The organism is Janthinobacterium sp. GMG2, from assembly GCF_033949445.1.
Taxonomy (GTDB): domain Bacteria; phylum Pseudomonadota; class Gammaproteobacteria; order Burkholderiales; family Burkholderiaceae_D; genus Janthinobacterium; species Janthinobacterium aestuarii.
Genome location: NZ_JAXAWA010000001.1, coordinates 1 through 57,671, shown reverse-complemented (window position 1 = coordinate 57,671; position 57,671 = coordinate 1). Strand labels below are relative to the sequence as shown.

The following is a 57,671-nucleotide window of genomic DNA, read 5'->3' as shown; positions in this document are numbered from 1 at the left end:
GCCGCCGCACGCGTCTTGCAGGGTGGCGATCAGTTCGATGGCGATGCCGCGCGCGGCGATCTTGCCTTCTTCCGTCGTGACGTCCTTGCCCAGTTGACCAACCCAGACCTTGCCATCCTTCTTGGCCAGGTGGCCGGACAGGAAGACGGTGTTGCCCGTGCGCGCATGCATCACGTAGGCGGCAGCTGGCGCGGCAACGACTGGCAGTTCAATGTTGAGGGCCTTGAGTTTTTCGTAAAACGACATGCTATTTCTCCAAGAAAACAATATAAGCGAAACCAGAATTCATGCACGGCAGGGCACGGAGGATGACGCCCTGGCAGCGCGGTAGTGACCGACAACAGTGCCAGATTAAACGTCATCATATTGGTGAACCAGCAGTTTTAGTTCACAAATAGGCCCGGTTATTCAGTGGATTATACCGACAATCAAACAAAATTCAGCATCAGTTCATGAAGCATGCTCTACAGGCATCGAGCGTGACTTTTTTCATTAAATTGTCACTTGTGCAATGTCAAGCCCTCGGGGTCAAGGTTTATCGCATCCAGAAATGCCTGGTCGTGCGAAACCACAAGTAACGCGCCCCGATATTGCAGCAGCATCTGCTCCAGCGCCTGCAGGCTGGCCAGGTCCAGATGATTGTCGGGTTCGTCTAACAGCAACAGTTGCGGCGGCGCCTGCGCATACAACTCGGCCGCCAGCGCCACCTTCATGCGCTCGCCACCGCTGAGTAAGTGGGTGGGCATGGTGGCGCGCGCGCCGGCAATGCCCAGCAGCGCCAGCCGCGTGCGCAAGTCCCCTTCCGCCATCGTGCTATTGCGTTCCTGCAAGCGCTGCACGGCGCTCCATTCGCCGTCTTGCAGTCCGGCATGCTGGTCCAGCCAGGCCACCCGCGCATGGCACAGCACCTCGCCGCTGGCGGGCGCCAGCTGTCCGGCGATCACGCGCAGCAGGGTCGACTTGCCGCTGCCATTATTGCCCGTCACGGCCAGGCGGCGCGGGCCGCTGATGACCAGGCTCACAGGCTGCGCCTGGCCATAGGGCAAGACCACGTCGCGCAGTTCCAGGATCAGCTTGCCGTTCGGCACGGCACTGTCGGGCGCCAGCAACAGCCGTTCAGCCTCGGGCGCGCAGCGGGCGCTGGCGTCTATCACCCGTTGCTGGCGCGCCTGCTGCGCCTCTTGCGCGCGCAGGCGCAGCTTGCCCTGGCTATCCTGGCTTTTCTCCTTGCGTGCGTCGAGCAGCAGCTTGCTTTGGTTGCCTTCGCGGCCCTCGCGCTCACCACGCACCACCCGTTTCTGCTGGCGTTCGGCTTGCTGCTGCGCGTCGCGCTGTTCGCGTCTGGCGCCCGCCTTTTCCGCCTGCAGGGCGGCAGCAAAACCGGCCTGTTCCAGCGCGCGCTGCTGTGCATACATCGCGTAATTGCCGCCATAGCTGCGCAAGCCCTGGCTAGATAGCTCGACGATTGCATCGACGTGCTCGAGCAAGCCACGGTCATGGCTGACCAGCAGCAAGCCACCCGGCCAGCGCGCCATCTGCGCCACCAGGCGGGCGCGCTGCTGTACATCGAGATGGTTGCTCGGCTCATCGAGCACCAGCCAGTCCGCCTGCGACAGCCAGGCGCCCTGCAGAGCGATGCGCTGGCGCTCGCCGCCGCTCAGGCTGGCCGTTGGCATGTCGGCATCGACATGGCGCAAATCGAGCGCATCGAGCGCCTGGCGCAAACGGGTGTGGGCATCCCAGCGCTCTCCCACGAGCGCGTAATCGGCTTCGTCGACGCTGCCTTCGGCGATGCGCGCCAGCGCGGCCAGCAGGTGGTCCATGCCGGCGAGCGCCGCCACGGTGCGATAGCGTTCAGGATCGAGTTCCTGCGCCACGTAATGCACGCGGCCGTCGCAGCGCACGGCGCCGGAAGACGGCTGCGCCTGGCCCGCCAGCAGGCGCGCCAGCACACTCTTGCCCACGCCGTTATCGCCGACGAGGCCGATACGTTGCGGAGCAAAGCTAAATTGCAAATCGGAAAACAGGGTGCGGCCATCGGGCAGCACAAAGGACAGACGGTCGAGTTGTAGTAATGCGGGCATGGATACTCCTTGTACGTGCAGACAGGGCTGGCGAACCCGCGCGGCGCAAAGGCGCTATGGCGGGATGGGCGAGGCCGTGCACAGCACGGCAGTATCAATGGCGCATGTCGAAGCGTCCTGGAGAAATGGGAAAGAAGCGTCAGTGTAGCAGAGCAGGCTTGTCAGCGCTGCCCAAGCGTCGTGTCGCCGAACAGGTTCTTGAATTCACGCGGCTGCGAGCGCCAGTACTGCGGCGGCGCCTGCACTTGCGCACCCAGCTGGGCCGCCGCATGCCAGGGCCAGCGCGGGTCGAACAGGATGGCGCGCGCCAGCGCCACCATGTCGGACTGGCCGTTGACGATGATGTCCTCCGCCTGCTGCGCTTCCGTGATCAGGCCCACGCTGATGGTGGGCAAACCGCTGTCGCGCTTGATGCGTTCGGCAAACGCCACCTGATAGCCGGGTCCCACGGGAATTTGCTGCTGCGGCGAAATGCCCCCGCTGGAGACGTGGATGAAGTCGGCGCCCAGTTGCTTGATTTCTTGCGCGAAACGCACGCTTTGCTCGATTTCCCAGCCGCCCTCGACCCAGTCCGTGGCGGAAATGCGCACGCCCACGGCCACGGTGGCCGGCACGGCGGCGCGCACGGCTTCAACAACTTCCAGCGGAAAACGCATGCGGTTTTCCAGGCTGCCGCCATACGCATCCGTACGCTGGTTGGACAGGGGAGACAAAAACTGGTGCAGCAGATAACCGTGCGCCGCGTGCAGTTCGATGCCTTCGATGCCGAGCGCATGCACGCGCTGAGCGGCCGCGACAAAGGCGCCCTTCACTTGCAGCAAGCCCATCTCGTCCAGGGCGATCGGCACGGTTTCGCCTGGTGCCTGGGCGATGGCGGACGGCGCCACCGTTTGCCAGCCGCCCTCGGCCAGGTGCACGCAGGAACCGCCCTGCCAGGGCGCGCGGCTCGACGCCTTGCGTCCCGCATGGCCCAGCTGCACCACCAGGGGAATCGGTGCGTGGCGGCGGATCGCCTGCACCACGTTGGACAGCGCAGTCTGGTTCGCATCCGACCACAGGCCCAGGTCTTCGGCCGAGATGCGTCCCTCGGGCGAGACGGCCGTCGCTTCCGTCATCAGCAAGCCCGCGCCGGACAGGGCCAGATGGCCCAGGTGGATCATGTGCCAGTCGGTGGCGTTGCCGTTGTCGGCCGAGTACTGGCACATGGGCGCGATGGCGATGCGGTTGGCCACCTGCAGCGGCCCCAGGGCATACGGCGTGAATAGCTGGCTCATGGCGGACTCCGGAAAAGGGGAAGCACCGATTCTACTGTGCTTTGAAAAGCGCGGCTTACACCTGCTTACGTTTGATACAGCGCAAGGGCTAGCCTTGGACAGGCGCGGCCGCTAATCTGGACACATCAATAACACCCGCAGTACCACCCCAGGAGAACACATGAACACGACGACTACCGCCAGCCGCATCCACCCTTTGATGGCCGGCGCCGCCATTTCCGTGACGGTCCTGTGCCTGGTCGGCGCGGCGTGCATCGCCGGCATCCTGCCCAATTCGCGGGCGAATGTGCCTGCCGTGCCGGTCGACGTGGCCGCCATGACGCCAGCCAGCGCCGCCGCCCTGGCTGCGCCCGCAGCTGCACCGGTGGCCGCGCCTGTCGTCGCGCAAGCCGCTCCTGCACCAGCCCCGGCGCCCGTCGTGCACAAGCGCGTCGTGCACCACACGCAAGTGGCGCAAGCGCGCCCTGCCTACAATGACAACAACGATGGCTACCGCGACACAGCCTACCGCGAACCCGTGCGCCAGCCGCAGCCAGTGCCTGCGCCGGCACCAGCACAACCGAACTACGTGGGCATCGGCACGGGCGCCGTCATCGGCGGCTTGATCGGCAATCAGGTCGGTGGCGGCCGCGGCAAGGCGCTGGCAACGGTGGCCGGCGTGATCGGCGGCGGCATGCTGGGCAATGCGGTGCAAAACCAGGTGGAACAACAGCCGCAACGCTAAGCAGTTTCAGTCGTATGGTCCCAGATAGTCGAGCTTGCCCACGGCCACGCCATTGTTTCTCAGGATGGCGTGGACCATGGAAACGTGGAAATAGAAGTTCGGCAAGGCAAAGCTGAGCAGGTAATCATCGCCCGAGAATTTCGTCCCCTCGTCGGTCCAGTTCAGCACGACTTCCTTCTGCGCACTGCCCGCCATCTGGCCCGCATTCACGCTGTCGATGTAGGCGATGGTGCTGGCGATACGTTCCTGTAGCTGCTCGAAGGACGCTTCGTTATCTTCAAATTTCGGCGCCGGCACGCCGCTCAGGCGCTCGACCGACATCTTCGACGTATCGCTGGCGCGCTGCACCTGCGCCGTCAAATCCAGCATGTCGGGCGCCAGCTGCGCACCCAGCAGAATCTCGGGCACGATGCCATCTTCCTCCACGTGGGCTTGCGCTTTTTCCAGCAGGGACGAGACGACCCGCAAGCCGCGGATGAAGACGGGAATGGTTGCCTGATACATGGACACGGACATGGCGGACTCCTGATAGTGAACGATGAGCCAGTGTACCCGAGGCGCTGTTTTCGGACAGCGCGCCCGTGTGCGTCAGCGCACCGAGCAGCCCAGTTGCTTTTACTTGTCCAGGTTGACCTTGCCGTCCGGTAAATGCGCTGGCTGTTCAACGGACTCCTGCAGCTGTATCGGCGCCGGCTTGTCCTTGCGCTTACCAGTGAAAAACTTGACGATGGCCGCGCCGCCGCCCACGACGGCCAGGAGCAGCACTTTCTTGAAGGCCAGCAGCAGCGCCAGCAGTTTGCCAAACAGGCCCAGCTTGCTGGCCACGCCGCCGGCCACCAGCGCCGCCAGGCCGTACTCGGCCACCTTGTCCGTCTTGCTGTCGAAATCCGTGTAGCGGTTACCGTCGGTAAATTCCGTGAACGCCGTCACTTGCTGCATCTCTTTCTTGATCGTCGCGATCTGCTGCATGCTGGCGATCGCGTTCAGGTTCAGCACGCCTTCACGGCCCAGCACGCGCACATTGTAGTTCAGCGAGTGCTCGCCGCCATCGACCATCAGGTCCTTGGCCCAGTACAGCTTGTGCGTATCCTTGGCATAGCTGGGTTTTTCCGCCCAGCCCATCAGATGGATGCCTGGGTAACCCTGCTTCTTGCGCTCCGCATTGTTTTCCAGCACGGATGCCTGCATATCCTTGAGCAATTCATCGTATTTGATGCTGTCCGCATCGTCATCCTTGATATGCCCTTCCTTTTCATACGTCACCACCACGCCCCAGCTGTCGCGCTCGAGCACGCTGGTCTTGGCGGGCACGATCATGCCCAGCGATTCCATGCCCGGTGGATTGCCCCAGGCCTCGACCAGCACGCGCTCGGCGTCCGCCGGCGACAAATAACGGAAGTTGGCGGGCAAATCCAGGGTAGCGATGCCGCCCGGCAAAGTGATCTTGCCGCGCTGCAGGTGCAACTGGGCAAGGAATTGCTCGGCCGTCATTTCCGGTGCGGCAGCCTTGTCTTCGGCAGGGGCGGCAGCCGTCAGGCCGGAGAGGGTCAGGCACAGCAAGGCTGTCAGCAGGCGTTTCAACATGATCGGTCCAAAAAATTGCAAAGGGTAAATATTTTAAATCAATTGATTGCTTAATGGATAATTATTTCTGTGCGGCATTTTTGACATGAAAAAGCGCCAGGCGGGTTTCCCCGGCTGGCGCCTGTGGCCGTGCATGGCGTGAATCTCAGGACACGCGCACCACCATCAGACCGGCGCGCAAGCCCACGCGCACATCCGGATTCGGGAACACCACCAGCTCTTCCGCGTGCTGCACCGTGTACACATGGTCGCCATCGCTGGCGATCACGGCGTGCTGCGGCAGGGACGTGAAATTCTGCGTGCTGCGGTCAAACGCCATGCGGAATTCATCGCTGTGCTTGATGATTTCCTGTGCCACCTTGAACACGTGCGGCACTGCCTTGACGGGCTGCGCAGGCAAGCCGCGCAGCAGGCCGTCGAGCGCCCGCGACACGTCGTCGAACAGGGACAAATCGTTCTGCCCCAGGGTGCCCACGCGGCCCAGTTCCACCGTGCTGGCGGCCGCGCCGAAATGCTCGGCCGAATAATAGCTGTACGTGCCGGCCGACTGCGGGTTCATGATGATGGCGCCGATGGCCGCCTGGCCCAGCCAATCGATCAGCTGCGCCTTGGCGTCGTCGGCCACCAGGTCCGGCACGATGGCAAACGTGGGGTACACGGACGGCCGGATGGCCGTGTGTAAATCCAGATGCCAGCGCACGGGACCGGCCGCTGCAAAGAACGCTGTTGTCGCGGCGATCATTTCATCGGCACGCGCGCTTTCCGCCGCTTGCGCCAGGCTGCCCCGCACGGGGCGGAACATGCGATTGAGGTCGGCGTCGATGAAACGCTTGCCGGCCCGGATCGCATCGACATTGCCCACGCAAACGAGCAAATCGACGGCCAGCTTCGATGCATCGCGCGACAAGGCGTCGAGCAGATGCGCCAGCACTTCGATCGGTCCCGTCTCGTCGCCATGCACGCCCACCGAGACGGCCACGCTGGCGCGGCCGGCTCCCGGCTTGACGACCTGCAGCATGCCGGGCGCCGGCAAGGCCACCGTGAAACCGGCGTCCGAAAACAACCGGGCCACGCCGCTGAAATCGGCCTGCGCCAGCGCCTGCACGGCTGGCGGCAAGCCGCCAGCACCCTGCACTACCTGTGTTACTTTTTGCGTCATTACACCGCCGCTTCCGCTGGGGTTTTCGCCGTGATTTTATTCACGGCTTCCGACAAGGTCCACACGTCCAGCATGGCTTGCTCCAGTTCCGTCGCCGCCACATAGGCCGACAAGCCCAGCGCGCCCGTCACGGCATCGACAGCCTGGCCGGCATTGCCTTGCTCGGCACGGGCCAGCACCTGCGTCAGCAAACGCTGTTGCGTACGGCGCAGCGCTTGTTGCGCGTAGTTGCGCAACTGCTCCTGCGACTTGCCTTGCGCGGCCAGCTTCAAGCCACGTTCCAAGGTGTCGATACCCGCCTGGCTGCGCAGGGCCAGGCCCACTTGCAGGAAGGAAGCCAGGTCCATCGAAGCAGGACGCGGCACGGACAGGGCCGGGAACAGGAAGCCGGCGACGACTTCCAGCGCGTCGACCGCATCCCACGCCTGCACGAAGGCCGGACTCAGGCCTGGAACCAGCGCCGCTTCCGACTTGATGCCGACGGCTTTCAGCAGCTCGCGCTTCGATTCCGCGCCAAACAAACCGGTCAGTTCGGCCAGGCCGGCGCCGCGCAACTGCTCGGCCGGCACCGACAAGACACCGGCGATCATCGTTTGCTGCAGCACGCGCGTTTGCGCATCGACCTTGATCGACACGTCGCGTGGAATCGTCAAGGCATCCGCATCGAGCGCGTCGAACACGGGCGCCAGGTTCAGCGCCACCCATGCCTGGCCCCAGGCCAGGATCACGGCCGATTCGTCCACGCCGTGTTCCGCCGCCAGGTTGCGGATCATCAGCGGGCCGCAGCGGTTGATCACTTCATTGGCCAGCACGGTTGCCAGGATGGCGTTGGCCAGCGGGTGGTCGAGCGCCGAACGGGTTTCCACCAGCAACGATGGGAAGTACGGTTTGAGCACCGGCTCGGCCCACGTTTCGCCGGTCAACGGCAAGGCGGACAGGATGCGCTTGAAGCGGTTCTTCACGTTGGCGATCACCACCGCCAGTTCCGGCGTGGTCAGGCCACGACCGTCGGCTTTGCGGCGTGCCAGTTCGGCCACCGACGGCAGCTGCTCGAGATCGCGCGACAGCGCGCCCTCTTCTTCCAGGCTGGCGATCAGGGCGGCATAGCCATCCTGCACGGCGCTCTCGCTTTGCGCCTGCAACTCGCGCACCAGCAAATGCGTCTGCTGCGTGTTGTCGCGCAAGACCAGGCGCTCGACGTCGTCCGTCATCGCATACAGCTCGCGGTTGCGTTCTTCTTCCGTCAGCTTGCCCGCGTTCACTTCCACGTCCAGCCAGATTTTCACGTTCACTTCATGGTCCGAGCAATCCACGCCGGCCGAATTGTCGATCGCATCGGTGAAGATGCGGCCACCGGCCAGCGCGAACTCGATACGGCCCGCCTGCGTCGCACCGAGGTTGCCGCCTTCGGCCACGACTTTCACGCGCAGCTCATTGCCGCTGACGCGGATGTGGTCATTCGCGCGGTCTTTCACTTGCGCGTGGCTCTCCGTCGACGCCTTGATGTAGGTGCCGATGCCGCCGTTGTAGAACAGGTCCACGGGCGACTTCAGGATGCGGTGCATCAGTTCTTCCGGCGGCAGCGAGGTCTCGGCGATATCGAGCGCGGCGCGGATCTGCGGCGACAGTTCGATCGTGCGGGCGGTGCGCGGATACACGCCGCCGCCTGCGGAGATCAGCTCCTTGTTGTAGTCGTCCCACGAGGAGCGCGGCAAGGCGAACAGGCGCGCGCGTTCCTCGAACGAGACGGCGACGTCCGGTGTCGGGTCGAGGAAGATGTGGCGGTGGTCGAACGCGGCCACCAGTTTCAGCTGGCGCGACAGCAATACGCCGTTGCCGAACACGTCGCCCGACATGTCGCCCACGCCGACCATAGTGATTGGGGTGGTGTTCAGGTCGTGATCCATTTCATAGAAGTGGCGCTTCACGGCTTCGAACGCGCCCTTGGCGGTGATGCCCAGTTTCTTGTGGTCGTAGCCGTTCGAGCCGCCCGAGGCAAACGCGTCGCCGAGCCAGAAACCGCGCTGCACGGCGATGCCGTTGGCGATGTCCGAGAACGTGGCCGTGCCCTTGTCGGCAGCGACCACCAGATACGGATCGGCTTCATCGAAGCACACGGTATCGACTGGCGGGACGATATTGCCCAGCGAACGGTTGTCCGTTACTTCCAGCAGGCTGGAAATGAACAGGCGGTAGACGGCTTCGCCTTCGGCCGCGATGGTTTCACGCACGGCGTCCTTCGGCATCATCTTGCAGACAAAACCGCCCTTCGCGCCGGCCGGCACGATGACGGCGTTCTTGACCATCTGCGCTTTCACCAGGCCCAGGACTTCCGTGCGGTAGTCTTCCATGCGGTCGGACCAGCGCAAGCCGCCGCGGGCGACAGGGCCGCCGCGCAGGTGCACGCCTTCGAAGCGGCGCGAGAAGACGAAAATCTCGCGGTAAGGACGCGGTTCCGGCACCAGCGCCAGGCTGCTGGTGTCGAACTTGAAGATGATCTTGTCGCCTTGTTGATTGTTCTGGAAGTAGCTGGTGCGCAGGGTGGCGGCCATCAGGTCGGCCAGCGCGCCGAGGATTTCCTCGGTATCGGCATGGTTCACGGAGGGCAGGCCGGCCTTGATGGCGGCGATGCTTTCCAGGGCTTGCGCATGCTGCGCGTCGGACAGCGAAGGATCGAAGCGCTGCAGGAACGCTTCCACCAGGGCTTTGACCTGGGCCGGCTGCTTGCGCAGGCTTTCGGCGATGTAGCGCACCGAGAAGCGGCTGCCCGTCTGGCGCCAGTAGCTGGTATAGGCGCGCACCAGTTGCACTTCGCGCGTCGACAAGCCGCCTTCGATGACGAGGCCATTCAAACGGCCATCTTCGGCCGTGTCGTTGAACAGGGCGGCAAACAATTCCTGCGCCACGGCGACGACGGATGGCTGCGCCAGTTTCGCCGCGCTGGCGGCATCGACTGTCAGGCTGGTGACGAAATAGCGCGTGCCGTCGGCCAGCGAAACGGAATACGCCTGTTCACGGTCGATGGCCACGCCCGCGTTGTGCAGGGCCGGCAGGATGGTCGACAGCGGCGGCACCTTGTTGGCCGAATACAGGCGAATCGTGGTGACGGCGCCCGTCTCGATGCGCACGGCCACGTGCGATGGATCCGTATTGCGCAGGATGGTGTCGAGGTCGCGGAAGGCGACGGCCGGTGCCGTGGCGGCCACGTAATCGAGCGGTAACGTGGCACACAGTTTGCGCAGGCTGGTGCGCAGGGCCACGTCGGGCACGGCGTCGGCCACGGCGGCAAAGCCGTTATGCCAGCCATCGAGCACGCTCAGCAACGGCTGTTCGATATCCGTTTCCAGGTCCAGCGGGTAGCGGGCGGCGTGGGCGATCAGGTAGACGCGCGCCAGGGGGCCGTCGGCCACCAGGGTTTGCATGCTCACATGCGTGGCGCCGGAACTGGCTTGCAGGGCTTTTGCCAGGCTCGATGCGACGCTGGCGCTGTAACGCTCGCGCGGCAGGTAGACCAGCACGTTCAGGTGGCGCGCGTACACGTCGCGGCGCGCGAAGACCTTGGTGCGCGGCTGCTTGTACAGCGAGACGACGGAACCGCACACTTGCGCCAGCCAGTCGAGGTCCGCTTCCAGCGCTTCCGTGCGCGGCAAGGACTCAAGGATTTCGCGGAATTTCTCGGCACGGAAGCCTTGCTGGCGCACGCCGGCCAGGCTCAAAACCTTGGCCACGCGGCCGCGCGCAAACGGCAGCGCCGCCAGCGGGGTGGAATTGCCGGCACGGGTAAACAGGCCGACGAAGCAATGCTCGCCCAAGATCGCGCCTTGCGCATCCATGTCGCGCACGCCGATGAAGTCGAGCTGCTGGTCGCGGTGCAAGGTACCCGCCACGTCGGCCTTGACGATGGACAGCGCCGAGTCGCGCTTGGCCAGGGTGTCGAAGTCGCCGGGGATGTTCGCCAGGCAGGTGCCGTAGACCGGGTGCGCCGTATCCTGCAGCACGCCGACGCGGCTAGGAATGTCGCGTTCCAGTTCGCGCACGCCCGGCTTGACGCGATAGTAGGCGTAGCCGAATACTTCAAAGCCGCCGCTGCGGGCCCACTCCAGGAAGGCCGCCACTTCCGCGCCTTCTTCGCCATGCTGCGCTGCAGCCGTGGCGACGGCGGCCAGGCGCTCGCTCATGGCGGCGGCATCGCGGCGCACGATGGCGGCGTCGCGCGCGACCGTCTCCAGGGCGGCGACCAGCGCGGCCTGGGCTTCCGGCGCCAGCTCTTCGTCGAGCAGCACCAGCACATACGATTCGAGCGGGTCGCCAGACTGGCGCACCGCTTCGACGCTGCCGTCAGCGGCGCGGCGCACGGGCAGCACGGTATTCATCACGCCGCGCACGGCCAGGTGCTGGCGGCGCATGGCCATGACGATGGAGTCGACCAGGTAAGGCATGTCTTCGTTCAGGATCAGCAAGGCGCTCGCCATGCCGCCACGGCCATCCGCATAACGCAGGGTGGCGATCTGGCAGCCGTTGCCGGTGCGCTTGGCCGCTTGCGTGAAGCCGTCGACCAGCACGGGCGCCAGGCTGTCGGGCGCGATATCGGCCAGGTCTTCGGCGTCGAGCGAGTCGAGCCAGGCCTGCACCAGCTGCACGACAGGCGCTGCCGCCTTGCCTGCCTTGCCAGCCGCGTTAATCAACTCCAGCGTTTGTGTACGCAAATCTTGTGGCGTGTGATTCATCTTGCATCTCCATTACGGTAATGTGAATGTCCAACGCTGTCGTTCGGGCTTGTGGCTGGGCGGCAGCGGTGTCAAGAGACGGGGGTCGCCCGTCCAATTCTGTCTGTGCTACGGATAGTTGTCTCGGATGTTCTGTGTGTTTTTCTATCGCCTACAAGTCGTACAATCCAGGTAAGTTGAGGATGATCGTCAATTCTTCAAGCGCCGCATGCACTTCCAGCGCCAGCTGCGGATCGGCCAGGTCGCCCGGCTCCAGATGGTCGCGGTAGTGTTTTTCCACCCACTGCACCAGCCGATGGTACAGCGTTTCCGTCATGATCACGCCCTGGTGCATGGCGCGCGCCTCGGTTTCCGTCAGGGCCACACGCAAACGCAGGCAGGCGGGCCCGCCGCCGTTGCGCATGCTCTGGCGCAGGTCGAAATGAATCAGTTCATCGATGGGTCCACCGCTGGCCACCAGGCCTTCCAGGTAGCGCGACACGGCGCGGTTTTCCTGGCATTCCTGCGGTATCACCAGCGCCATCTTGCCGCCCTCTTTCGTCAGCAGCTGGCTGTTGAACAGATAGCTGGTCACCGCATCCTGGATCGGCACCTGGCCCGTATCCACGCGCAGCGCGTCCAGTTGCGCGCCCGTGGCGGCGACGGCGCGGCGCAACTGTGACAGGCTTGCTTCTTCATCGGCAAACGCCTGCTCGTGATAGAACAGCACATTGCCATTGCCGACGGCGATGACGTCGTTATGGAACACGCCCTGGTCGATCACGTCCGGGTTCTGCTGCACGTACACGGTGCGCTTCGCGTCCAGGCCATGCAATCGCGCCACGGCTTGCGACGCTTCCAGGGTCTGGCGCGCCGGGTAGCGCTTCGGCGATGGCGCGGACGGGTCGAACTCCACGCGACCATACACGAACAATTCCACCGATGGCGCGCCGTGGCTGGCGCCCAGGCGCGTGTGGTTGGCCGCGCCCTCGTCGCCGAAGGCCGGTGTCGACGGCAGCGCATCGTGCACGGCGAAGTGCCTATCGTCGCTGAAAATGGCGCGCAGGCTGCGCGCCGACTGCGCGTGCTCGAAGGCGCGGTGCAGCTTGTTATTCAGGTTGGCGGCCGTGAAATGCACGCGGCCATCTTGCGTGTCCGCCGACGGGCTGACCGTGGCGGCATTCGCCGTCCACATGGGCGAGGCGGAATACGCGCAGGCCAGAATCACCGGGGATTCCTTGTAGGCGCGCGCCAGCACCTCGGCGTCCGTGCCCGTGAAACCGATGGAGCGCAGCAGGCGGAAATTCGGCCGGTCCTGCGGCGGCAGCAATGCTTGCGCAAAGCCGCGCGCGGCCAGGGCGCGCATCTTCGCCAGGCCCTGCAAGGCGGCCTGCTTCGGATTCGAAGCGCTTTTCACATTGCTGAACGAGGCCACGTTGCCAAACGAGAGTCCCGCATAGTTATGCGATGGCCCGACCAGGCCGTCAAAATTGTATTCGCGCGTGCTGTGCATGGGAGGCATGTCCTTAAAATTTAAAAATTCAGGCCAGGCGACAGCTTGGCCGGCATTTCCAATACGCCGTTCTCGATCGAGGCGACCGGGTAGGCGCAGTAATCGGCCGCGTAATAGGCGCTCGGACGGTGGTTGCCCGACTTGCCGATGCCGCCGAACGGCGCCGTGCTGGCCGCGCCCGTGGTCGGACGGTTCCAGTTGACGATGCCGGCGCGCGCGCGCGTCTGGAACGTTTGCCACAGGGCCGGATCGTCGGACAACAGCGCTGCTGCCAGGCCGAATTCCGTGGCGTTGGCCACCTTCAGGGCCGCATTGAAATCGGCCACGCGAACCACTTGCAGCAGCGGGCCGAACCACTCTTCGTCGGGAATGCCGGCAGCATTGGTGACGTCGACGATGCCGGCCGTGACAAAGCCCGCATCGGGATTCAACTGGCGCATCTGCAGCAAGGTGGTGCCGCCCTTGGCAACCATGTCCGCCTGCGCCTGCACCAGGCGTTTTGCCACGGCACTCGATACCACTGGGCCCATGAACGGCTGCGGCTGGGCGTCGGACGCGCCGATACCCAGTTTCGCGGCCACTTCCACCAGGCGCGCCACAAAAGCGCCACCAGCGGCGTTATCCTGCACCACCAGGCGGCGCGCGCAGGTGCAGCGCTGGCCGGCCGACACAAAGGCGGAGAAGATCGCGTGGTGCACGGCCGCGTCGACATCCTTGACGTCCCACACGACGAGGGCGTTGTTGCCGCCCATTTCCAGCGCCAGCATCTTGCCCGGCTGGCCGCCGAACTGGCGGTGCAGGCTGATGCCTGTCTGGCACGAACCCGTAAACAATACGCCGTCGAGGTGTGGATTGGCGCCCAGGGCCACGCCCGTATCGCGCCCGCCGTTGACGAGGTTGACGACGCCATTCGGCAAGCCGGCCTGCTGCCACAGCTGCACGGTTTTGATGGCCGTGCGTGGCGCATATTCGCTCGGTTTGAAGACGATGGTGTTACCGGCGATCAGGGCCGGCACGATGTGGCCGTTCGGCAGATGGCCGGGGAAATTGTACGGACCGAAGACGCCAAACACGCCATGCGGACGGTGGCGCAGCACGGCGTCGCCATCGGCGATCTTGCTTTGCGTGATGCCCGTGCGCGCGTTGTACGACTGTACCGAGATATCGATCTTGTTGGCCATGGTGGCCACTTCCGTGCGCGACTCCCACAGCGGCTTGCCCACTTCTTCCGAGATCAGCAGCGCCAGCGCTTCCGCATGTTCCTTCAGCAGTTCGCGAAAGCGCACGCAGATGGCGATGCGTTCTTCGACGGGCGTATCGGCCCATGCTTCAAAGGCGGCGCGGGCGGCCTGGCAAGCCTGTTCGACTTCGTTCTCCGTCGCTTCCAGGCTGGCCCAGGTCTGCTTGCCGTTCGACGGATCGATGGTGACCAGTTCACGGCCCGTGCCTGGCAGCCAGGCGCCGTTGATGAAGTTCGATGCTGCGGTAGATGGATTCAATACGTTAGACATGGGGATGCTTCCTCGGGTTGAGTGACAAGGTGCGCACGGTGTCGCCGTGATGGCAGCGCAGCAGATGCAGTTCATCGTCATCGAGCGCGATCTTGCCGCTGTGCGGATTGGCGCTGGTGACGATCATGCGAAAATCTTTCAGGTCGGTGTTCGACACCAGGTAAGGCTCGGCCTGGGACGCGTCGCCGCACACTTCCGGCGCAGCGTCGGCGTCGAGCACGGCCGGCATGCTGTCGCGCATGGCGCGCAATTCGGAGACGCGCGCCTGCAGCACGGGACCGGCGTCGAAAATATCGACATAGCCTTCGAAGTGCAAGCCTTCCTGTTCCAGCAGGCGGCGCGCGGGCGCCGTGCTCAGATGCACCTTGCCGATGACTTCCTGCGCTTCGTCGGGCAGGTAGGCCACGTACATGGGCTGGCGCGGCATCAGTTCGGCGATGAACGATTTTTTACCCAGGCTCGTCAAATCGTCGACGTGGTGGAAATCCATCTTGAAGAAATGGCGGCCCAGGCCTTCATAGAACGGCGAGCTGCCGTCCGGCGCCTGGTAGCCGCGCATTTCCGCGATCAGCTTTTCCGTGAACAGCTGCGGGAACTGGGCGATGAACAGGAAACGGCTTTTCGACAGCAGCTTGCCGTTGTTGCCGCTGCGGTAATCGGGGTGCAGAAACAGCGAGCACAGTTCCGTGCTGCCCGTCAGGTCGTTCGACAGGTACAGGGTTTCCATGCGCGTAAACACATCGAGCTCGCGGCTGGAATGGACCAGGGTGCCGATGCGGTAGTTATAGAACGGTTCGTCCAGACCCACGGCGCCCTTGATGGCGCACACGCCAGCCAGGCGGCCCGTATCGGTATCCTCCATGACGAACATGTAATCGCGCTTTTCTGGCGGGATGGTTTCGGCGAACGAAGCGCAGGCGATGGCCAGGCGGTCGCCCAGCATTTTCATGTCCGGCTTGAGGGTGGTCATGCCGGTGCCGACCTGGCTGGCCAGGCCATACAGGGCATCGAGGTCATTGGCGTTGATGGCGCGTACTACTAGCATAAAATTGACTCCCTTAGATACGCACGCAAATGACGCTGTCGCCTTCGGCCACGGCCAGCGCCTCGAGCAGGTCTGCCGGCAAGCCGACGCTGTCCTGCGCTTCGAGCGCATCGCAGGCGAAGGTCACGGCGCGGAAATTGCGCTCGGCGCCGGAAGCGACCGCATAATTGACTTTCAGGCCCGTGCGGCTGGGCGTGACGCCGGCGACGACGCGGCGCGTGAGCGAGCCCGTAAACGAGCGCAGCGCATGCTTGTGCGCCTGCAGGATCGGGCCGCCATCGAAGATGTCGATGTAATCGTCGGCTTCAAAGCCTTCTTCCGTCAGCAGATTGAACGCCAGTTCGCCGCTCGGGTGGATCTGGCCCATGGCCGCCTGCGCGTCGCCGGGCAGCAGCGGCACGTACACGGGGTAATGCGGCATCAGTTCGACGATCAGGGTGCGGTTGCGCGCCCCGCCGATGACTTTTTCGGCATCGAGGAAATCCATCTGGAAGAACTTTCGGCCCAGCGCATCCCAGAATGGCGACTGGCCGTTGGCGTCCGTGATGCCGGCCAGCGGCACGAAGAAGCGGTCGCCGAAACGGTGCGGCGCCAGCACGGCGAACAGCAGCCGCGCGCGCGACAGCAGGGCCGCTTCCAGGCCCGCCTGCTCCATGTTGCGCACGTAGAAGCCGGACAGCTGCGAGTACGCCGTCAGCTCCGAGCACAGGGTCAGCGCATGCACGCTGTGGCTGATGTTCAGGTCGCGCGAGACTTGCTGGATGACGTCGTTGCGGAAGGAAAAATAGGTGCCGTTCGAGCCGGCCGAGGCGAAGATGGCGGCCGTACCAAAGATGCTCTTGTCGAGCAGGGATTCAAGCACGAAGAGATACGACTCTTCGCTGGGGATGTCGACATGGGCGGCAAACGAGGCGATGGAGCGCTCGACGGAGGCGGCGATTTTTTCGCGCGTCTTCGGCAGGGTATGGACACCCGGCATGGTGACTGCGGCCAGCGCTTCAAGGGCTGCAATATCCGCAATTTCTACCGGACGGACAACATACATGGGTACTCCTTCAATGCTGACGATGCTGGGGTAGAACCAAGCCGGCCCGCAGCAAAGCGGCGGGCCGGTGATCAAACAGGGAGCGGGGCTAGCTTCAGGCTTTCAGCATGCCGTCGATGGCGGCGCGCAGCAGACGGCCCGCTTCGGCGATCTGCTCGTCCGAGACGATCAGGGCCGGCGCCAGGCGCACCACGTCCATGCCGGCGATCAGCACCATCAAGCCTTGCGCTTCGGCCGCTTTCTGGATGTCTTTCGCGCGGCCTTTGTAGGCATCGGTGACGACCAGGCCCAGCAGCAAACCGCTGCCGCGCACAATGGAGAACACTTGCGGGTAATCCGTGATCAAGCCTTGCAGCATGGCGATGGTGTTGACGCTCGCTTCTTTCACACGCGCCAGGAATGCCGGCGTGTTGATCGTGTCCAGCACGGTCAAGGCCACGGTGGCGGCCAGCGGGTTGCCGCCGTAGGTGGTGCCGTGGGTGCCGACGGCCAGGGTCTGCGCCAGTTCATTCGTGGTCAGCATGGCGCCGATCGGGTAGCCGTTGCCCAGGGCCTTGGCGGCCGTCAGGATGTCCGGCGTGACGCCGTAGCCCATGTAGGCGAACAAGGCGCCAGTGCGGCCCATGCCGCTCTGGACTTCGTCGAAAATCAGCAGGGCGCCCGTCTTGTCGCACAGGGCGCGCAACTCCTTGAGGAATTCCGGATTGCCCGGCACCACGCCGCCTTCGCCTTGTACCGGCTCGACGATCACTGCGCACACGTCATCGCCGATGGCGGCGCGTGCCGCTTCGATATCGTTGTAGGCGATGTGGTCGATCGATGGCGGCAGCGGCTCGAAGCCTTCCGTGTACTTGGCCTGGCCGCCGACGGAGACCGTAAACAGGGTGCGGCCGTGGAAGGAGCTGAAGCACGAGATGATGCGCGACTTGTGCGCGCCGAACTTGGTGTGCGCGTACTTGCGCGCCAGCTTCAGGGCCGCTTCGTTGGCTTCCGCGCCCGAGTTGCAGAAGAAGGCGCGGTCGGCGAAGGTCGCTTCCGTCAGGGCCAGCGCCAGGCGCAGGACAGGCTCATTGGTGTAGCCGTTGCCCAAATGCCACAGATTATTGATTTGCTTGGTCAGCACGTCGACCAGGGCCGGATGGCAGTGGCCCAGGCTGTTGACGGCGATGCCGGAGGTGAAATCGAGGTAATGCTTGCCTGACTGGTCCCACAGGTCCAGACCGGAACCGCGCACGGGCACCATGGCTGCAGGGGCGTAGGTAGGAACGAGGACCTGGTCAAAGGTTTCCCGGGTGACTGGACGAGCCGTTACGGTCGAATCAAGCTTGGCATTCATAGCATTTCCCCATCAATATGTTAGGTACTCCGCAGCTACGACAGCTACGTGTGTACTGCATTATAAAAAGCGGGATGCTAAAACTCTTTTGAATCTGCGACAAGGATTTTCACAATTCATCACAGCCGGGCTTGCTTTAATCACGCAGGCGGCATCAGCTTTCTTTGCCGCTCTTCCCGGGGCGTATTGCCAAACAGGGTGCCAAAGGCCGTGGAAAAGTGCGAGCCCGAGGAAAAGCCGCACATCAGGCCAACTTGCACAATGGAATAATGTGTATCAAGCAATAGTTGCCGTGAGCGCCGCAGGCGCAGCTCCAGGTAGTAGCGCGATGGCAGGCTGCCCAGGTATTGCTTGAACAGCCGTTCCAGCTGGCGCCGCGACAGGCCCACCAGGCTGGCGATGTCGTCGGTCGACAGCGGTTCCTCGATATTGGCTTCCATCAAGGTCACCGCTTCGGACAATTTCGGCTGCAGCACGCCGAAACGCGCCTGCAGGGCCACCCTCTGGCGCTCTTCCTTGCCGCGCACCTTGTCCACGCACAGCGCTTCCTTGACGAGCGCCTGCACGTCGGCGCCAAAGATGGTCTCGATCAGGGTCAGCGAAAAATCGATGCTGGCCGCGCCGCCGCAGCAGGTGATGTGCGGGCCGTCGATGTCGAACAGGTGCGGCGTCAGGATGGCCCGTTCGGCCTTCGCTTCCGCATCGGCGTACAGGGCCCACGGCAAGGCGATGCGCACGCCATCCATGACGCCCGCGCCGGCCAGCCACAGCACGGCCGCGCCCACGCCGCCCCAGAACGGCGCCGAGCGGCAGCGTTCGATCACGGCCCGGCACAGCTCGGCGCGCAGCGGCGCCTCCGTCTCGTCGGCCACCAGCAGCGCAATATGCCAGTTGCCGCCCTGCGCGGCCACCTGTTCCGGCGTGCGCACGTCCAGTTGCAAGGCACCGGGTCCCAGCGCCCGCGCGCACAAGCGCAGCGGCTGCACCAGGCCGGCCCAAGTGATCGACTCGGCATCGCCGGCATGGACCAGCAGCAAACGCAGCGGTTTGTCGAGGCCGATACGGGAAAGATTAGCGAAGGACATCGGCGAGGCGGACCAAGGGCAAGGGCTGAGTTGCCCACATGATACCGGACTTCCGCCCTGTCGCGCCCCTCATGCAAGGGCGCATCCGGGCGCGGCGGAAAAAAGCGGAGCGGAAGGATATAATCACCCCCATGGGTGAACGATATTTAAAAAGTATCCGGCTGCTGGCCGAATGCATGCAAGGCTTCGAGCGGTTTTCTGGCGACTTCGTGCGCCAGTACGGCTTGACGCATGCGCAATTCGACATCATTGCCACGCTCGGCAACACCCGCGGCATGTCCTACAAGGAACTGGGCCAGAAAACCCTGATTACCAAGGGTACTTTGACGGGCGTGGTGGACCGGCTGGAACAGAAGGGGCTGGTGATACGCGAACGTTGTCCACGCGACAAGCGTTCCTATTACGTGCGCCTGAGCTGCGAGGGCGAACAGGTGTTCCATGACGTGTTCCCCAAGCTGACAACGCAGGGCCAGCGCCTGTTCGACGGCTATACCGAAGACGATTTCATACGTCTGGAAAGCACCCTGGCGGGACTGAAACAGGCCATCGCCAACGGCTGACCATACACCAGGCACCGACATTCAAACAAGACAAAGGAAACCAAGTTGAAAACCTCACTGCTCGAAGGCAAAAAGCCTGCTCATTTCGATAAACACATCATCGGCAATCTGCTGCTCAACGCCAGCACGCCGGAACTGGTACGCCAGGAAAAACTGATCATTGGCGTGCGCAACGAAGACGGCGAAATCTACCGCCTGATCGGCGCCACCAAGCACAACAGCTTCATGAACGCCGTCGAGGAACTGTTCGACCTGGGCTTGACCGATGAGCTGGAAGACAGCGATGAACTCGTTGAAGGCTGCGACGCGATATTTAGCGAAGCAGACTGATAACGCTCACTTTATCAAAAGAGGCATGCCGCCGATACCGGGGCATGCCTCTTTCCGTTTACAGGGCTTTGCTTGCCTTTTGCTAAGCTGTTTGCGAAAAGATCATGGTTAAAAAGTTCCGCACGGAAATATTGCGAGTATAATTTTTTCAATGAACAGACTCGACGCCTTTAAAAGCATCGCCGCACAAGCCGCTCGTGGCGAGCTGACCTTTCCTGCCAATGTGGACGCTTCGCTCAAGCTGCAAGAGGCGCTGGCCGATCCCGACTGCCATATCGAGGCCGCCGCCAAGCTGGTGCAGGCTGACCCGCTGCTGGCGGCACGCACGGTGGCCATCGCCAATTCCGTGGCGTTCAACCGTTCCGGCAATGAAATCACCAGCGTGCGCAATGCCGTGCAGCGGCTAGGCGTGCGTACCCTGCAGTCGGTGGTGGCATCGCTGATCGTGCGCCAGCTGGGCAGCACCATCACCGATCCCGTGCTGCAAGCGAAGGCCAACCAGCTGTGGGAGCATACGGCCCACGTGGCGGCCCTGTCGCAGGTACTGGCCCGCCGCGTCACCAACGTGGACCCCGATACGGCCCTGTTTGCCGGCATCATGCATGAAGTGGGCGGCTTTTATCTGCTGTCGCGCGCGGCCGAATTCCCCGGCATCCTCGACGGCGAACCGGAAGACTGGGTCGAACATGGCGAACAAGCCATCGGCCACGGCGTCCTGGCCAAACTGAAGGTGCCGGAAGCGGTCAGGGGCGCCATCGATGCGCTGTGGGAAGGCTTGCGCGCCATCCCGCCCGAATCGCTGGGCGACACCCTGCTGCTGGCAAATGACCTGGCGCCCGTCTCGTCACCGCTCAACGAAAGCCCGGCCGCCATCGCCGTGCGGGCCGCCCGCGCCGCGCGCAGCATCGATTGCCTGATCGGCGACGATGCGACCTTGTCGAGCATCATGGAAGAATCGGACGATGAAGTGCAGTCGCTGCTGAAGGTACTCGTGCACTAGACTGCCTGCCGCACCGGATGCGAGCACTCACTATCAGCGCCAGGCTTCCATAGCGGCAAACAAAAAAAACCCGCTCGAAAGCGGGTAAAGTCCAAAGCTAGGGATGTCCTGAAAGAGACAGCCCTATCTTATGCGCTGTGCCGCGCCAGCTCCGTGCGCTGGCTCACTTAGCGCACACATTATCCCGGCAACAGTTCCACGTCCGTTTCCTGCCAGGCGCGCAGCTGGCGCACGCGGGCAAACCACGCCTGGATGTGCTGGTACTGCGCCAGCGGCAAGCGCACGGCCTCGCTGTACATCAGCGGCGCGGCGACGGCGAACTCGGCCAGGGTCAAGGCATCGCCGCAGAGCCACTCACGCTGCGCCAGATGCGCATCCAGCACCACGGCACAGGCATGCAGTTCGTGCTCGCCGCGCGCCTCTTCCAGCGGGTCCGCGGGACCATTGCCCGTCATGCCTTTCCAGGCGCGTTCCCAGGCCAGCACGCTGATGGCGGGCGCAAAGTGCTGCGCGGCCCAGAACAGCCAGCGGTTGACGTCGGCGCGCGCTTGCGGCGCCTGCGGGTAAATCGTCTGGCCCGGCACCTGCTCGGCCAGGTATTGCATGATGGCGCATGATTCCCACAGCAGGAAATCGCCATCGGCCAGCACGGGCACTTTGCCGTTCGGGTTCAGTTCGGCCAGGCGGCGGCGGTCGTCCGCATTCATCAGGTCGACTTCGGCCAGCTCCAGAGGCAGGCCGAGGTGGATCGCCGTCATCAGGGCACGGCGGGCATTCGAAGACATGGGGTGGTGGTACAGGCGCATGATGGATAGCTCCGGTGAGTGAGGAAGCCACCATCGTAGTCGCCGTCACTGACAGTTTTTGTCAGGAGCGGATATCAGGATTCCGGGTCAATCTCGTGCGCTTTGCGCCAGGCATCGAGCAGTACATGGCGCCGCGTGGGATAGCGCTCCGCATGCTGCCGCACGTCGGCGATGCGGTCGATGCGGAAATGCCGGTAATCGCCGCGCAACTCGCACCAGGCGGCCAGCAGGCGCTTGCCTTCGAAAAAAGCCAGGGCGAAAGGCCACACCGTGCGCGAAGTGGCGCTGCCATGCTCATCCTGATAGGCGAGCGTGAGCTTCTGTTCATAGCGGATCGCCTCGCGCACGGGCTGCACGTAACGGTCGGCCGGCTGCGTGCCATCGGCGGGACGCCCCAGCGGCACCCACAAACTGGTCTCGGCCATGCTGTCGCGCAGGTCGCGCGGCGACGCGGCCGCGATCTTGGCCAGGGCATTGCTGGCCGCCTGCGCCAGGCCCGCATCGCCCTGCCGGCGTACCCAGCGCGCGCCCAGCACCAGCGCTTCCAGTTCATCGGGACCGAACATCAGCGGCGGCAGGAATGCGCCGCGGCGCAGCACATAGCCAATGCCGGCCTCGCCCTGCAGGGGCGCGCCCAGTTCGGCCAGGGTCTGGATATCGCGGTAGATCGTGCGTTCGGAAACACCGAGCTGCTGCGCCAGCTGCGCCGCCGTGACGGGCACGCGCCTGGCGCGCATGGCGTCCATCAGCAGGAACAAACGGCCGCTGCGGCTCATGGGCAGGCCTGCAAGGCCTGGTCGCCCATGACAAGAGCGGACAGGGCCGGCACGTACAGATAGCCGTCGGGCGCCAGGCGCGCCGCGCGCGTCTCCTCTTGCACGCCGCCGATGCCGTAGCAGCGCTGCAGCCGGGCGGCGGCCGGCCACCAGTAGACGGCCGCCTCCTGGTCGGGAAAGCGCTGGCGCACGCTATCGGCCTGCGCCGCCACTTGCCGGAAGTCGCGGTAAAAGGCGGGGGCGATACCCAGCTCCGAGGCAAACGCCGCTTCCTGCGCCGCCGTCTCTGCCAACCGGGCCGCCAGCGCCACCGTTTCACTGTCCAGATCCTCGGCCGCCACACCCGCTTCAAGCAGGATGCGCCGCATCTGCGCCCGGTCGACCTGCGCGCGCAAGAACGCCGATTCCTGCAGCGCCAGCACGGCGCCGTCGGGTATGCTTTTATGCCGCGCAGCCGGGAACACATACAGGGCGCAGCTACCGGCGCACACGGTGTCGATGGCGAGACGCCATTGCTGCTGGCGCAGATAGCGGCCCAGCTGCATCGCCGCCTGCGGATCGCCTGCATCGCTATTGACGCGCAACAGCGTGGTGCCCGGCGTAGCCAGCAGCCGCAGCTTGTCCACGTCGCCCTCGGCAATCGGGCCGCGCATGGCGATGCTGCCGGCATCGGCACGGCTGAAATCGGCGGCGTCGGCCAGCGCCGTCACGCCTGCCATCATGCCCATCAATAAAATACGCTTCATCATCATCCGTTACAAAAAAAAACGACCACCGCAAACGGTGATCGTTTTTCCATTCGACCTGCAAAAAACCCGCGCTTACACCACGGCGCCGTCGGTTTCGTCTTTTTCCTTGACCGGCTTGATCAAGTCCTCGCGCTTGACGCCCAGCCACATGGCGATCGAGGCCGCGACGAACACGGACGAGTAAATACCGAAGCAGATACCGATGGTCAGCGCCAGTGCGAAGTGGTGCAGGGTCTGGCCGCCGAAGATCAGCATCGACAGCACCATCATCTGGGTCGAGCCGTGAGTGATGATGGTACGCGAAATGGTGCTGGTGATCGCGCTGTCGATCACTTCATGCACGGTCGCCTTGCGCTGCTTGCGGAAGTTTTCGCGGATACGGTCAAAGATCACCACCGATTCGTTGACGGAATAGCCGAGCACCGCCAGGATCGCCGCCAGCACCGTCAGCGAGAATTCCCATTCGAAGAAAGCGAAGAAGCCCAGGATGATCACCACGTCATGCAAGTTGGCGATAATGGCCGAGACAGCGTATTTCCATTCGAATCGGATGGCCAGGTAGATCATCACGCCGATAATCACCACCACCAGCGCGTTCAAGCCATTCTGCGCCAGTTCCTCACCCACTTGCGGGCCGACGAATTCAACTTTCTGCAAGACGACCGCTTCGCTGCCGGCAGCATCCATACACGCGCTCTTGAGCACATGCTCGCCCTTGTCGGTGACGGTGTCGATGGCCTTGGTCGAGCCTTGCTCGGCCTTGCACAAGGCTTCAAACACGCGCTGCGAGGTGTTGGCGGCGCTGACGCCATTTTCCACCGGCAGGCGTATCATCACGTCGCGCGCCGTATCGAAGCTGGTCACGCCCGGCTCTTCATAGCCCATGGCGATCAGGGTGCCGCGTATGCCTTCCAGATTGGCCGCCTTCGGGTATTTCACCTCCATCAGGGTGCCGCCCTTGAATTCGACGGACAGGTGCAAGCCCTTGTGCACCAGGAAGAAGACGGCGGCAAGGAAGGTCACGGCCGAAATCACGTTGAAAATCAACGCATGGCGCATGAAGGGAATATCTTTTTTGATCCGGAAAAATTCCATGAAATCCTCTGAGTTCTATTCTGTGCGTCCGGCGGCTGTGCCACCGGACGCGATCGCTGTTGACGCTATTGGGTGAGTCGGGGCCGCCGCTTATTTGCTGGTGCCCGGCACCCACACCGTGCCGATCGACAAGGTCGTCAGCTTTTTCTTGCGGCCATACCAGAGGTTGACCACGCCGCGCGAGACGAACACGGAGGAGAACATCGAGGTCAGAATACCCAGGCAATGCACAACAGCGAAGCCGCGCACAGGACCGCTGCCGAAGGCCAGCAGCGCCAGACCGACAATCAGGGTGGTCACGTTCGAGTCCAGAATCGTGGCCCAGGCGCGGTCGAAGCCGGCGGCGATCGCCGCTTGCGGCGTATTGCCGGCGCGCAGCTCTTCACGGATACGTTCATTGATCAGCACGTTGGCGTCAATCGCCATACCCAGCGCCAGCGCGATAGCGGCGATACCGGGCAAGGTCAACGTCACCTGGATCATCGACAGCAAGCCGACCAGCAACAGCAGGTTGGTGGCCAGTGCCAGCACGCTGAAGGCGCCGAACAGCATGTAGTAGGCGATCATGAAGACGGCGATGGCGATGAAGCCGTACAAGGTCGAGTGGAAGCCCTTGGCGATGTTTTCCGCGCCCAGCTGCGGTCCGATCGTGCGTTCTTCGATGACGGTCATCGGTGCGGACAGGGCGCCCGAGCGCAGCAGCAGCGCCAGTTCATTCGCGTTTTCCGCGCCGCCCATGCCGGTGATCTGGAAACGCGAACCGAGTTCCTGCTGGATGGTGGCAACCGACAGCACTTCCGGCTTGCCTTTTTCAAACAGCACGATAGCCATGCGCTTGCCCACGCGTTCGCGCGTCGCTTCACGCATCTTGCGGCCGCCGTCGCCGTTCAGGTCGATCGATACGGCCGCCTGCTGGTTCTGGTCGAAGCTGGCCGTGGCGCTGGAAATATAGTCGCCCGTCAGGATCACGTCTTTCGCCAGCACGACAGGGACGCCCTTGCCGACGGTGAACAGTTCCGAGTTGAACGGGATGGCGCTCGACAGTTCGGTGCCAGGCACGATGCTTTCATCGACCAGGCGCACTTCCAGGGTCGCCGTGCGGCCGATAATGGCTTTCGCGCGGGCCACGTCCTGCACGCCAGGCAATTGCACCACGATGCGGTCAGGGCCTTGCTGCTGGATCAGCGGCTCGGCCACGCCCAGCTCGTTGACGCGCTTGGACAGGGTGGAGATATTCTGTTTCACGCCTTCATCGATGGTGGCTTTCAGGGCGGCCGGCTTCAGGGTGATGTTCAGTTTCAAATCGCTGCCTTCGCCCGCATCGGCGAACGCCAGTTCCGTCATCTGGTCGGACAGGACATTTTTTGCCTTCACGCGCGTTTCCGCGTCGCGGAAGTTGATCTGGACGCTGTCGCCCACGCGTTCGATGCCGGCGTGGCGGATATTCTTGTCGCGCAACACGCTACGCGCGGCGGACTGGACGCCCTGCACTTTCTTGTTCAGTACGGCTTTCGCATCGACCTGCATCAGGAAGTGCACGCCACCGCGCAAGTCCAGGCCCAGGAACATGGGCAAGGCATGCAATTTTTGCATCCACAATGGGGTATTGGCTTGCAGATTGACCGTCACGATGTAGGCGGGATCGCTGGCATCGGTGTTCAGGTCTTTTTCCAGCACCAGTTTCGCCTTGAACTGGGTATCGGGATCGGCGAAACGCACGCGCACGGAGGCGAGGTTGCCGGCGCCATCCATGGTGACACCTTCCGACTTGACGTTCTCTTTCGTCAATATTTGCTCGACTTGCGTCATCAGCTCGCCCGTCACTTTGACGGTCGACTTGCCGCTGGTTACTTGCAGCGCCGGTGACTCACCGAAATAGTTGGGCGCCGTATAGAGTGCGCCCAGCAATAAGGCGACGACGATGATGATGTATTTCCAGGCAGGATAGCGATTCATATTGATTCAGCGTTCAGTGTTGAGCGTCGGAGGCGTCGCGAGGGGCGGCGGGTAGCCGCCCCGTTCAATCATTGCTTTGGCAATGACAGCGAGGAATTACAGCGCCTTCAGGGTGCCTTTAGGCAGCAAGGTGGTGATGGAGCTCTTTTGCACCGTGATTTCGGTGCCGGTCGCCACTTCGATGGTGACGTAAGCGTCCACTACCTTGACAACACGGCCCAGCATGCCGCCGGCGGTGACGACTTCGTCACCCTTGGCCAGCGCGTCCATCATCGCCCGTTGTTCTTTGGCGCGTTTTTGCTGTGGGCGGATCATCAGGAAATACATGACCACGAACATCAATACCAGCGGCAGGAAGCTGGTCAGGTTGCCGCCGAGGCCCAGGGCGTCGGTTGGGGCTTGCGCATAAGCGTTGGAAATGAAAAACACGGTGACTCCAGTTCTAATCAGTTTGAAAAAATAGCGCTGTATTCTAGCATTGGCAATCCGCCAAGCCTCCAATTGCAGGCATGGCAGCTTCAAATGGGGCTAAAAAGGCATTATGCAATGCTTTATCGCCCCAGTCCAAGCACCAATACACAAAACTTCCGGCCATGCTGCGGCCAGGGCGCCAGATAAGGTTTTCTTAAGTTCCGCGTGCGCGTTCCGCGTGGAATTGCAGGGTAAACGCGTGGAAACGGTCTTCATCGAGCGCTTCGCGCATCTGGCGCATCAGGTCCAGGTAGTAATGCAGGTTGTGGATGGTATTCAAACGCGCACCGAGGATTTCCTTGGAGCGGTGCAAATGGTGCAGGTAGGCGCGCGAGAAATTGCGGCAGGCGTAGCAGCTGCAGGTCTCGTCCAGCGGCGCCTGGTCTTCCTTGTACTTGGCGTTCTTGATCTTGATGTCGCCAAAACGGGTGAACAGCCAGCCATTGCGGGCGTTACGTGTCGGCATGACGCAGTCGAACATGTCGATACCGTTCGACACACCCGCCACCAGGTCTTCCGGCGTGCCCACGCCCATCAGGTAATGGGGCTTGTTGGCCGGCAGGCGCGGGCCCACGTGGGCCAGCATGCGCATCATGTCTTCCTTCGGCTCGCCGACGGACAGGCCGCCGATGGCGATGCCGGGGAAATCGATTTCTTCCAGCTTGGCCAGCGACTCGTCGCGCAGCATTTCGAACATGCCGCCCTGCACGATGCCGAACAGCGCATTCGGGTTTTCACCGCGGTGGAACTCGTCCTTCGAGCGCTGCGCCCAGCGCAAGGACATGCGCATGGACTTGGCCGCTTCCTCGATGGTGGCCGGACGGCCCTGGATTTCGTACGGCGTACATTCGTCGAACTGCATGACGATGTCGGAATTCAAGACGCGCTGCACCTGCATCGACACTTCCGGCGACAGGAACAATTTATCGCCGTTGATCGGCGAATTGAAATGCACGCCCTCTTCCGTGATCTTGCGCATGGCGCCCAGCGAAAACACCTGGAAACCGCCCGAGTCCGTCAAGATCGGCTTGTTCCAGCCCATGAAACCATGCAAGCCGCCGAATTTTTCCATGACGGTGTTGCCAGGACGCAGCCACAGGTGAAACGTGTTGCCCAGAATGATCTGCGCGTCGATCTCGTTGAGTTCCAGCGGCGACATGGCTTTCACGGAGCCGTAAGTGCCCACTGGCATGAAGATCGGCGTCTGCACGACGCCATGGTTGAGTTTCAAGGTGCCGCGGCGTGCCTTGGTCAGGCCGCTCGTGTCGGTCTTGAGTAATGTAAATTCCAGCATGTCAGTCTTTCACGGGAGTATCAAGGTTCAGCGCAGCGCGCGATTGCGTGGTGAGCAGCATCGCGTCGCCATAGCTGAAGAAACGGTAATTCTGCGCAATCGCATGCGCGTAGGCGCTGCGGATCGGCGCATAGCCGGCAAAGGCCGACACCAGCATCAGCAGGGTCGACTTCGGCAAATGGAAGTTGGTGATCAAACGCGTCACCGTTTTAAACGCATAGCCGGGCGTGATGAACAGGGCCGTATCGGCGCTGCCCGCCACCAGCTGGCCGCTTTGCGAGGCCGATTCCAGCGCGCGCAGGCTGGTCGTACCGACGGCGACCACGTCGCGCCCGGCCAGCTGCGCGGCGCGCACGGCATCGACGGTTTCCTGCGGCATGGTGTACCACTCGGTATGCATCTTGTGTTCGGCCAGCACCTCGGTGCGCACGGGCTGGAAGGTGCCAGCGCCCACGTGCAGGGTCACATAGGCGAAGTTGACGCCCTTGGCCTTCAATTGATCGAGCAGGGCCTGGTCGAAATGCAGGCCGGCCGTCGGCGCGGCGACAGCGCCGGGCACCTTGTTGAACACGGTCTGGTAGCGCGTCTCGTCGAATGCATCCGCATCGTGCTCGATGTATGGCGGCAGCGGCAGCCGGCCATGCGCCTCGATCAGCTCGAACACGTCGGCCTCGAAGTGCAGGGTAAAGAATTCGCCGGCGCGCTGGCCGACCGTCACATCGAAGGCGTCGGCCAGGCGGATGCGGCAGCCGGGCGGCGGCGACTTCGACGCGCGCACCTGGGCCAGCACGGTACGGTCATCGAGCACGCGCTCGACCAGCGCCTCGATCTTGCCGCCGCTTTCCTTGACGCCAAAGAAGCGCGCTTTCAGCACGCGCGTATCGTTCATCACCAGCAGGTCGCCCGCCTGCAACAGCCCGACGATGTCGGCGAACTGGCGGTCGACCAGAGCGTCGCCGTCCAGATGCAACAGGCGCGAGGCGCTGCGCTCGGCCAACGGAGTTTGCGCAATGTTTTCTTGCGGCAAATTAAAATCGAAATCGGAAAGCGAATACATGCGTTTTGCTTCAAAAGTACGTCAAAAATGATTAGGAGTGCGCAATGGAACATCTGGCACTATACTGTGCGCCTATACAGGCATTACAATAATCCGCCGCAACAATTTACAACTGCGGTACGCACAGGGTGTGCCGGACAACCCTCTATTTTACGCTAGCGGCACCAAAACCTTGCATATGTCCGATCCAAAGCCCGATCTTCCTCCCACGGCCAAGCCGGCCACCAAGCCGAAAGCCGTCAAAAAAGTGGTCAGCACGGAAAGCCGGCTGGCCAAACTGGGCTTGCGCACGGACATGGACCTGGTGCTGCACCTGCCGATGCGCTACGAGGACGAAACCAAGGTCTACACGATACGCGACGCCTGCCTGCGCGGCGGCGAGTCATGGCAAGTCGAGGGTGTCGTCACCAAATGCGAAGTCAATTTCAAGCCGCGCAAGCAGCTGCTGGTGACGATCGCCGACGAAACGGGCAATCTGCTGCTGCGCTTCATGAATTTCTATGGCAGCCAGGTCAAGCAGCTGGCCGAAGGCACGCGAGTACGCGCGCGCGCCGAACTCAAACACGGCTTTTTCGGCGCCGAGATGGTGCACCCGACGTATAAAGTGGTCAACGAGGGAGCGCCCCTGCCCACGGCGCTCACGCCCGTGTACCCGTCCGGCGAAGGCCTGTCGCAGCACGTCTTGCGGCGCGAGATCGCCGACGCCATGCGCCGCATCGACTGGCACGACACCTTGCCCGACCAGCTGCTGCGTAAAATGCAGCTGTCGCCGTTCCGCGCCGCCGTGCACCTGCTGCACTATCCGCCGCAGGACATCGATGAAAGCGCGCTGATGGACCGCTCGCACCCGGCCTGGGTGCGCATGAAGTTCGATGAACTGCTGGCGCAGCAGCTGTCGCTGAAACGCGCCCAGCGCGCGCGCCGCTCGAAGGGCGCCGCATCGCTACCCATCGTCGGCACCCTGTCGAATGCATTCGGCGCCGCCCTGCCCTTCAAGCTGACGGGCGCGCAGGCGCGCGTGCTTGAGGAAATCCGCGCCGACCTGCGCCAGCCGTATCCAATGCAGCGCCTGTTGCAGGGCGACGTCGGCAGCGGCAAGACGGTGGTGGCGGCATTGTCCGCCACGCAGGCGATCGACAGCGGCTACCAGGCCGCGCTGATGGCGCCCACGGAGATCCTCGCCGAACAGCACTTCCGCAAGATCGCCGCCTGGATGGAACCGCTGGGCGTCAAGGTGGCGTGGCTGACGGGCAGCCTGAAGAAAAAGGAAAAGACGGCCGCGCTGGCCCTGATCGAATCGGGCGAAGCGCAGCTGGTGATCGGCACGCATGCGCTGATCCAGGATAACGTGCTGTTTGCCAAACTGGGCCTGGTGATCGTCGACGAGCAGCACCGCTTCGGCGTGGGCCAGCGCCTGACCCTGCGCAACAAGGGCGACAGCGCGGCCGTGCCGCACCAGCTGATGATGTCGGCCACGCCGATCCCGCGCACCCTGGCCATGACCTATTACGCCGACCTGGAAGTGTCGGTGATCGACGAGCTGCCGCCAGGGCGCAGCCCCATAGTCACGCGCGCCATCGACCAGAACCGGCGCGATGAAGTCATCGCCCGCGTGTATGCGGCCGCGCTGGAAGGCCGGCAGGTGTACTGGGTCTGTCCGCTGATCGAGGAATCGGAAGCGCTGCAGCTGCAGACGGCCACCGACACCTACATGATGCTGGCCGAAGCCCTGCCCGCGCTGCAAGTGGGCCTCGTGCACGGCCGTTTGAAATCGGCGGAAAAGCAGGAAGTGATGGACGCCTTCATCGCAGGGCATATCCACGTGCTGGTGGCCACCACCGTCATCGAGGTGGGCGTCGACGTGCCGAACGCCTCGCTGATGGTGATCGAGCACGCCGAGCGCTTTGGCTTGTCGCAGCTGCACCAGCTGCGCGGGCGCGTGGGCCGCGGCTCGGCGGCCAGCGTCTGCCTGCTGCTGTACCAGGGCCCCCTGGGCGGCGTGGCGCGCCAGCGCTTGATGACCATGCGCGAAACGACGGACGGCTTTGAAATCGCCCGCCGCGACCTGGAAATCCGTGGCCCAGGGGAGTTTCTTGGCGCACGCCAGTCCGGCCAGGCCATGCTGCGCTTCGCCGACCTGGAAACGGATCAATGGCTGGTCGACCAGGCCCGCGACGTGGCGCACGATTTGCTGCACGCCACTACGGCCGCCGCTGCAGCCACCGTGGAAGCGCACCTGGCGCGCTGGCTGGGTGGGAAAGAGGAATTTTTGAAGGTGTAGGTCGAGTATTACCGGCTTGCGGGTGTTGTCGGATTACGGCCTTACGGCCTAATCCGACCTACGCAAAAAATACACCGTGGTAGGTCGGATTAGCGCGCAGCGCGTAATCCGACAACATTGTTAGCGCCCCTCACTCCCGCCCAACACCCGCCACATCCACACCATCCCCGCCCCAATCGGCGGCGCACCATCCCTGCTTTACATACCGGTGAAAACTGGAATACGGCCAATCGATGACTTTACTCACAAGGCCATGCTTGACGGGGTTGTAATGGATGTAATCGACGTGGTTTGCGAAGTCGCTCTCGTCACGCAACACATGCTCCCAATACCGCTGCTGCCAGACATTTTCAAGATCGCAGCGCTTGCTGAACCATGTCTTGATCAACCTCCAGCGCACCATGAAATCGGCATCGCCTTCGGGCAGGGTCCAGATGCAGTGCAAGTGATCAGGAAGGATAACGATAGCGTCGATAGCGAATGGCCGTTGATGCCGCACGGCGCGGAAAGCGTCACGCAGCAAATCCACGGCATTGGCAGCAGAAAAAACGGGCCGGCGATGGGCAGTCACCACCGTGAAGAAAAAGCTGCCACCTGGCTGGAATGCGCGTCGGTATCGCATGATTTTGCATAGTTTCCGAGGATTGTCGGATTACGGCCTTCGGCCTAATCCGACCTACGCGATATACGCGGCGGCAGGTCGGGTAGGTCGGATTAGCGTAGCGTAATCCGACTTCACGCAAACCACCTTGCGCCCACGCAGCCTACATGCACATCCAGAAGCGGTTCGCCAGGTCGAGCATGAAGTCGGGCCGCAGATAGGCGAGGAAGACAATGGCCAGCAGCGCGGCGCCAGCCAGGCGCCACAGCCATGTGCGCCAGCTGGCCATTACGCGGCCACCGCCACGCGCTTGACGGCGCGCTCGTCGATGGGCAGGTTGATCAGCGCGGCCAGCAAGCCCAGGCCGATGGTGATCATCCACACGATGTGGTAACTGCCCTGGTGCTCGTACAGATAGCCGCCCAGCCAGGCGCCGAGGAAACTGCCCACCTGGTGCGAGAAGAACACCATCCCGGCCAGCATCGACAGATGCTTCACGCCGAAGATGCCGGCGATGATGCCGTTCGTCAGCGGCACGGTCGACAGCCACAACACGCCCATGCCGGCGGCGAACAGATACACGGACCACGCCGACAATGGCGCCAGCAGGAACGCGGTGATGACCACGGCACGCGTCACGTAGATGGCCGACAGCAGGTAGCGCTTGGCGATCTTGCCGCCGAGTTTGCCCGCATAGTAGGAGCCGACGATGTTGAACAGGCCGATCAGGGCCAGCGCCGTGACGGCGACGTTCGGGTTCATCAGGCCCTGGTCCTTCAGGTAGGCCGGCAAGTGTACGCCGATGAAGACCAGCTGGAAACCGCAGACAAAATAACCGGCCAACAGCAGCCAGAACGAGCGGCTGGCGATCGCTTCGCTGAAGGCGGCGCCCACGCTTTGCTGCGGGCCGCTGGCGTGCGAGACGGGCGGCTCGCGCAGGTAGAAGGCCATCGGGATCATCGCCAGCAGCACCAGCGCGGCCAGCACATAAAAGGCGTTTTGCCAGCCCACGGCGGAGATCAGCTGCTGCTCGACGGGCATCATCAGGAACTGGCCGAACGAGCCGGCCGCCGACGAAATGCCGAAGGCCCACGAGCGCTGCTCGGGCGGCGCGCTGCGCCCGATGATGCCGCTGATGGCGCCAAAAGCCGTACAGGCCAGCGCCAGGCCGATGAAGATGCCGGAGCCGACGATGAACAGGGTGGGCTGCGTCACGAGCGCCATCCACACGAGGCCCGCCATGTAGCTGATGGCACCGACGATGACGACGCGCATGGTGCCGAAGCGGTCGGCCGCCATGCCGGCGAACGGGCCGAAGACGCCCCACATCAGGTTTTGCATGGCCAGTGCCAGCGAATACGTTTCGCGCGTCCAGCCATTGGCTTGCGAGATCGGCTGCATCCAGAAACCCAGGCCGTGGCGCACGCCCATCGCCAGGGTCAGGACGACGCCGCTGGCGATGAGGACAGTTTTCAGGCTGGGACGGGATGAGTGCAATGTCATGGGATTCCTGTTCACGCCTGGTCGGCTTGGTAGACGAGGCCGATCTGGCCGCGCATGGTGTCGAGATTGCGCATCAGCGCCACGCTGTCGGCGTGCGGCATGAGGGGGCTTTCCAGCAGGCCGGCGCGGATGCAGCGCATCGCCTCGATGGCCTCGTGCGCATAGCCATTGCCCAAGTGGGGGGCGGCGACGACGCGGCGTTCGCCGTCCATCATTTCGACAATCAGGTGATCGGGCTTGTAAAAACGGTTGGGCAGCCGGATGCGTCCCAGGCTGCCGGAAATGGTCATTTCCGTCGGCGTCTGCGCGCGCAGGCTGCAGGCGCAGGACGAGGTGCCGCCGCCCGCATGCAGCAGCGAGAACACGACCTGCTCATCGACGCCGGTGGCGCCCATTTCGGCCAGCGCCTGCACCTGCGATACGGGGCCGAGGAAGAAGGCCGCCATCGACAGCGGATAGATGCCCACATCGAGCAATGCGCCGCCGCCCAGCTCCGGATTGAACATGCGGTGCTCGGGCGGGAAATTGGCGACAAAGCCGATATCGGCCTGCACCTGCCGCAGCACGCCGATCTCGCCGCTGGCGATGATGCGTTGCGCTTCCTGCACGGCGGGCAGGAAACGGCTCCACATGGCCTCCATCAAAAACAGTTTTTTCTCGCGCGCCATATCGACCACGGCCTGCGCTTCGCGCGCATTCATGGTGAACGGTTTTTCGCAGACGACGTGCTTGCCGGCGGCCAGGCACAGCAAGGCATTTTCCGCATGCAGGGTGTGCGGTGTGGCGATGTAGATCACGTCCACGCCAGGATCGTCAGCCAACGCCTGGTAGGAGCCATGGCAATGTTCGATGCCGAATTCGGCGCCGAAGGCCTGCGCACCGGCGCTGCTGCGCGAGGCGACCGCTACCAGTTGCGCACCGGGCGCATCGCGCAAGCCATTGGCCATCGCGCGGGCGATCTTGCCGGTGCCGAGGATGCCCCAGCGGACGGTGTTTTCCATGCTATTGATCTCTTTCTGCGCCAGCCATCTTGCGCTTCGGGCGGAACACCGCCGCGTCATTGTAAAAATCGTCGTCCTGGTCTTCACACCAGCCAGGCAAGCCAAGCACGGGCAGCGGCGTGAAGTCCGCCGTGGTCAGACCTTGCTGCGCCAGGTCTTGCGCCACCCGCTCGTCGAGCCAGGCGCGCCGTGCCACATCGTCCAGGGTGAAATAGGCGTCGCCGGCGAAGATCACGCGCGTGTGCGCCGTGATGGCCTTGCGCGGCGCCACCAGTTTTTCCATCAGCGCGTGGCCGAACAGCCAGACATCGGCGTCGCCGCCCGCGACAAATTTCTCGCGCTGCGCAATGAACGCGCTGCGCCAGTCGTGCCCGCGCAAGGCCGCGTCCAGCGCACGCCCCGCGTTGCTGTCGCGCAGCACCAGCAAGGCGGAATTCTCGTCAAAAATCGTCGCGCCATCGCGTGCGGGACCGCGCGATTTGCCCACGCCGGACAGGGCGATCTGCGCCGCCTGCAGCGCATTCAATTGACGCTTGATGCGGGGGAAGGTCAGCCACACGAGCGCGTTGAAAAAATCGTGCAGATTGTCGCGCGTGGGCACGCCTCCCGTCGCGCCGATGAACTCCTCGTAGGCCACGCCTTCGGGCAGGTCCGCTTGCGGCACGAAGGCCAGCGGCAGGCCCGATGGATTGCGCAAATCCAGCGCCCGCGCCCGTCCATTGAGCGCGGCAATCACCGTGTCGCGCTGCAGGTCCAGCTGCCGTCGCGCCGGCAGCACCGTGGCAAACCAGGGGCGGGTCCAGTCTATCGATGGCAGCATGAACGCTTAGACCATTTTCCAGTTGATCTGCTCGCCCGCGTTGAGCGGAATCACGTGGCTGTCGCCCAGCGGCAGCGAGGCCGGCAAGGTCCAGCTTTCGCGTTTCAGGGTGATGGTGTCCGTATTGCGCGGCACGCCGTAGAAAGCCGGGCCGTGGAAGCTGGCGAACGCTTCGAGTTTATCGAGCGCGCCGGCACGTTCGAACGCTTCCGCATACATTTCCATCGCGTGCAGGGCCGTATAGCAACCGGCGCAGCCGCAAGCCATTTCCTTGGCGCCTTGCGCGTGCGGCGCCGAATCCGTGCCGAGGAAGAAGCGCTCGTCGCCGCTGGCGGCGGCCGTCATCAGTGCCAGGCGGTGCTCTTCGCGCTTCAAGATAGGCAGGCAGTAGTAATGGGGACGGATGCCGCCCTTGAAAATCTCGTTGCGGTTGTACAGCAGATGATGCGCCGTGATGGTGGCGGCAATCGGGCCTTCCGCTTCGGCCACGTACTGTGCCGCATCCTTGGTGGTGATGTGTTCGAACACGACGGACAGGGCCGGGAAGGCGCTGCGCAGCGGGCGCATCACGCGCTCGATGAAGACGGCTTCGCGGTCGAAAATATCGATTTCAGGATCCGTCACTTCGCCGTGCACGAGGAAGGGCATGCCCACTTCCTGCATCACTTCGAGCACCTTGTAGCAGTTTTTCAGATCCGTCACGCCCAGGTCGGAATTGGTGGTCGCGCCAGCCGGGTACAGTTTCACGGCTTGCACGATGCCGCTGTCCTGCGCGCGGCGGATTTCGTCGGGCGAGGTGTTGTTCGTCAGGTACAGCACCATCAGCGGATCGAAGTTCACGCCTTGCGGCACGGCGGCCAGGATGCGCTCGCGGTAGGCACTGGCATCGGCAGTGGTGGTGACGGGCGGTTTCAGGTTCGGCATGACGATGGCGCGGCCGAACTGGCGCGCGCTGTGCGGCAGCACGCTGGCCATGACGGCGCCGTCGCGCAGGTGCAAATGCCAGTCATCCGGACGGGTGATGGTGATGGAGGCTGGGGTGTGATCGAGTGTGGACATGGCGGCTGCTCTCAGGCGGTCATTGCGAATAGCGCCATTTTACCAGCCGCGGGGCGGCCTCGCAGTCAATGGGCGTCTGCGCTTGCTGCCTGCCTGACAACAAAACGGCCGGTATCACCCGGCCGCTTGTGGCATAAAAAAGAGGAACATCAGGACTTGGCCGGCGCCGTCTCCTGCTTTGCCACCCAGGCGCGCAGTTCGGCCAGCATCCGGTCCAGCGCGGCGCGGTCGTAGACGTGGCCACGGCTGACCACCAGGCGGATCTGGCGCGTGGCGCCGATGTCTTGCAGCGGGTTTGCGTCGAGCACCAGCAGGTCGGCCGCCTTGCCTGCCGCCACGCTGCCGTAGCGGTCCAGCTTGCCCAGGAAGCGGGGACCGTTGATGACGGCCGACTGCAAGGCTTGCTGCGGCGTCAGGCCGTACTGCACGTACAGGCCGATTTCATCGTGCAGGGCCTGGCCCGGATAGTCGAAGGAATTCAAGAAGCCCGCATCGGTGCCGGCGATGATGCTCACGCCCTGCTGCTGCAAAAGGGGCAGCAGCTTTGCCGATTGCTCGAACTGCGCGTGGCGCTGGACGATCGCTTCCGGACCATCCTTGGCGGCGCGCTGCACGCGCCAGTCGTAGGTGGCGCGCAAACCCTTGCCGATGTATTGCAGAGCAGTGTCGTGCGTGTGGTCTTCGCGGTCCAGGTACGCCGTCACGCGCGAGCCCCACAGGGTCGGCACGATGGCCGTGCCGCGCGCGGCCAGGTAGCTGAAGGCCTTGCGCGCCGTCGGCTCGTCGTAGCTTTGCACGCTGGCCTGCATGGCTTCCTTGCCCGTCATCGCGCCGGCCGCCACCTTGGCCGTCAGCTCCTGCTCGCGCGGCGTGGTGGCGCGCAGCAAATACGATTGATGCTCGATCGTGCCCAGGCCCGCATCGGCCATCTGCTCCAATGTGAGCTGCACGGGGATATGGCCCGACGTGCGCATGCCCCGTTCGCGCGCCTGGCGCAACGCTTCCAGGTACAGCTCCGGCTTCAGGGTGTTTTCCGTGATCTTCACGAAGTCGACCTGCTGCGCCTGCAGGCCGTCGAGCGCGCGCGTGACTTCCTGCGGCGTGCCCACTTCGATGGTGCCCTTCCACAGCGGCTTGATGCCTTCGAGTTTGGCGCCGGACGTAAAAATCGTCGGGCCTTCCAGCTGGCCCGCGTTGATCTGCTGGCGCCATGCCAGCACCGTGTCGGGCAAGTCGCCCGAGCAGTCGCGCACCGTGGTGATGCCGTGCGCCAGGTACAAAGGCAGCAGCTGCTTGTTCTCGTCGATCAGCTCGGGGCCGCCGCCGAAATGCACGTGCGTATCCCACAGGCCCGGCATCAGATATTTGCCGGGCAGGCGAATCGTCCGCTTCGGCGCGTAGCTGTGCAGCTGCGCGTCATAGACGACGGCGACGATGCTGTCGCCCTTGAGCAGCACGGTCTTGCCCTTGACCGCCTTGCCTGCGGCCACGTCGATCACGGTGGCGCCGCGCAGGGCGATGTCAACGGCGATCTTGTCGGCCGCATGGGCATGGGCGAGCAGGCCCAGCGCCAGCATGGCGCCGGCTAGTTGTTTCATGTCAGGCATTCGTACTCTACTTCAACGTGATGAAAAATTAATGGATGATCTTGGCGAGGAAATCGCGTGCGCGGTCCGAGCGCGTCGTATTGAAGAAGTCATCCTTGCTGCAATCTTCGATGATTTTTCCCTGGTCCATGAAGACGATGCGGTTGGCCACGCGCTTGGCAAAGCCCATTTCGTGCGTGACGACCATCATCGTCATGCCTTCCTGCGCCAGGCCAACCATCACGTCAAGCACCTCGTTGATCATCTCCGGATCGAGCGCCGATGTCGGTTCGTCGAACAGCATGGCGATCGGGTCCATCGACAGCGCGCGGGCGATCGCCACGCGCTGCTGCTGGCCGCCCGACAGCTGGCCGGGGAACTTGTCCTGCTGCGACAGCAGGCCCACGCGGTCCAGGTATTTCAAGCCCTTGGCATTGGCTTCGTCGGCGCTGCGACCCAGCACCTTGATCTGGCCGATGGTGAGGTTTTCGCGGATCGACAGATGCGGGAACAGCTCGAAATTCTGGAACACCATGCCGATGCGCGCGCGCAGTTTCGACAGATTCGTCTTCGGGTGGTTGACGCTGATGCCGTCGACGATGATCTGCCCCTGCTGGATCGGTTCGAGGCCGTTGACGGTCTTGATCAGGGTCGACTTGCCGGAGCCCGACGGGCCGCAAATGACCATCACGTCACCCTTGGCGACGTTGGTGGTGCAATCGGTCAGTACCTGGAACTGGCCATACCATTTGCTGACGTTATTGAGTTCAATCATCTTGTTCTTTCTTTTACGGTTAGCGAATGATGGCGACGCGTTTCTGCAGGCGTTTTACCAGGAACGACAAGGCATAGCACAGCACGAAATACACGACGGCGACAAACACGTACATCTCCACCAGGCGGCCGTCGCGCTGGGCGATTTTTGATGCGGCGCCGACGAAATCGGGGATCGACAGCACGTACACGAGCGACACGTCCTGGAACAGCACGATGGTCTGCGTCAGCAGCACGGGAATCATGTTGCGGAACGCCTGCGGCAGCACGATGAAGGCCATGGTCTGCGAGTAGTTCATGCCCAGTGCTTGGCCGGCCCATACCTGGCCGCGCGGGATCGACTGTATGCCGCTGCGCATGATCTCGCAATAGTAGGCCGCCTCGAACATGATGAAGGTGATCAGCGCGGAAGAAAACGCGCCCACTTTCACGGGCTCGTTGGCGCCGATGATCCAGGCCGCGATATACGGCACCAGGAAGTAGAACCAGAAGATCACCAGCACCAGCGGAATCGAGCGTATCAGATTGACGTAGCTCGATGCCACGCCCGAGATGAGGCGGCTGCCGGACAAGCGCATCAGCGCCAGCAGGGTACCGAGCACGATACCGCCGACCATGGACAGCGCCGTCAGTTTCAGGGTGAACACCATGCCGGTCTGGAACAGGTAGACCCACGAGCGGGAGATGACATCGAAGTCGAAATTGCCTAACATATCAATGTCCTCCCGTCTTGGCGCCAGCGACGATGAAGCCCGGGATGGCGACCTTTTTCTCGATCAGGTGCATCAGCACCACCACCAGCAGGTTGACGACGACGTAGATGATGGTGGCGGCCGAAAACGCTTCGAACACCTGGAAGGAAAACTCCTGGATGGCGCGCGCGCTGGCCGTCAGCTCGATCAGGCCGATGGTCAGGGCCACGGAACTGTTCTTGATGATGTTCAAAAATTCGCTGGTCAGCGGCGGCATGATGACGCGCGCGGCCATCGGCAGCAAAATGAAGCGGTAGGTTTGCGGCAGGGTCAAGCCCAGCGCCGTGCCGGCCAGTTTCTGCCCGCGCGGCAGCGCCTCGATACCCGTCGTCACCTGCACGGCCACGCGCGAGGAGGTAAAGAACCCCAGGCACAGCACGGCCGTGACGAACGGCGCGTTCGGCAGCGACTTGACCCAGGCACCGAGGTCCGGCGGCAGCAGTTCCGGCATGACGAAATACCAGAGGAACATCTGCACCAGCAGCGGCACGTTGCGGAACAATTCGACGTAGGCATTGGCCACGCCCACCAGCCATTTGTTCGGCAAGGTGCGGATGGTGCCGATCACCAGGCCCAAGATCAGCGCCATGATCCACGCCGCACCGGCCGTGGCCAGGGTCCAGGTCAGGCCGGACCACAGGGTGTCCATATACGTGCCCACGCCATCGGGAGAAATCTCCCAGAAAATGCGCCAATTCCAGTTGTAATTCATGATCATCCTTCGCATGCAGCCCGAGGACAGCGGCCAGCCGGCCACCCGTCCCGCAAATAAATCGGGAGGCTTGCGCCCCCCGGTTTGTTACGCAATCTTTACTTTTTCCGCTTGTCCGAAGTCTTCTGCGCTTCCGGTACGGCCGCATACGCGGCAGGGTCGCCGGAGTCGGTCGGATTGGCAAACACGGCCTTCAATTGCGGCGGCATGGGGAATTTCAGATTGATGTTTTTCGGCGGGATCGGCGAGGTAAACCATTTCGCATAAATGCGGTTGATGTCGTCGCTCTTGTACAGGCGGATCAGCGCATCGTCGACCACTTTCTTGAAGGCCGGGTCGCCCTTGCGCAGCATGATGCCGTACGGCTCGACTGACAGCGCTTCCTTGGTGATTTCGTAGTCGTTCGGGTTTTTCGAGTTGGCCACTTGCGACGCCAGCAAAATGTCGTCGTTGGCTTCAGCCACCGCGCGGCCCGTTTCCAGCATCAGGAACGACTCGGGATGATCCTTGCCGACGGCGATATTCATGCCCAGGTTCTTTTCCTTGTTCAGGATCGTCATCTGCTTGATGGTCGACGTGCCAGCGGTAGCGACCAAGGTCTTGCCGCGCAAGTCTTCCAGGGTCTTGATGTTCGAGGATTTTTTCGCCAGCACGCGGTTGCCGATAACGAACATGGTCGGGGCGAATGCCACTTGCTGCTGGCGCTCCAGGTTGTTCGTCGTCGAGCCGCATTCGAGGTCGATGGTGCCGTTGGCCATCAGCGGGATGCGGTTGGCCGAGGTGACGGGGCTCATCACCACTTTCAGTTCGCTCAGGCCCAGGTGCTTTTGCAGGGCCGTGACGACTTTCATGCACAGGTCGATCGAATAACCCTGGTATTGCTGCTTGTCGTCGAGATAGGAGAAGGGCACGGAGCCGTCGCGCACACCGAGGGTGACGGAACCGGCTTTCTTGATCTTGGCCAAGGTGCCGGTCAATTCCTGAGCCTGGACTGGCGACATGCTGCTGATGACACCGACGCTGAGCAGCGTGGCGATGATTTTGGTCAATTTCATAAATTCTCCTGGGCGGACAAACCGGATGGACTCCGAACGAAACAACTGTGGTGCAGACGCCACCATTGGAATTAATTTTATTTCATTTTCAGCACCCGACCAGCCATTTTCTGCGATTGCCCGCAAATAGGCGCTATACGCGCGCTGGAATCAGCGCGGCTGTAGCATTTTTCCTACTGATTTCACATTCCCGATTTATTTTGCCGGCGCCAGACCCGCCAACTCATCCTCTTGCGCCTCATCGTCCATGTTCGCCTGCTGGCGTTGCCACATCTGCGCGTACAGGCCGTCGAGCGCCAGCAATTGCGGATGCGTGCCCCGCTCGACGATGCGGCCGTGGTCGAGTACGAGGATTTGCTGGGCGTCGGCCACCGTCGACAAACGGTGCGCAATGACCAGGGTGGTGCGGTTCTTGGCGATGTCCTTCAGCTGCGACTGGATCGCCTGTTCGGCCTTGGAGTCGAGCGCTGAAGTGGCTTCGTCGAAGATCAATATCGCCGGGTCTTTCAGCAAGGTGCGGGCAATGGCCACGCGCTGCTTTTCCCCGCCCGACAATTTCAAGCCCCGCTCGCCCACCATGGAGTTGTAGCCATCTGGCAAGCTTTCAATAAAATCATGGATCGATGCCGCTTTCGCCGCCGCCACGATGGCCTCCTTGCTGGCGCCCGGCTTGCCGTAGGCGATGTTGTATTCGATGGTGTCGTTGAACAAGACCGTATCCTGCGGCACGATGCCGATGGCCGCGCGCAGGGAATCCTGTGTGATGTTGCGCAAATCCTGGCCATCGATGGTGATGCCGCCGCCATCGACTTCATAGAAGCGGAACAGCAAGCGCGACAGGGTCGACTTGCCCGAGCCGCTGTGGCCCACCACGGCTGTCGTCGTGCCGGCGGGGATCTGGAAATCCACGTCGAACAGGATTTGCCGCTTGGCTTCATAGCTGAAATCCACGTGGGCAAAGCGCACGGCCGCGCCCCGCGTGACGAGCGGCTGCGCTTCCGGCGTGTCGGCGATTTCGCGGTTTTCGTTCAGCAAGGAAAACAGGCGTTCCATGTCGGCCAGGCTTTGCTTGATTTCGCGGTAAATCACACCCAGGAAATTGAGGGGGATATACAGCTGGATCATGAAGGCGTTCACCAGCACCAGGTCGCCCAGGGTCATCGTGCCGGCGATCACGCCCACCGTGGCGCGCCACAGGATCAGGGTGACGGCCGTGGCGATGATCAGGGACTGGCCCGTGTTCAGCAGGGACAAGGAAGTCTGCGATTTCACGGCCGCCGATTCATAGCGCTGCAAGCCTTCGTCGTAGCGCTTCGCTTCGTAATCCTCGTTGCCGAAATATTTGACGGTTTCATAGTTGATCAGCGAATCGATGGCCTTGGTATTGGCCTTCGAATCGAGGTCGTTCATGGTGCGGCGGAAATGCGTGCGCCAGTTCGTCACCAGCACGGTAAATGCGATGTAGGACACGAGCGCCACCGCCGTGATGACGGTGAACCAGATGTCGTAATGCAAGACCAGATAGCCGAGCACGAGGGTGATTTCCACCAGGGTCGGCAGGATGTTGAACAGGGTGTAGGAAATGAGCGAGCCGACGCTGCGCGTGCCCCGTTCGATGTCGCGCGTCATGCCGCCCGTCTGGCGGTTCAAATGAAAGCGCAAGGACAGCGCATGCAGGTGGCGGAACACTTGCAGCGCGATGGTGCGCACGGCCCGCTGCGTGACCCGGGCGAACAGGAATTCGCGCAGTTCCGTAAACAAGGTGGTCGACAGGCGCAGCAAGCCGTAGGCCACCAGCAAGCCGACGGGCAGCACCAGCAGCGCTTGCGGATGGGCCGCCGTGATCGTCATGGCGTCGACGAGTTTTTTCAGGATCAGGGGCACGCCCACGTTGGCCAGCTTGGCGCCCACCAGGCATAGCAGCGCCAGCAGCACCCGCCATTTGTAGACCCAGAGATATGGCAGCAAGGTCTTGATGGTGGCGAAATCGCTGTGGCTGGCGGAAGCGGGCGAGCGGGGCGGAGGGGAAGTCTGGGAACGGCGCATGGCGAAGGTCGGCTTTTTATGGTTCAATCGGGGCAATTGTAGCCTTTCATGAGAATAAAAGATGAGCACCTCCCCAGACCGTCCCGACAACTGCCTCGCCTCCGGCCTGCCCGCCGGAAAAATGCCGGAATTGCGCATGATGCCCGCGCCGTCCGACGCCAATGTGTACGGCGACGTCTTCGGCGGCTGGATCATGGCGCAGGTCGATATCGCCGGTTCCCTGCCGGCCACGCGGCGCGCCAACGGCCGCGTCGCCACCATTGCCGTCAATTCCTTCGTCTTCAAAAACCCCGTCTTCGTCGGCGATCTGCTGTCCTTCTACGCCGACATCGTCAAGGTCGGCAACACCTCGATCACCGTCAATGTCGAGGTATATGCCGAGCGCAACCGCCTGCAGGCGTGCATCGTGAAAGTCACGGAAGCAACCCTGATCTACGTGGCGACGGACTCCGACCGCAAGCCGCGCAAGGTGCCGCCGATCGAGACCTTGCTGTCGTCTTGATTGTTGCAATCATTCCACAGCATGGATAGCCAGCGCCGCATTTTCCTGCAAAGCGCTGCGCGCATCACGGCACTGGCCGCGGCCGGCAGCGTGCTGTCCGGTTCCAGCGCGAGCGCCGCCACGCGCATGAATGGCGCCGGCTATCCGTTTGCGCTCGGTGTCGCTTCCGGCTCACCCTTGCCGGACGCCGTCGTGCTGTGGACGCGCATCTGCCACGACCCGCTGCACGCAGCCGCCACGCCCGCCATCGCCCTGAACGTGCGCTGGGAAGTGGCCGAAGACGAAGCGTTTCGCCGCATCGCCGCCAAGGGGCAAGCCACGGCCATGCCCGCCCTCGCGCACAGCGTACACGTCGACGCGGGCGGTCTCGCGCCCGGACGCTGGTACTGGTACCGTTTCATGCTGGGCGACGCCGTCAGTCCCGTGGGCCGCACGCGCACGGCGCCCGCGTCCGGCGCCATGCCTTCCTCGCTGAAACTGGCCGTCGCCTCGTGCCAGCACTGGGAATTCGGCGCGTATGCGGCGCACCGGCACATCGCCGCAGCGGCGCCCGACCTGGTGGCCTTCCTCGGCGACTACATCTATGAGTGGGGGCCGTACCAGTTGCAGCACCCGGGCCGGGCCGTGCGCACGCATGAAAGTTTTACGCTGGACGACTACCGCGCCCGCTACGCGCAATACAAGAGCGACCGCGACTTGCAGGGCGCGCACCTGGCCGCGCCGTGGATCGTCACCTGGGACGACCATGAAGTGGCCAACGATTACGGCAATGACCGCGACGAGTTGCTCACGCCCACCTTTTTGCAGCGCCGCGCGGCCGCCTACCAGGCGTTTTATGAACACATGCCGCTGCGTTTGCTGCCGCTGGGGCGGCGGGGCTTTGTCGACATGCGCATCTACCAGCGCTACGACTGGGGCCGCCTGGCGCGCTTCCACATGCTGGACGACCGGCAATACCGCGCCTATCACGCGTGCGCCAGGCCGGGCCGCGGCGGCTCCAATTCCGTCACCACGCGCAATTGCCCCGACCTGCGCAAACCGCAACGCACGATGCTGGGCGAAGAACAGCAGCGCTGGCTGCAAGCCGGTCTCGATGATTCTCCCGCGCGCTGGAATATTCTGGCCCAGCAAACCCTGATGGCGCAATCGAGCCAGGTGCCGATTTTGCGGCCCGGCGACGAACGCGTCTGGACCGATGGCTGGGATGGCTATCCGATGGCGCGCCAGCACCTGCTCGACGCCTTGCAAAGCAGCAAGGCCAGCAACCCGCTGGTGCTGTCGGGCGACGTGCACACTTTCTATGCGAGCGAGCTGAGCCTCAACGCCATGCGGCCCACCGGCAAGAACAATCCCGTGCTGGCCACCGAGTTTTGCGGCACCTCGATCACCTCGAGTTCCCGCCCGCAGGCGCGCACGGAACAGTACGTGGCGATGAATCCGCACATCCGCTACGGGCGCAGCGACAAGCGCGGCTATATGTTGATGGAGATCACGCCGGAGAAAACCACGACCTTGTTCCAGGGCCTGGAGAACGTGCGCGACAGCGCGTCAAGCATCGCGACACTGGCCCGCTTTACCGTCCAGAACGGCAAGGCGGGCGTGCAACGCAGCTAGCAACTACTTTTCAAGCCCTCGCGATAGCGCCGGCTGACGGGCACCTCGCCGCCCGTGGTCAGCACGGCGCGCGCATCGCCCGATTCCAGTGGTGCGATTGCCTGCACGAAATCGAGGTTGACGATATAGCTGCGGTGCACGCGCACGAACCGCTTGCCGTCCAGGCGGCGCTCGATGGCGGCCATGGTCGAGCGCAGCGGGTAATCGTGGCCACGCACGTGCAAATTCACATAATTGCCCCAGGCCTGTATCCATTCAATGTCGCCGGCGGGCAGCAAAAAATCCTTGCCCAGCTTGCGCACGAGGAAGCGTTCCGGCTGCTCTACCGGTTCCACGGCCGGCCCTTCATCGGGTTCGCCGAGCAGGGTCGCCTCGCCTTGCCAGCGCATCAGCAGCAACTGGTAAAAGCCCACGGCCAGCAAGACGAGGAAGTAAGCACGCACATCTTTCAGGTATTCATACGGCAGCTCGCGCCACCAATTACCGAAATCGTAATCGCTGCCCTGACTCCAGTACGCCAGCTTGCGCAGGGCCACCATGGCCGCCACATGCACGAGGCTGTAGACGACCGACGCCGCCAGGTGCCAGCGCAGGTTCTGACGCTGGAACACCAGGTGCAGGGGCCGGTACTGTCCCGCCAGCACGACCACGGGCACCAGCGCCAGCAGCACGAGATTGCTGCTCCATTCCCACACGGCCACTTCCCAGAACGGCGTATTGACCCCGGTGCGCCGCAGGTCCAGCCACACGAGCCAGCTGTTGACGCTGGCCTGCAACAGGGTCAGCACGATCCAGAATCCCGGCTCGGCCACGCGGCGCCAGCGTTGATAACGTTGCAACAGATCAGTGGAAGCGATGTGCATGGGCTCGGACGATAAATTGGTTACATGATTGTAAGGTCCTACACCCGTCCCAAGCGACCCATTCGTCCCAGCCAGCCGTCCACTGGTCCCATTTCACTGGCTCGCAGCCCCGCCGCTGCCTATGCTGGGGCCTCCTTCATCACTCGCCCACGATCATGACCATGGACTCCCGCCGCCACGATATCGACGCCTTGCGCTTTCTCGTCTTCAGCCTGCTGATTGTCTATCACACCGCCCTGCTGTACATGGATGGATGGAATTTTCACATGCACAGCAGCTACGCCACCGATGCCTTGAACATGCCGCTGGTCTTCCTCAACCGCTGGCGCATGGAAATCGTCTTCCTCATCTCGGGCGTCTCGTGCGCGATGATGACGCAAGCCTCGCGCGGCGCCTTCCTGTGGCGCAGGACCAAGCGCCTGCTGTTGCCGCTGCTGTTCGGCATGGCCGTGATCATTCCCGTCCAGCCATATTGCGAAGGCGTCAGCAAGGGCCTGGTCGAGCCTGGTTATGGACAATTCCTGCTCCATTATTTTGGCGGCTACGCCTGGCCGGCAGGCGCCTTCGATGGCTGGCAATATGGTTTTACCTGGAACCATCTGTGGTATCTCGTGTATTTGCTGCTGTACATCGTCGTGCTGGTGGCGCTGCAGCCGCTGCTGGAGCGGATGAAACCGTACTTCCAGCATCTGCGCGGCTGGCGTTTGCTCGTCTTGCCGGCCCTGCCCGCACTGGCCGCGACAGTCTTCCTCAAAATGCGCTATCCGGAAACCCATGCGGTAGTGCACGACTGGTATGCGCACGCCATGTATTTCACGCTGTTCGTGTATGGCTGGTGGCTGGGCAATGACATGGGATTGTGGGCGGAACTGGCGCGCCTGCGCTGGCATACGCTGTGGCTGGGCCTGGGCGCGTTTGCCGTGTACATGGCGTTCGACCAGATTTATTCGGAGAATCTGCTGACCTGGGCCTCGTTCGGCTCCTGGCCCATGCGCAACCTGTATATGTGGCTGGCCATCTGCGCCATTCTGGGCTGGTCGCACACCTTGCTGAATAAACCATTTGCCTGGCTGCCATGGGCGCGCCAGGCCGTCTTTCCCTGGTACATATTGCACCAGAGCGCAATCATCGTGCTGGCCTACTGGCTCGTGCCCCTGAAGCTGGGCCCCGTGGTGGAGCCGCTACTGATACTGGCCGGCACGGTGGCGACTTGCTGGCTGGGGACGTCGCTGCTGATCAGCAAGGTGAACTGGCTGCGCCCCTGCTTCGGCTTGCCCGCCCGGCCAGGCCGGAAGCTGGCGGCGGAGACAAGCCTGGCGGCGAACTAGGCAACCTTCTTTTCATCGCGCAATTGACGGCGCAAGATCTTGCCGACATTGGTCTTCGGCAATTCATCGCGGAACTCGATGTATTTCGGTTTCTTGTAGGCCGTCAATTCATGCTTGCAATGCTCACGGATCTGTTCCACCGTCAGGTTCGGATCCTTGCGCACGACAAACACTTTCACGGCTTCACCCGCGTTGGCGTCCGGCACGCCGATGCAGGCGCACTCGAGCACGCCAGGGCAGGAAGCGACCACGTCTTCCACTTCGTTCGGATACACATTGAAGCCGGACACGATGATCATGTCCTTCTTGCGATCCACGATTTTTACATAGCCGCGTTCATCCATGACGCCCACGTCGCCCGTCTTGAAAAAGCCGTCTGCCGTCATCGACTTGGCCGTCTCGTCCGGACGCTGCCAGTAACCGGCCATCACTTGCGGACCGCGCACGGCGATCTCACCCGGCTCGCCCAGCGGCACTTCGACGCCATCGTCGTTGAGAATCGCCACTTCCGTCGACGGGAAAGGCAAGCCGATGGTGCCCGTAAATTCCGTGATATCGACGCGGTTGCCCGTCACCACGGGCGACGTTTCCGACATGCCATAGCCTTCGATCAGCGGGCAGCCCGTCAGTTTCAGCCAGCGTTCGGCCACATTGCGCTGCAAGGCCATGCCGCCGCCATTGCACACTTTGTAGCTGGAGAAATCGAGCTTGGCGAAGTCGGCATTGTTCAGCAGCGCGTTGTACAAGGTATTAACGGCCGGGAACACGACGATCTTGTGCTTGGACAATTCCTTGACGAAACCGGGGATGTCGCGCGGGTTAGGGATCAGCACGTTCAAGCCGCCCACGCGCATGCCCATCAGCGCGCTGACCGTCAGCGAATAGATGTGATACAGGGGCAAGGCGCACATGAATCCCATCGAGGTAGCGCGCATTTCCTTGGTCATCACGGGCGAAATCCACGCCTCGTTTTGCAGCACGTTGGCGATCACGTTACGGTGCAACAACATCGCCCCTTTCGACACGCCCGTCGTGCCGCCCGTGTATTGCAGGAAGACGATATCGTCATGCCCCTGCTGCACCGGCGTCAGGCTCAAGCGTGCGCCTTCGGCCAGCATCTTGTTGAAACTGATGGCGCCCGGCAAGGAAAACGCGGGCACCATTTTCTTGATCTTGCGCACGACGAAGTTGACGATGGTGCCTTTCAGTCCGCCCAGCAAGTCGCCCATGGTGGCAACGATCACGTGCTTGACCTGGGTATGCGGCAACACCTGCTCGACCGTGGTGGCGAAGTTTTCCAGCACGATGATCGCTTCGCTGCCCGAATCGATCAGCTGGTGCTGCAATTCACGGGGCGTGTACAGCGGGTTGACGTTGACCACCGTGTAGCCGGCGCGCAAAATCGCCGCCATGGCCACCGGATACTGCAGCACGTTCGGCAGCATGATCGCCACGCGCGCACCCGTCTTCAGGCCCTTGCTTTGCAGCCAGGCGCCCATCTGCAGCGACAGCTTGTCGAGCTCGCGGTAGGTGAGGAATTTATCCATGCACACGAACGCGTTGCGGTCCGCATATTTCTGGAACGACTCTTCCAGCAAATGCGTGACGGAACGGTATTGCGTGCAATCAATCTCTGCGGGAACGGTGTCCGGGTACGACTTCAACCAAATCTTGTCCATCTATGCCTCATCTTTATCTGTAGAAAGGGTGTGCAGCCTGATGCGCACACCCTGCACTGTTTATGCTGCTGTCTTCGTTTCGTCACGCAGGGCGCGACGCAAAATCTTGCCGACGTTGGTCTTCGGCAGTTCATCGCGGAACTCGATGTATTTCGGCCGCTTGTAGCCGGTGAATTGTTCCTTGCAATACGCGGCCAACACTGCCTGGGTCAGGTTCGGATCCTTGCGCACGACAAACACCTTCACGGCCTCGCCAGAGTGTTCGTCCGGCACGCCCACGCAGGCGCACTCGAGCACGCCCGGATGGGCCGCGATGACGGCTTCCACTTCGTTCGGATACACATTGAAGCCGGAGACGAGGATCATGTCTTTCTTGCGGTCGACGATCTTCACGTAACCGCGCTCGTCCATGATGCCCACGTCGCCCGACTTGAAGTAGCCATCAGGCGTCATGACCTTGGCCGTTTCATCGGGACGGTTCCAGTAGCCGCTCATCACTTGCGGACCGCGGATGGCGATTTCGCCCGTCTGGCCCAGCGGTACTTCCTTGCCGTCATCGTCGAGGATGGCGATATCGGTCGATGGCACGGGCAAGCCGATGGTGCCGGAAAACACCGTGGTATCGGCGCGGTTGCAGGTGGCGACGGGCGACGTTTCCGACAGGCCATAGCCTTCGATGATGGACACGCCCGTCACTTGCAGCCATTTATCGTTGACGGCTTGCTGCACCGCCATGCCGCCGCCATTGGCGATCTTCAAGCCCGAGAAATCGAGCTTGGCGAAATCGGGATGGTTCACCAGCGCGTTATACAGGGTATTGACCGCTGGCAGCAGGTTGAATTTGTACTTGCCCAGCTCCTTGATCAGGCCCGGGATATCGCGTGGATTCGGGATCAGGATATTCAGCGCGCCCACGCGCGTGCCCCACATCGCGCACGCCGTCAGGGCAAAGATATGGTACAGCGGCAAGGCGCAGACGACGATCATCTGTTCCTTGCTGTTCTGGTCGAGCGCCGCGCCCGACCATGCTTCGCTCTGCAGCACATTGGCGATCACATTGCGGTGGCTCAAGGTCGCGCCTTTCGACACGCCCGTCGTGCCGCCCGTGTATTGCAGGAAGGCAGCGTCATTGATGCTCAGCTCGACAGGCGTGAGTTTCATGCGGCTGCCCAGCGCCAGCGCCTGCTTGAAACGCATGGCGTTCGGCAAGGAATACGCGGGCACCATCTTCTTGACGTTGCGCACGACAAAATTGACGATCGCGCCCTTCAAGCCGCCCAGCATTTCGCCCATGCTGGCAACGATGATGTGCTTGACGGCCGTCTTGGCCAGCACTTGCTCCAAGGTATGGGCAAAGTTTTCCAGCACGATGATCGCTTCGCTGCCCGAATCGTTGAGCTGATGCTCGAGTTCGCGCGGCGTATAAAGAGGATTGACGTTGACCACCGTGTAGCCGGCGCGCAAGACGGCGGCAATGGCAACCGGATACTGGAGCACGTTCGGCATCATCAGGGCCACCCGGGCGCCCTTTTTCAAGCCACGGCTTTGCAGCCAGGCACCAAGCTGGCGCGAATAGGTATCGAGTTCGGCATAGGTGAGAAATTTGTCCATGCAGACATAGGCATTGCGGTCCGCATATTTTTGAAACGCTTCTTCCAGCAGATGCACCAGCGAACGATATTGATCAGGATCGATGTCGGCGGGGACGCCGGGAGGATACGACTTCAGCCAAATTTTTTCCATCCTGTGCCTCTTTGTCTCGAATAATCGTGGGGGAGCCGGCGCACCCTGCCGGCGCGGATCATTGCTGCGGATTCTGTTGTCCTGCAGTCAGTTTGAGCATTCTGACGAGCAATTGCTCTATGCTACTAATGCGATGCTATCGGGCGCCGCGCTTCCATGCAAGCGCTTTCAACAGTATTCGAGCGGCAACTCTAGGGGTATTTTATGCTGCAACGCAACATGATAAATACACTGTTGCAGGATCGTCTGGCTCGGCGTACGGGACAATCTTTACGGGTCAGGGGCTGGACAATTGTTCCAGCGCACGCCTGCGCTCAGGCTTGTTCATCTGGGCCATTGTGTGCACTGCAGCATAAAAAGCACGAAAGTTCTTTTTTTCTTCCAGCAATTTTCTGAAGGCCGGCAAAAATTCATTGTAGGTAGACACGGAAGCCAGGTGTGCATTGCTCAATGGCTGCTCGAACCAGCGGTCGTAACCGGCAAAGCCACCCCAGTTTTGCTTGAGTACCTGATATGCATCTTGCAATGCCGCAAACACCTGCGCCTTGCGCGCGCGCTTCTCCGCATCGCTGGCGCCGCTCGCATACACGGCTTCCAGTTCGCCCCGGTATGTCAACAGCAGGGCCAAAAAATCCTGGCGCCGCGCCGCATACTGGTCGTACGCGGCGCGCATCGCGTCATTGCCCTCGCGCGCCAGCCAGCGCTGCACACCCGCCTCTTCCACGGCACTGGCAAACGACTCGTTGAAGGCCGAATCGCCGGGCACGTACACCACCTGGTGCGCCAGTTCATGGAAGATCAGGCGCGCCAGTTCCGCATCGTTGTAATTGATAAAGGTCGACAGCAAGGGATCGTCGAACCAGCCCAGCGTCGAATACGCGGGCACGCCGCCCACCTGTACGTCGTAATGCTGGGCACGCAACTCGTCGGCATACGCGAGTGCCTCGTCCTTGCTGTAATAGCCGCGGTAATTGACGCAGCCGGCGATGGGGAAACACCATTGCAGCGGCTGCAGCGACAATTCCGGCGTGGCCACCACGTTCCACAGCACGAAGGGGCGCCGCAGGGAGGCGTAGTTCTTGTAGCTGCCATTGTCCGGCAAATCCAGCTCGCTGACGGCAAAGCGGCGAATCTGCTGCGCCTTGGCCAGGCGCACTTTCAGGCGCGGCTCGGTGGCCGGGTCATCGAGCCAGTCGCCGATGGGGCGCGCGCCGGACCACAGCGCATATTGTCCCTGCGCCGCCTGCGTGTAGTAGCGCAGCTGCGTGCACCCGCCCAGCGACAGGCACAGCATGCCGACAAGCAAGCGGGCCGGCCAGCGCGCCATGGTCAGCCAGCCTTTTCCACTTCGACCAGCGTATCGTAGAAGGTCGGCGCGCGGCCCATGTCCGTCAGGCGCTGGCTCGTCACTTCATTGGCGTTCTTGCCGTCGCTGGCGAGTTTCTTCCACCATACGGACAAGCCCACCACCAGGCCGCGTCTGGCCTTGTCCGTCACCCTGGCCTTGGCCACGAAGCTGCCGCGGTCGTTGAAGATGCGTACCATGTCGCCAGCCGCGATGCCGCGCGCGGCGCAATCGTCAGGATGGATGTCAAGGTGCGGCTCGCCTTCGGCCGCGCGCAAGCTTTTCACGTTCACAAAGGTGGAGTTGAGGAAGTTGCGTGCCGGCGGGGAAATCATGGCCAGCGGATAACGGGCCGCCAGCGAGGGATTGCTGGCCAGCGATTCGTGCGGCGCGATATACGCCGGCAGGGGATCGAGTCCCGCCTGCGCCATGGCGCTCGAATACAACTCGCACTTGCCTGATGGCGTGGGGAAACCACCGTGGGCAAATGGCGCCTCGGCCATGGCCAGCTTTTGCCAGCCCGTGCGTTTCAGCGATTCCCAGTCGAAATGCACGGCGCGCGCATCGGTCGTGTCGAATGCCTTGGCTGCCAGCGCATCGTCGCTTTCCTGGAAGCACGGGTCATCAAAGCCCATGTGCTGCGCCAGCAAACGGAAGATTTCCGTATTCGCCTTCGCTTCGCCCAGCGGCGCCACGGCCGCGTTGTTCGCCATCATGTACAGGTGGCCGTAGGTGGAGTGCGCATCGATGTGTTCCAGCTGCGTGGTGGCGGGCAACACGATGTCGGCGTAATCGACGGTATCGGTCTGGAAGTGTTCGAGCACGACCGTAAACAAATCCTCGCGGGCAAAACCCTGCGCCACTTTCGAGGAGTCCGGCGCCACGGCCAGCGGATTCGAGTTGTAGACGATCACGGCCTCGACTTGCGGGCCGAACTCGGCGGAACTTTCTTTCAATAAATCGTCACCAATGGTGCTCATGTTGATCGTGCGTGGCGTGCCTTTCAATAAATCCGGGCGCTGCAAAGCCTTGCGGTTGACGGGGAAGGAACCCGAGCTCGACAACTGCATGCCGCCGGCCGGATGGCGCCAGGCGCCCGTCAGCGCGGGCAGGCAGGCGATATTGCGCACGGCCATGCCGCCGCCATGCACGCGCTGCACGCCGTAGTTGGCGCGGATGGCGGCGCCCTCGCCGGAGCGGCATGCCTGGCCGTACAGGCGCGCCAGTTCCACCACTTCCGTGGCCGTGATGCCGCACACCTCGGCCACGCGCTCGGGCGGCCATTCCAGGGTCCGCTGTTTCAGTTCCGCATAGCCGATGGTGTACTGCGCGATATAGTCGTGATCGACCAGGTCTTCCGTGATCAGCACATGCATCAAGCCCAGCGCCAGGGCCGCATCGGTACCCGGCAGCAAGGCGATATGCTGGTGGCATTTTTCGGCCGTCAGCGAGCGGTAGGGATCGATGGCGATCAGGGTCGCGCCATTGCGCTTGGCCTCTTGCGCGCGCATCCAGAAGTGCAGGTTCGAGGCGATCGGGTTGCCGCCCCAGATGATGATCAATTTCGCGTTCTGGAACTGCTCCATATCGGTGCCGATGCTGGCGCCCACCGTGTAGCGGTAGCCCGTGGCACCGGCCGAGGCGCAGATGGTGCGGTCCAGCAGGGAAGCGCCGAGCTGGTTGAAGAAGCGCGACGACATCGATTCACCCTGCACCAGGCCCATGGTGCCGCAGTAGCTGTAAGGCAAGATCGCCTGCGGATCGCGCGCGGCGATCGGTTTCAAGCGGGCGGCGATGGTCTGCAGCGCTTCTTCCCAGCTGATGCGCTCGAACTTGCCTTCGCCCTTCTTGCCCACGCGGCGCAGCGGGTGCAGCAGCCGGTCCGCATGGTAAGTGCGCTCCGTGAAGCGCGATACTTTCGTGCACAGCACGCCAGCCGTGGTCGGATGGTCAGGATCGCCCTTGACGGCCGTGGCCACCCCATCGGTCACGGTGACCAGCAAGGCGCAGGTATCGGGGCAATCGAGCGGGCAGGCGGCGCGCACTTGGGTGGTGGTCATGGGGCAATCCAAAAACGTTGGGGGAAGGCGATACTGTAAACCATTCCGCGCGCTTGCTGTTGGCGCCGTGGCAAGCACGTCCGTGCGCTGGATTTACCCGGCAAACAAGGGCTACAATGCACTATTAGCCGCGCCTGTTTTCGATCAAGCAAGCGCGGTCCGGCGCGCCATACATTGCTGCGTGCCAGCATCCACAGGAGAGTCCCATGAAACTAGTTGATCCGATCTTGGCGTTTCAATCCGAGCTGCAAGGTATCCGCCGCGACCTGCACGCGCATCCCGAGCTGTGCTACGAAGAACAGCGCACTTCGGACGTGGTCGCCGCCAAACTGACGGAATGGGGCATCCCCGTGGTACGCGGCCTGGGCCGTACTGGCGTGGTCGGCATCATCAAAAATGGCACGTCGACACGCGCCATCGGCCTGCGCGCCGACATGGATGCCTTGCCGATGCAGGAAATGAATACCTTCGAGCATGCTTCACGCCACCCGGGCAAGATGCACGCTTGCGGCCACGACGGCCACACGGCCATGCTGCTGGGCGCCGCCCATTACCTGGCGCAGCACCGGAACTTTGATGGCACGGTCTACCTGGTTTTCCAGCCAGCGGAAGAAGGCGGCGCCGGCGCGCGCGAAATGATCGAGGATGGCTTGTTTACCCGCTTTCCCATGGATGCCATCTACGGCATGCACAACTGGCCAGGCGCCGAAACGGGCACCCTGAGCGTGGTGGAAGGGCCCATGATGGCGTCCAGCAATGAATTCCACGTCACCGTCAAAGGCAAGGGCGCCCATGCGGCCCAGCCCCACAAGGGCATCGACCCCGTCATGGTGGCCGTGCAAATCGCGCAAAGCTGGCAAACCGTCATCACGCGCAACAAGAGTCCGCTCGACACGGCCGTGCTGTCGATCACGCAAATCCATGCGGGAAGCGCCACCAATGTGATTCCCGATGACGCCAGCCTGGTCGGTACCGTGCGCACTTTCACCAAGCCCGTGCTGGACTTGATCGAAGAGCGCATGCGCGAGATCGCCGTGCACACGGCCGCCGCCTTTGGCGCGGAAGTCGATTTCCACTTCAAGCGCAACTATCCGCCGCTGGTCAACCATGCGAAAGAAACGGCGTTTGCCGTCGAAGTGATGAAAAGCGTGGTGGGCGCCGACAAGGTCAACGCGAATGTCGAACCGACCATGGGCGCGGAAGATTTTTCTTTCTTCCTGCAGGAAAAAGCCGGCTGCTACATCTTCATCGGCAATGGCGACGGCGAGCACCGCGATGGCGGCCACGGCCTGGGCCCGTGCGTCTTGCACAATGGCAGCTACGACTTTAACGACAATCTGCTGCCGATCGGCGCCAGTTTCTGGGTCAAGCTGGCCGAAGCGAGCCTGCCCATCGCTTGAATCAGCTCAGTTGATCCGGACCGGTGCCCAGGCGCTGGCCCGGATTCAACGCTTCCAGGGCCAGCAAGGCGGCCGCGTGATCGGCCGTCGGGTGGGTGCCGGCGAGGGCTTCATAGCGCTGCGTCACCAGTTGCGTCACCGGCAAAGTCACGTGCGCTGCTTCGGCCGCCGCAAGGATGTTGTGCATATCCTTGATCTGGCTTTTCACCTGGCCGCCAGCAACAAAATTGCGTTCCAACATGCGCTGGCCATGCACCTCCAGAATCTTGCTCTCGGCAAAACCACCGCGGATAGCCGCCCGTACGGCGCTCGCATCGGCGCCCGCCGCTTGGGCCAGCAACAGCGCTTCAGCCACGATATTCAAGGTGGCGCCGACGATCAGCTGATTGCACAGCTTGGCCACCTGTCCACTGCCGGCCGGCCCCACCAGGGTCGGGCGTCCCATGGCTGACAGAATCGTTTCAACCTTCGTGTAATCGCTGGCGCTGGCGCCGGCCATGATGGCCAGGGTACCTGCCTGCGCCCCACCGACGCCACCGGACACGGGCGCATCGATGAAGCCATGCCCCGCAGCGTGCAAAATGGCATGAAATTGCTGGGCTTCCGATTGCTTGGTGGAACTCATGTCGATCCAGAGCGCACCAGTGGACAAGGCCGGCAACGCCTCTTGCAGCACCTGCGCCACGATAGGGCCAGCTTCCAGCATCGAGATGACGACGTCCGCCCCGTTGACGGCCTCAGCCACTGAAACGGCCGGCTGCGCCCCTGCCGCACGCAGGACTTGGGCCTTGCTGTGCGTGCGATTCCAAATTGTGACAGAATATCCAGCGCGCAGCAGGCACCGGACCATCGGCCCTCCCATTAGGCCAATACCGAGAAATGCGATTTTTGTAGACAATGTCAATTCAACCTCTGAGATCAAACAGGTGGCGGGAGTAGTGTGCAAAACTAGGTGCCTGCGCTAACAAGACAAGCCTGACGGCCAATTTTACGATGAAAGTCTCTATGTCCTTCAAGAAGAATCTCCTCAAATCCATCGCCGCTGTTGCCGCGTTGATGGCGGCTAACGCCGGCTTTGCCGCCGACGACAAACTGATCGACTCCGTCTACGGCGAATATGCCAAGGGCGTGAAGGTACAAATGGTACGCGCCGGCGTGACCTCCAACTGGGATAAAGCCTGGTTTGTATCGAATGGCACGCAGCTGAGCGGTTACTGGGATGCCAGCATCGGCGGCTGGGATGCCAAGAGCTATCAGAATGTCTCAGGCCAGCATCAAAAACTGTGGGATCTGGGCTTTACCCCCGTGTTCCGCTTTGAAAATACGAATAAGCTGGGTTTTTATGCGGAAGCCGGCATTGGCGTGCACATGCTGTCGAAACTGTACAACAACGACGATGACCGCCTGTCGACCCACTTCCAGTTCGGCGACCATATCGGCGTCGGCTATGTCTTCAATAACAAATGGGAAGTCGCTGCGAAGATCCAGCATTTCTCGAATGGCGGCTACAAGAAACCAAATAGCGGCGTCAATTACATGAACGTCAAAGTCGCTTATCACTTTTAATGAAGGTGATAAATGACAAAGGCAGCGCGTAGCGCTGCCTTTTTTTCGTTTGTCACTTGGCTGCCGACTTGTCGGATTACGCTACGCTAATCCGACCTACCCGCCATCCAATAAACGTAGGTCGGCTTAGCGCAGCGTAAGCCGACAAGCACCCGCGGCGCCCAACAAAACCACCAGACGTAAAAAAACCCCAACCAGATCACCGGAAGGGGTTTTTTCGA

Annotated in this window: 49 protein-coding genes (1 of these 49 running past the window's edge); 10 read left to right on the top strand and 39 right to left on the bottom strand. The window is 62.6% G+C overall.

Going from position 1 to position 57,671, the window contains the following annotated elements; all coding sequences use genetic code 11:
- From SKZ59_RS00245 to SKZ59_RS00235, 3 genes are all read right to left on the bottom strand, one after another.
- On the bottom strand, positions 1-246 hold the 5' portion of the coding sequence (locus SKZ59_RS00245) for a RidA family protein (protein WP_319990475.1). Its footprint begins 213 nt before the window's first position; only the first 246 of its 459 coding nucleotides appear in the window; it begins with the start codon at positions 244-246; its stop codon lies beyond the left edge, outside the window.
- 254 nt (positions 247-500) lie between these two features.
- Positions 501-2,084, bottom strand: a complete 1,584-nt coding sequence (locus SKZ59_RS00240; protein ID WP_319990474.1) for an ABC-F family ATP-binding cassette domain-containing protein — start codon at positions 2,082-2,084, stop codon at positions 501-503.
- Positions 2,085-2,245: 161 nt separating this feature from the next.
- The gene (locus SKZ59_RS00235) at positions 2,246-3,358 is read right to left on the bottom strand and encodes an NADH:flavin oxidoreductase/NADH oxidase (RefSeq protein ID WP_319990473.1); all 1,113 of its coding nucleotides are present in this window, start codon (positions 3,356-3,358) and stop codon (positions 2,246-2,248) included.
- A gap of 160 nt (positions 3,359-3,518) precedes the next feature.
- Between SKZ59_RS00235 and SKZ59_RS00230 the strand changes: the two genes are divergently transcribed.
- Entirely contained in the window at positions 3,519-4,082 is a 564-nt protein-coding gene (locus tag SKZ59_RS00230; protein ID WP_319990472.1) for a glycine zipper 2TM domain-containing protein, read from the top strand.
- A gap of 6 nt (positions 4,083-4,088) precedes the next feature.
- Here the strand turns inward: SKZ59_RS00230 and SKZ59_RS00225 are convergent, their stop codons facing one another.
- The 10 genes from SKZ59_RS00225 to SKZ59_RS00180 form a co-directional block, all read right to left on the bottom strand.
- Positions 4,089-4,598: a DUF1993 family protein gene (locus SKZ59_RS00225; RefSeq protein ID WP_034745557.1), complete on the bottom strand. Its 510-nt coding sequence runs from the start codon at positions 4,596-4,598 to the stop codon at positions 4,089-4,091.
- A gap of 99 nt (positions 4,599-4,697) precedes the next feature.
- On the bottom strand, positions 4,698-5,666 hold the full coding sequence (locus SKZ59_RS00220) for a DUF2167 domain-containing protein (RefSeq protein ID WP_319990471.1): 969 nt from the start codon (positions 5,664-5,666) through the stop codon (positions 4,698-4,700).
- A gap of 145 nt (positions 5,667-5,811) precedes the next feature.
- Positions 5,812-6,825 carry a succinylglutamate desuccinylase gene (locus tag SKZ59_RS00215; protein WP_319990470.1) on the bottom strand — a complete coding sequence of 338 codons (1,014 nt, stop codon included), beginning with the start codon at positions 6,823-6,825 and terminating at the stop codon, positions 5,812-5,814.
- The gene (locus SKZ59_RS00210; protein ID WP_319990469.1) at positions 6,825-11,552 is read right to left on the bottom strand and encodes an NAD-glutamate dehydrogenase domain-containing protein; all 4,728 of its coding nucleotides are present in this window, start codon (positions 11,550-11,552) and stop codon (positions 6,825-6,827) included. The genes SKZ59_RS00215 and SKZ59_RS00210 overlap by 1 nt, the downstream gene beginning before the upstream one ends.
- Before the next feature lie 151 nt (positions 11,553-11,703).
- Positions 11,704-13,044, bottom strand: a complete 1,341-nt coding sequence (astB, locus tag SKZ59_RS00205) for an N-succinylarginine dihydrolase (RefSeq protein ID WP_319990468.1) — start codon at positions 13,042-13,044, stop codon at positions 11,704-11,706.
- Between the two features lie 20 nt (positions 13,045-13,064).
- A complete protein-coding gene (astD, locus tag SKZ59_RS00200; RefSeq protein WP_319990467.1) occupies positions 13,065-14,555 on the bottom strand; it encodes a succinylglutamate-semialdehyde dehydrogenase in 1,491 nt (496 codons plus the stop codon).
- Complete coding sequence (gene astA / locus SKZ59_RS00195) at positions 14,548-15,600, bottom strand: arginine N-succinyltransferase (protein ID WP_319990466.1); 1,053 nt, start codon at positions 15,598-15,600, stop codon at positions 14,548-14,550. The genes astD and astA overlap by 8 nt, the downstream gene beginning before the upstream one ends.
- Positions 15,601-15,613: 13 nt before the next feature.
- Complete coding sequence (locus SKZ59_RS00190) at positions 15,614-16,645, bottom strand: arginine N-succinyltransferase (protein ID WP_072457323.1); 1,032 nt, start codon at positions 16,643-16,645, stop codon at positions 15,614-15,616.
- A 94-nt stretch (positions 16,646-16,739) separates the two neighbouring features.
- A complete protein-coding gene (astC, locus tag SKZ59_RS00185) occupies positions 16,740-17,981 on the bottom strand; it encodes an acetylornithine/succinylornithine family transaminase (RefSeq protein WP_034745535.1) in 1,242 nt (413 codons plus the stop codon).
- Between the two features lie 140 nt (positions 17,982-18,121).
- Positions 18,122-19,066: a GlxA family transcriptional regulator gene (locus SKZ59_RS00180; protein ID WP_072457325.1), complete on the bottom strand. Its 945-nt coding sequence runs from the start codon at positions 19,064-19,066 to the stop codon at positions 18,122-18,124.
- Positions 19,067-19,197: 131 nt separating this feature from the next.
- Here SKZ59_RS00180 and SKZ59_RS00175 point away from each other — a divergent pair, with 131 nt between their 5' ends.
- The 3 genes from SKZ59_RS00175 (at position 19,198) to SKZ59_RS00165 (ending at position 20,956) form a co-directional block, all read left to right on the top strand.
- Positions 19,198-19,626: a MarR family winged helix-turn-helix transcriptional regulator gene (locus tag SKZ59_RS00175; RefSeq protein ID WP_034745529.1), complete on the top strand. Its 429-nt coding sequence runs from the start codon at positions 19,198-19,200 to the stop codon at positions 19,624-19,626.
- A gap of 45 nt (positions 19,627-19,671) precedes the next feature.
- Positions 19,672-19,956 (top strand): hypothetical protein, encoded by a 285-nt coding sequence (locus SKZ59_RS00170; protein WP_034745526.1) that lies wholly within the window; start codon positions 19,672-19,674, stop codon positions 19,954-19,956.
- A 151-nt stretch (positions 19,957-20,107) separates the two neighbouring features.
- Positions 20,108-20,956 carry an HDOD domain-containing protein gene (locus SKZ59_RS00165; protein WP_319990465.1) on the top strand — a complete coding sequence of 283 codons (849 nt, stop codon included), beginning with the start codon at positions 20,108-20,110 and terminating at the stop codon, positions 20,954-20,956.
- 179 nt (positions 20,957-21,135) lie between these two features.
- On the opposite strand, the gene SKZ59_RS00160 is transcribed toward SKZ59_RS00165, so the two are convergent.
- The 8 genes from SKZ59_RS00160 to queA form a co-directional block, all read right to left on the bottom strand.
- Positions 21,136-21,762, bottom strand: a complete 627-nt coding sequence (locus SKZ59_RS00160) for a glutathione S-transferase family protein (RefSeq protein WP_072457327.1) — start codon at positions 21,760-21,762, stop codon at positions 21,136-21,138.
- A 74-nt stretch (positions 21,763-21,836) separates the two neighbouring features.
- A complete protein-coding gene (locus SKZ59_RS00155; protein WP_319990464.1) occupies positions 21,837-22,538 on the bottom strand; it encodes a YafY family protein in 702 nt (233 codons plus the stop codon).
- A complete protein-coding gene (locus SKZ59_RS00150) occupies positions 22,535-23,284 on the bottom strand; it encodes a hypothetical protein (RefSeq protein WP_319990463.1) in 750 nt (249 codons plus the stop codon). Before SKZ59_RS00150 ends, SKZ59_RS00155 begins: the two co-directional genes overlap by 4 nt.
- 75 nt (positions 23,285-23,359) lie before the next feature.
- The gene (gene secF / locus SKZ59_RS00145; protein ID WP_034745511.1) at positions 23,360-24,382 is read right to left on the bottom strand and encodes a protein translocase subunit SecF; all 1,023 of its coding nucleotides are present in this window, start codon (positions 24,380-24,382) and stop codon (positions 23,360-23,362) included.
- A 90-nt stretch (positions 24,383-24,472) separates the two neighbouring features.
- Positions 24,473-26,338 carry a protein translocase subunit SecD gene (gene secD / locus SKZ59_RS00140; RefSeq protein WP_034745508.1) on the bottom strand — a complete coding sequence of 622 codons (1,866 nt, stop codon included), beginning with the start codon at positions 26,336-26,338 and terminating at the stop codon, positions 24,473-24,475.
- 96 nt (positions 26,339-26,434) lie between these two features.
- Positions 26,435-26,767, bottom strand: a complete 333-nt coding sequence (yajC, locus tag SKZ59_RS00135; protein WP_034745505.1) for a preprotein translocase subunit YajC — start codon at positions 26,765-26,767, stop codon at positions 26,435-26,437.
- Positions 26,768-26,963: 196 nt separating this feature from the next.
- Positions 26,964-28,103 carry a tRNA guanosine(34) transglycosylase Tgt gene (gene tgt, locus SKZ59_RS00130; RefSeq protein WP_034745502.1) on the bottom strand — a complete coding sequence of 380 codons (1,140 nt, stop codon included), beginning with the start codon at positions 28,101-28,103 and terminating at the stop codon, positions 26,964-26,966.
- 1 nt (position 28,104) lies between these two features.
- Positions 28,105-29,160 carry a tRNA preQ1(34) S-adenosylmethionine ribosyltransferase-isomerase QueA gene (queA, locus tag SKZ59_RS00125; RefSeq protein ID WP_034745496.1) on the bottom strand — a complete coding sequence of 352 codons (1,056 nt, stop codon included), beginning with the start codon at positions 29,158-29,160 and terminating at the stop codon, positions 28,105-28,107.
- A gap of 178 nt (positions 29,161-29,338) precedes the next feature.
- Between queA and recG the strand changes: the two genes are divergently transcribed.
- The gene (recG, locus tag SKZ59_RS00120) at positions 29,339-31,441 is read left to right on the top strand and encodes an ATP-dependent DNA helicase RecG (RefSeq protein ID WP_319990462.1); all 2,103 of its coding nucleotides are present in this window, start codon (positions 29,339-29,341) and stop codon (positions 31,439-31,441) included.
- Positions 31,442-31,571: 130 nt separating this feature from the next.
- Here the strand turns inward: recG and SKZ59_RS00115 are convergent, their stop codons facing one another.
- The 12 genes from SKZ59_RS00115 to SKZ59_RS00060 form a co-directional block, all read right to left on the bottom strand.
- Positions 31,572-32,063, bottom strand: coding sequence for an REP-associated tyrosine transposase (locus SKZ59_RS00115; protein WP_319990461.1), 492 nt, complete (start codon positions 32,061-32,063; stop codon positions 31,572-31,574).
- Positions 32,064-32,205: 142 nt separating this feature from the next.
- Entirely contained in the window at positions 32,206-32,331 is a 126-nt protein-coding gene (locus SKZ59_RS00110; protein WP_257620246.1) for a hypothetical protein, read from the bottom strand.
- The gene (locus tag SKZ59_RS00105) at positions 32,331-33,545 is read right to left on the bottom strand and encodes an MFS transporter (RefSeq protein WP_080698372.1); all 1,215 of its coding nucleotides are present in this window, start codon (positions 33,543-33,545) and stop codon (positions 32,331-32,333) included. The genes SKZ59_RS00110 and SKZ59_RS00105 overlap by 1 nt, the downstream gene beginning before the upstream one ends.
- A gap of 11 nt (positions 33,546-33,556) precedes the next feature.
- Positions 33,557-34,546, bottom strand: a complete 990-nt coding sequence (locus tag SKZ59_RS00100; RefSeq protein ID WP_319990460.1) for a Gfo/Idh/MocA family oxidoreductase — start codon at positions 34,544-34,546, stop codon at positions 33,557-33,559.
- A 1-nt stretch (position 34,547) separates the two neighbouring features.
- On the bottom strand, positions 34,548-35,366 hold the full coding sequence (locus SKZ59_RS00095; protein WP_319990459.1) for a DUF3025 domain-containing protein: 819 nt from the start codon (positions 35,364-35,366) through the stop codon (positions 34,548-34,550).
- 6 nt (positions 35,367-35,372) lie between these two features.
- The gene (pyrC, locus tag SKZ59_RS00090; protein ID WP_034745484.1) at positions 35,373-36,425 is read right to left on the bottom strand and encodes a dihydroorotase; all 1,053 of its coding nucleotides are present in this window, start codon (positions 36,423-36,425) and stop codon (positions 35,373-35,375) included.
- A 149-nt stretch (positions 36,426-36,574) separates the two neighbouring features.
- On the bottom strand, positions 36,575-38,023 hold the full coding sequence (locus SKZ59_RS00085; protein ID WP_319990458.1) for an amidohydrolase family protein: 1,449 nt from the start codon (positions 38,021-38,023) through the stop codon (positions 36,575-36,577).
- A gap of 37 nt (positions 38,024-38,060) precedes the next feature.
- Complete coding sequence (locus SKZ59_RS00080; protein ID WP_034745477.1) at positions 38,061-38,786, bottom strand: amino acid ABC transporter ATP-binding protein; 726 nt, start codon at positions 38,784-38,786, stop codon at positions 38,061-38,063.
- A 19-nt stretch (positions 38,787-38,805) separates the two neighbouring features.
- Complete coding sequence (locus SKZ59_RS00075; protein ID WP_034745474.1) at positions 38,806-39,498, bottom strand: amino acid ABC transporter permease; 693 nt, start codon at positions 39,496-39,498, stop codon at positions 38,806-38,808.
- 1 nt (position 39,499) lies between these two features.
- A complete protein-coding gene (locus SKZ59_RS00070) occupies positions 39,500-40,249 on the bottom strand; it encodes an amino acid ABC transporter permease (RefSeq protein ID WP_070303009.1) in 750 nt (249 codons plus the stop codon).
- Between the two features lie 98 nt (positions 40,250-40,347).
- Complete coding sequence (locus SKZ59_RS00065; protein ID WP_034745472.1) at positions 40,348-41,304, bottom strand: amino acid ABC transporter substrate-binding protein; 957 nt, start codon at positions 41,302-41,304, stop codon at positions 40,348-40,350.
- 195 nt (positions 41,305-41,499) lie between these two features.
- The gene (locus SKZ59_RS00060) at positions 41,500-43,350 is read right to left on the bottom strand and encodes an ABCB family ABC transporter ATP-binding protein/permease (RefSeq protein ID WP_034747574.1); all 1,851 of its coding nucleotides are present in this window, start codon (positions 43,348-43,350) and stop codon (positions 41,500-41,502) included.
- 136 nt (positions 43,351-43,486) lie between these two features.
- Here SKZ59_RS00060 and SKZ59_RS00055 point away from each other — a divergent pair, with 136 nt between their 5' ends.
- Both SKZ59_RS00055 and SKZ59_RS00050 read left to right on the top strand, forming a co-directional pair.
- Complete coding sequence (locus SKZ59_RS00055; RefSeq protein WP_223278886.1) at positions 43,487-43,852, top strand: acyl-CoA thioesterase; 366 nt, start codon at positions 43,487-43,489, stop codon at positions 43,850-43,852.
- Positions 43,853-43,873: 21 nt separating this feature from the next.
- A complete protein-coding gene (locus tag SKZ59_RS00050) occupies positions 43,874-45,466 on the top strand; it encodes an alkaline phosphatase D family protein (RefSeq protein WP_319990457.1) in 1,593 nt (530 codons plus the stop codon).
- Here SKZ59_RS00050 and SKZ59_RS00045 read toward each other — a convergent pair.
- Positions 45,463-46,329 (bottom strand): LytTR family DNA-binding domain-containing protein, encoded by an 867-nt coding sequence (locus SKZ59_RS00045; protein ID WP_319990456.1) that lies wholly within the window; start codon positions 46,327-46,329, stop codon positions 45,463-45,465. The genes SKZ59_RS00050 and SKZ59_RS00045 overlap by 4 nt on opposite strands.
- A 161-nt stretch (positions 46,330-46,490) precedes the next feature.
- On the opposite strand from SKZ59_RS00045, the gene SKZ59_RS00040 reads away from it, so the two are divergent.
- The gene (locus SKZ59_RS00040; protein WP_319990455.1) at positions 46,491-47,657 is read left to right on the top strand and encodes an acyltransferase family protein; all 1,167 of its coding nucleotides are present in this window, start codon (positions 46,491-46,493) and stop codon (positions 47,655-47,657) included.
- Here the strand turns inward: SKZ59_RS00040 and SKZ59_RS00035 are convergent.
- The 4 genes from SKZ59_RS00035 to SKZ59_RS00020 form a co-directional block, all read right to left on the bottom strand.
- Positions 47,654-49,336 (bottom strand): long-chain-fatty-acid--CoA ligase, encoded by a 1,683-nt coding sequence (locus SKZ59_RS00035; protein ID WP_319990454.1) that lies wholly within the window; start codon positions 49,334-49,336, stop codon positions 47,654-47,656. The two genes, SKZ59_RS00040 and SKZ59_RS00035, sit on opposite strands and share 4 nt — an antisense overlap.
- Positions 49,337-49,396: 60 nt before the next feature.
- Positions 49,397-51,079 (bottom strand): long-chain fatty acid--CoA ligase, encoded by a 1,683-nt coding sequence (locus SKZ59_RS00030; protein ID WP_034745464.1) that lies wholly within the window; start codon positions 51,077-51,079, stop codon positions 49,397-49,399.
- A 277-nt stretch (positions 51,080-51,356) separates the two neighbouring features.
- Positions 51,357-52,406: an aminopeptidase gene (locus tag SKZ59_RS00025; RefSeq protein WP_319990453.1), complete on the bottom strand. Its 1,050-nt coding sequence runs from the start codon at positions 52,404-52,406 to the stop codon at positions 51,357-51,359.
- Positions 52,407-52,408: 2 nt separating this feature from the next.
- Entirely contained in the window at positions 52,409-54,484 is a 2,076-nt protein-coding gene (locus SKZ59_RS00020; protein ID WP_319990452.1) for a molybdopterin oxidoreductase family protein, read from the bottom strand.
- Positions 54,485-54,690: 206 nt separating this feature from the next.
- On the opposite strand from SKZ59_RS00020, the gene SKZ59_RS00015 reads away from it, so the two are divergent.
- On the top strand, positions 54,691-55,884 hold the full coding sequence (locus tag SKZ59_RS00015; RefSeq protein WP_219328130.1) for a M20 aminoacylase family protein: 1,194 nt from the start codon (positions 54,691-54,693) through the stop codon (positions 55,882-55,884).
- Position 55,885: 1 nt separating this feature from the next.
- Here SKZ59_RS00015 and SKZ59_RS00010 read toward each other — a convergent pair whose 3' ends face one another.
- Entirely contained in the window at positions 55,886-56,782 is an 897-nt protein-coding gene (locus SKZ59_RS00010) for an NAD(P)-dependent oxidoreductase (RefSeq protein WP_413774519.1), read from the bottom strand.
- A gap of 107 nt (positions 56,783-56,889) precedes the next feature.
- Between SKZ59_RS00010 and SKZ59_RS00005 the strand changes: the two genes are divergently transcribed.
- Positions 56,890-57,450, top strand: coding sequence for an acyloxyacyl hydrolase (locus tag SKZ59_RS00005; protein ID WP_034745449.1), 561 nt, complete (start codon positions 56,890-56,892; stop codon positions 57,448-57,450).
- Positions 57,451-57,671 lie beyond the last annotated feature (221 nt).

Excerpts from the sequence above, each read along its gene's own strand:
- SKZ59_RS00210 (WP_319990469.1), bottom strand. The coding sequence starts at position 11,552 with ATGAATCACACGCCACAAGATTTGCGTACACAAACGCTGGAGTTGATT.
- SKZ59_RS00155 (WP_319990464.1), bottom strand. The coding sequence starts at position 22,538 with ATGAGCCGCAGCGGCCGTTTGTTCCTGCTGATGGACGCCATGCGCGCC.
- SKZ59_RS00075 (WP_034745474.1), bottom strand. The coding sequence starts at position 39,498 with ATGTTAGGCAATTTCGACTTCGATGTCATCTCCCGCTCGTGGGTCTAC.
- SKZ59_RS00175 (WP_034745529.1), top strand. The coding sequence starts at position 19,198 with ATGGGTGAACGATATTTAAAAAGTATCCGGCTGCTGGCCGAATGCATG.
- SKZ59_RS00160 (WP_072457327.1), bottom strand. The coding sequence starts at position 21,762 with ATGCGCCTGTACCACCACCCCATGTCTTCGAATGCCCGCCGTGCCCTG.
- SKZ59_RS00220 (WP_319990471.1), bottom strand. The coding sequence starts at position 5,666 with ATGTTGAAACGCCTGCTGACAGCCTTGCTGTGCCTGACCCTCTCCGGC.
- SKZ59_RS00115 (WP_319990461.1), bottom strand. The coding sequence starts at position 32,063 with ATGCGATACCGACGCGCATTCCAGCCAGGTGGCAGCTTTTTCTTCACG.
- SKZ59_RS00095 (WP_319990459.1), bottom strand. The coding sequence starts at position 35,366 with ATGCTGCCATCGATAGACTGGACCCGCCCCTGGTTTGCCACGGTGCTG.
- SKZ59_RS00105 (WP_080698372.1), bottom strand. The coding sequence starts at position 33,545 with ATGACATTGCACTCATCCCGTCCCAGCCTGAAAACTGTCCTCATCGCC.
- SKZ59_RS00190 (WP_072457323.1), bottom strand. The coding sequence starts at position 16,645 with ATGTATGTTGTCCGTCCGGTAGAAATTGCGGATATTGCAGCCCTTGAA.
- SKZ59_RS00235 (WP_319990473.1), bottom strand. The coding sequence starts at position 3,358 with ATGAGCCAGCTATTCACGCCGTATGCCCTGGGGCCGCTGCAGGTGGCC.
- SKZ59_RS00040 (WP_319990455.1), top strand. The coding sequence starts at position 46,491 with ATGGACTCCCGCCGCCACGATATCGACGCCTTGCGCTTTCTCGTCTTC.
- recG (WP_319990462.1), top strand. The coding sequence starts at position 29,339 with ATGTCCGATCCAAAGCCCGATCTTCCTCCCACGGCCAAGCCGGCCACC.
- tgt (WP_034745502.1), bottom strand. The coding sequence starts at position 28,103 with ATGCTGGAATTTACATTACTCAAGACCGACACGAGCGGCCTGACCAAG.
- secD (WP_034745508.1), bottom strand. The coding sequence starts at position 26,338 with ATGAATCGCTATCCTGCCTGGAAATACATCATCATCGTCGTCGCCTTA.
- SKZ59_RS00180 (WP_072457325.1), bottom strand. The coding sequence starts at position 19,066 with ATGTCCTTCGCTAATCTTTCCCGTATCGGCCTCGACAAACCGCTGCGT.
- SKZ59_RS00030 (WP_034745464.1), bottom strand. The coding sequence starts at position 51,079 with ATGGAAAAAATTTGGCTGAAGTCGTATCCTCCCGGCGTCCCCGCCGAC.
- SKZ59_RS00100 (WP_319990460.1), bottom strand. The coding sequence starts at position 34,546 with ATGGAAAACACCGTCCGCTGGGGCATCCTCGGCACCGGCAAGATCGCC.
- SKZ59_RS00035 (WP_319990454.1), bottom strand. The coding sequence starts at position 49,336 with ATGGACAAGATTTGGTTGAAGTCGTACCCGGACACCGTTCCCGCAGAG.
- SKZ59_RS00110 (WP_257620246.1), bottom strand. The coding sequence starts at position 32,331 with ATGGCCAGCTGGCGCACATGGCTGTGGCGCCTGGCTGGCGCCGCGCTG.
- SKZ59_RS00085 (WP_319990458.1), bottom strand. The coding sequence starts at position 38,023 with ATGAAACAACTAGCCGGCGCCATGCTGGCGCTGGGCCTGCTCGCCCAT.
- SKZ59_RS00215 (WP_319990470.1), bottom strand. The coding sequence starts at position 6,825 with ATGACGCAAAAAGTAACACAGGTAGTGCAGGGTGCTGGCGGCTTGCCG.
- SKZ59_RS00230 (WP_319990472.1), top strand. The coding sequence starts at position 3,519 with ATGAACACGACGACTACCGCCAGCCGCATCCACCCTTTGATGGCCGGC.
- SKZ59_RS00070 (WP_070303009.1), bottom strand. The coding sequence starts at position 40,249 with ATGAATTACAACTGGAATTGGCGCATTTTCTGGGAGATTTCTCCCGAT.
- SKZ59_RS00165 (WP_319990465.1), top strand. The coding sequence starts at position 20,108 with ATGAACAGACTCGACGCCTTTAAAAGCATCGCCGCACAAGCCGCTCGT.
- SKZ59_RS00225 (WP_034745557.1), bottom strand. The coding sequence starts at position 4,598 with ATGTCCGTGTCCATGTATCAGGCAACCATTCCCGTCTTCATCCGCGGC.
- SKZ59_RS00065 (WP_034745472.1), bottom strand. The coding sequence starts at position 41,304 with ATGAAATTGACCAAAATCATCGCCACGCTGCTCAGCGTCGGTGTCATC.
- SKZ59_RS00080 (WP_034745477.1), bottom strand. The coding sequence starts at position 38,786 with ATGATTGAACTCAATAACGTCAGCAAATGGTATGGCCAGTTCCAGGTA.
- SKZ59_RS00050 (WP_319990457.1), top strand. The coding sequence starts at position 43,874 with ATGGATAGCCAGCGCCGCATTTTCCTGCAAAGCGCTGCGCGCATCACG.
- SKZ59_RS00005 (WP_034745449.1), top strand. The coding sequence starts at position 56,890 with ATGTCCTTCAAGAAGAATCTCCTCAAATCCATCGCCGCTGTTGCCGCG.
- pyrC (WP_034745484.1), bottom strand. The coding sequence starts at position 36,425 with ATGTCCACACTCGATCACACCCCAGCCTCCATCACCATCACCCGTCCG.
- astD (WP_319990467.1), bottom strand. The coding sequence starts at position 14,555 with ATGTCTAACGTATTGAATCCATCTACCGCAGCATCGAACTTCATCAAC.
- astC (WP_034745535.1), bottom strand. The coding sequence starts at position 17,981 with ATGAATGCCAAGCTTGATTCGACCGTAACGGCTCGTCCAGTCACCCGG.
- astA (WP_319990466.1), bottom strand. The coding sequence starts at position 15,600 with ATGCTAGTAGTACGCGCCATCAACGCCAATGACCTCGATGCCCTGTAT.
- SKZ59_RS00020 (WP_319990452.1), bottom strand. The coding sequence starts at position 54,484 with ATGACCACCACCCAAGTGCGCGCCGCCTGCCCGCTCGATTGCCCCGAT.
- SKZ59_RS00240 (WP_319990474.1), bottom strand. The coding sequence starts at position 2,084 with ATGCCCGCATTACTACAACTCGACCGTCTGTCCTTTGTGCTGCCCGAT.
- SKZ59_RS00060 (WP_034747574.1), bottom strand. The coding sequence starts at position 43,350 with ATGCGCCGTTCCCAGACTTCCCCTCCGCCCCGCTCGCCCGCTTCCGCC.
- SKZ59_RS00025 (WP_319990453.1), bottom strand. The coding sequence starts at position 52,406 with ATGGCGCGCTGGCCGGCCCGCTTGCTTGTCGGCATGCTGTGCCTGTCG.
- SKZ59_RS00045 (WP_319990456.1), bottom strand. The coding sequence starts at position 46,329 with ATGCACATCGCTTCCACTGATCTGTTGCAACGTTATCAACGCTGGCGC.
- SKZ59_RS00150 (WP_319990463.1), bottom strand. The coding sequence starts at position 23,284 with ATGAAGCGTATTTTATTGATGGGCATGATGGCAGGCGTGACGGCGCTG.
- queA (WP_034745496.1), bottom strand. The coding sequence starts at position 29,160 with ATGTATTCGCTTTCCGATTTCGATTTTAATTTGCCGCAAGAAAACATT.
- SKZ59_RS00055 (WP_223278886.1), top strand. The coding sequence starts at position 43,487 with ATGATGCCCGCGCCGTCCGACGCCAATGTGTACGGCGACGTCTTCGGC.
- SKZ59_RS00015 (WP_219328130.1), top strand. The coding sequence starts at position 54,691 with ATGAAACTAGTTGATCCGATCTTGGCGTTTCAATCCGAGCTGCAAGGT.
- astB (WP_319990468.1), bottom strand. The coding sequence starts at position 13,044 with ATGCACAGCACGCGCGAATACAATTTTGACGGCCTGGTCGGGCCATCG.
- secF (WP_034745511.1), bottom strand. The coding sequence starts at position 24,382 with ATGGAATTTTTCCGGATCAAAAAAGATATTCCCTTCATGCGCCATGCG.